73 protein-coding genes, 1 tRNA gene and 2 pseudogenes (1 of these 76 only partly in view) are annotated in these 50744 nt (G+C 58.0%); 45 read left to right on the top strand and 31 right to left on the bottom strand.

The features are described 5' to 3' along the window. Positions 1-377: pseudogene (locus tag ACTYOL_RS16270) on the bottom strand (transposase) (its annotated part extends 208 nt beyond the left edge of the window); the annotation flags it as partial. A 373-nt stretch (positions 378-750) separates the two neighbouring features. Between ACTYOL_RS16270 and ACTYOL_RS16265 the strand changes: the two are divergent. Then, positions 751-1363, top strand: a pseudogene (locus ACTYOL_RS16265) (IS256 family transposase); the annotation flags it as partial. A 388-nt stretch (positions 1364-1751) separates the two neighbouring features. On the opposite strand, the gene ACTYOL_RS16260 reads toward ACTYOL_RS16265, so the two are convergent. Beyond that, positions 1752-3002: an MFS transporter gene (locus tag ACTYOL_RS16260; RefSeq protein ID WP_444756625.1), complete on the bottom strand. Its 1251-nt coding sequence runs from the start codon at positions 3000-3002 to the stop codon at positions 1752-1754. 353 nt (positions 3003-3355) lie between these two features. Between ACTYOL_RS16260 and hglS the strand changes: the two genes are divergently transcribed. Together hglS and ACTYOL_RS16250 are read left to right on the top strand one after the other, a co-directional pair. Next, the gene (gene hglS, locus ACTYOL_RS16255) at positions 3356-4738 is read left to right on the top strand and encodes a 2-oxoadipate dioxygenase/decarboxylase HglS (RefSeq protein ID WP_444756624.1); all 1383 of its coding nucleotides are present in this window, start codon (positions 3356-3358) and stop codon (positions 4736-4738) included. A gap of 109 nt (positions 4739-4847) precedes the next feature. Continuing rightward, complete coding sequence (locus ACTYOL_RS16250; RefSeq protein ID WP_444756623.1) at positions 4848-5738, top strand: LysR family transcriptional regulator; 891 nt, start codon at positions 4848-4850, stop codon at positions 5736-5738. A gap of 1100 nt (positions 5739-6838) precedes the next feature. Here the strand turns inward: ACTYOL_RS16250 and ACTYOL_RS16245 are convergent. From ACTYOL_RS16245 to ACTYOL_RS16230, 4 genes are all read right to left on the bottom strand, one after another. Further along, complete coding sequence (locus tag ACTYOL_RS16245) at positions 6839-8245, bottom strand: tyrosine-type recombinase/integrase (protein ID WP_444756622.1); 1407 nt, start codon at positions 8243-8245, stop codon at positions 6839-6841. Between the two features lie 323 nt (positions 8246-8568). Continuing rightward, the gene (locus ACTYOL_RS16240; protein ID WP_444756621.1) at positions 8569-9675 is read right to left on the bottom strand and encodes a tyrosine-type recombinase/integrase; all 1107 of its coding nucleotides are present in this window, start codon (positions 9673-9675) and stop codon (positions 8569-8571) included. Next, the gene (locus tag ACTYOL_RS16235; RefSeq protein WP_444756620.1) at positions 9675-9887 is read right to left on the bottom strand and encodes a hypothetical protein; all 213 of its coding nucleotides are present in this window, start codon (positions 9885-9887) and stop codon (positions 9675-9677) included. The genes ACTYOL_RS16240 and ACTYOL_RS16235 overlap by 1 nt, the downstream gene beginning before the upstream one ends. Before the next feature lie 37 nt (positions 9888-9924). Continuing rightward, positions 9925-10476 carry a hypothetical protein gene (locus ACTYOL_RS16230; RefSeq protein ID WP_444756619.1) on the bottom strand — a complete coding sequence of 184 codons (552 nt, stop codon included), beginning with the start codon at positions 10474-10476 and terminating at the stop codon, positions 9925-9927. A gap of 34 nt (positions 10477-10510) precedes the next feature. Here ACTYOL_RS16230 and ACTYOL_RS16225 point away from each other — a divergent pair, with 34 nt between their 5' ends. Next, complete coding sequence (locus ACTYOL_RS16225) at positions 10511-11230, top strand: hypothetical protein (RefSeq protein ID WP_444756618.1); 720 nt, start codon at positions 10511-10513, stop codon at positions 11228-11230. Positions 11231-11252: 22 nt separating this feature from the next. On the opposite strand, the gene ACTYOL_RS16220 is transcribed toward ACTYOL_RS16225, so the two are convergent. Together ACTYOL_RS16220 and ACTYOL_RS16215 are read right to left on the bottom strand one after the other, a co-directional pair. Beyond that, the gene (locus ACTYOL_RS16220) at positions 11253-11651 is read right to left on the bottom strand and encodes a phage protein NinX family protein (protein ID WP_444756617.1); all 399 of its coding nucleotides are present in this window, start codon (positions 11649-11651) and stop codon (positions 11253-11255) included. Beyond that, positions 11648-11839 (bottom strand): DUF551 domain-containing protein, encoded by a 192-nt coding sequence (locus ACTYOL_RS16215; protein WP_444756616.1) that lies wholly within the window; start codon positions 11837-11839, stop codon positions 11648-11650. The genes ACTYOL_RS16220 and ACTYOL_RS16215 overlap by 4 nt, the downstream gene beginning before the upstream one ends. 610 nt (positions 11840-12449) lie before the next feature. On the opposite strand from ACTYOL_RS16215, the gene ACTYOL_RS16210 reads away from it, so the two are divergent. After that, on the top strand, positions 12450-12749 hold the full coding sequence (locus tag ACTYOL_RS16210) for a hypothetical protein (RefSeq protein ID WP_444756615.1): 300 nt from the start codon (positions 12450-12452) through the stop codon (positions 12747-12749). Between the two features lie 484 nt (positions 12750-13233). Here ACTYOL_RS16210 and ACTYOL_RS16205 read toward each other — a convergent pair whose 3' ends face one another. Together ACTYOL_RS16205 and ACTYOL_RS16200 are read right to left on the bottom strand one after the other, a co-directional pair. Continuing rightward, entirely contained in the window at positions 13234-13845 is a 612-nt protein-coding gene (locus ACTYOL_RS16205; RefSeq protein ID WP_444756614.1) for a DUF3850 domain-containing protein, read from the bottom strand. Positions 13846-14094: 249 nt separating this feature from the next. After that, positions 14095-14370: a hypothetical protein gene (locus ACTYOL_RS16200; RefSeq protein ID WP_444756613.1), complete on the bottom strand. Its 276-nt coding sequence runs from the start codon at positions 14368-14370 to the stop codon at positions 14095-14097. Positions 14371-14577: 207 nt separating this feature from the next. Between ACTYOL_RS16200 and ACTYOL_RS16195 the strand changes: the two genes are divergently transcribed. Continuing rightward, complete coding sequence (locus ACTYOL_RS16195; RefSeq protein WP_444756612.1) at positions 14578-15162, top strand: RipA family octameric membrane protein; 585 nt, start codon at positions 14578-14580, stop codon at positions 15160-15162. A gap of 30 nt (positions 15163-15192) precedes the next feature. On the opposite strand, the gene yejK is transcribed toward ACTYOL_RS16195, so the two are convergent. After that, positions 15193-16200: a nucleoid-associated protein YejK gene (gene yejK, locus ACTYOL_RS16190; protein ID WP_444756611.1), complete on the bottom strand. Its 1008-nt coding sequence runs from the start codon at positions 16198-16200 to the stop codon at positions 15193-15195. A 12-nt stretch (positions 16201-16212) separates the two neighbouring features. Here yejK and ACTYOL_RS16185 point away from each other — a divergent pair, with 12 nt between their 5' ends. Next, positions 16213-16740: a hypothetical protein gene (locus tag ACTYOL_RS16185; RefSeq protein ID WP_444756610.1), complete on the top strand. Its 528-nt coding sequence runs from the start codon at positions 16213-16215 to the stop codon at positions 16738-16740. Between the two features lie 118 nt (positions 16741-16858). On the opposite strand, the gene ACTYOL_RS16180 is transcribed toward ACTYOL_RS16185, so the two are convergent. The 15 genes from ACTYOL_RS16180 to ACTYOL_RS16110 all read right to left on the bottom strand — a co-directional run bounded on the left by ACTYOL_RS16180 (position 16859) and on the right by ACTYOL_RS16110 (position 25972). Continuing rightward, positions 16859-17233, bottom strand: a complete 375-nt coding sequence (locus tag ACTYOL_RS16180; RefSeq protein WP_444756609.1) for a hypothetical protein — start codon at positions 17231-17233, stop codon at positions 16859-16861. 242 nt (positions 17234-17475) lie between these two features. Beyond that, complete coding sequence (locus ACTYOL_RS16175) at positions 17476-17994, bottom strand: hypothetical protein (protein ID WP_444756608.1); 519 nt, start codon at positions 17992-17994, stop codon at positions 17476-17478. 7 nt (positions 17995-18001) lie between these two features. After that, positions 18002-18499 carry a siphovirus Gp157 family protein gene (locus ACTYOL_RS16170; RefSeq protein ID WP_444756607.1) on the bottom strand — a complete coding sequence of 166 codons (498 nt, stop codon included), beginning with the start codon at positions 18497-18499 and terminating at the stop codon, positions 18002-18004. After that, entirely contained in the window at positions 18496-19221 is a 726-nt protein-coding gene (locus ACTYOL_RS16165; RefSeq protein WP_444756606.1) for a hypothetical protein, read from the bottom strand. Before ACTYOL_RS16165 ends, ACTYOL_RS16170 begins: the two co-directional genes overlap by 4 nt. A gap of 197 nt (positions 19222-19418) precedes the next feature. After that, positions 19419-19745: a hypothetical protein gene (locus ACTYOL_RS16160; RefSeq protein WP_444756605.1), complete on the bottom strand. Its 327-nt coding sequence runs from the start codon at positions 19743-19745 to the stop codon at positions 19419-19421. A 46-nt stretch (positions 19746-19791) separates the two neighbouring features. Then, positions 19792-20301, bottom strand: a complete 510-nt coding sequence (locus ACTYOL_RS16155; RefSeq protein ID WP_444756604.1) for a zinc-finger-containing protein — start codon at positions 20299-20301, stop codon at positions 19792-19794. A gap of 122 nt (positions 20302-20423) precedes the next feature. Further along, positions 20424-20597, bottom strand: a complete 174-nt coding sequence (locus ACTYOL_RS16150) for a hypothetical protein (RefSeq protein WP_444756603.1) — start codon at positions 20595-20597, stop codon at positions 20424-20426. Then, positions 20594-20785: a hypothetical protein gene (locus ACTYOL_RS16145; RefSeq protein WP_444756602.1), complete on the bottom strand. Its 192-nt coding sequence runs from the start codon at positions 20783-20785 to the stop codon at positions 20594-20596. Before ACTYOL_RS16145 ends, ACTYOL_RS16150 begins: the two co-directional genes overlap by 4 nt. Then, positions 20782-21093, bottom strand: a complete 312-nt coding sequence (locus ACTYOL_RS16140; protein ID WP_444756601.1) for a hypothetical protein — start codon at positions 21091-21093, stop codon at positions 20782-20784. The genes ACTYOL_RS16145 and ACTYOL_RS16140 overlap by 4 nt, the downstream gene beginning before the upstream one ends. Before the next feature lie 681 nt (positions 21094-21774). Next, positions 21775-22449: a polysaccharide lyase family 7 protein gene (locus ACTYOL_RS16135; protein ID WP_444756600.1), complete on the bottom strand. Its 675-nt coding sequence runs from the start codon at positions 22447-22449 to the stop codon at positions 21775-21777. Between the two features lie 168 nt (positions 22450-22617). Further along, positions 22618-22803 carry a hypothetical protein gene (locus ACTYOL_RS16130; RefSeq protein ID WP_444756599.1) on the bottom strand — a complete coding sequence of 62 codons (186 nt, stop codon included), beginning with the start codon at positions 22801-22803 and terminating at the stop codon, positions 22618-22620. A gap of 447 nt (positions 22804-23250) precedes the next feature. Beyond that, positions 23251-23676: a hypothetical protein gene (locus ACTYOL_RS16125; protein WP_444756598.1), complete on the bottom strand. Its 426-nt coding sequence runs from the start codon at positions 23674-23676 to the stop codon at positions 23251-23253. A gap of 212 nt (positions 23677-23888) precedes the next feature. Next, the gene (locus ACTYOL_RS16120) at positions 23889-24875 is read right to left on the bottom strand and encodes a P63C domain-containing protein (protein ID WP_444756597.1); all 987 of its coding nucleotides are present in this window, start codon (positions 24873-24875) and stop codon (positions 23889-23891) included. A 123-nt stretch (positions 24876-24998) separates the two neighbouring features. Then, entirely contained in the window at positions 24999-25235 is a 237-nt protein-coding gene (locus ACTYOL_RS16115; RefSeq protein ID WP_444756596.1) for a hypothetical protein, read from the bottom strand. Between the two features lie 2 nt (positions 25236-25237). Continuing rightward, positions 25238-25972 (bottom strand): S24 family peptidase, encoded by a 735-nt coding sequence (locus ACTYOL_RS16110; protein ID WP_444756595.1) that lies wholly within the window; start codon positions 25970-25972, stop codon positions 25238-25240. A gap of 103 nt (positions 25973-26075) precedes the next feature. Between ACTYOL_RS16110 and ACTYOL_RS16105 the strand changes: the two genes are divergently transcribed. The 32 genes from ACTYOL_RS16105 (at position 26076) to ACTYOL_RS15950 (ending at position 44301) form a co-directional block, all read left to right on the top strand. Beyond that, positions 26076-26309 carry a hypothetical protein gene (locus ACTYOL_RS16105; RefSeq protein WP_444756594.1) on the top strand — a complete coding sequence of 78 codons (234 nt, stop codon included), beginning with the start codon at positions 26076-26078 and terminating at the stop codon, positions 26307-26309. 2 nt (positions 26310-26311) lie between these two features. Next, on the top strand, positions 26312-26623 hold the full coding sequence (locus ACTYOL_RS16100; protein ID WP_444756593.1) for a CII family transcriptional regulator: 312 nt from the start codon (positions 26312-26314) through the stop codon (positions 26621-26623). 1 nt (position 26624) lies between these two features. Continuing rightward, on the top strand, positions 26625-27608 hold the full coding sequence (locus tag ACTYOL_RS16095) for a phage replication protein (protein WP_444756592.1): 984 nt from the start codon (positions 26625-26627) through the stop codon (positions 27606-27608). Further along, on the top strand, positions 27598-28401 hold the full coding sequence (locus ACTYOL_RS16090; protein ID WP_444756591.1) for a hypothetical protein: 804 nt from the start codon (positions 27598-27600) through the stop codon (positions 28399-28401). Before ACTYOL_RS16095 ends, ACTYOL_RS16090 begins: the two co-directional genes overlap by 11 nt. Before the next feature lie 169 nt (positions 28402-28570). Next, complete coding sequence (locus tag ACTYOL_RS16085) at positions 28571-28792, top strand: hypothetical protein (protein ID WP_416766540.1); 222 nt, start codon at positions 28571-28573, stop codon at positions 28790-28792. Further along, complete coding sequence (locus ACTYOL_RS16080; RefSeq protein ID WP_416766542.1) at positions 28785-29183, top strand: recombination protein NinB; 399 nt, start codon at positions 28785-28787, stop codon at positions 29181-29183. The genes ACTYOL_RS16085 and ACTYOL_RS16080 overlap by 8 nt, the downstream gene beginning before the upstream one ends. Then, positions 29183-29497 carry a hypothetical protein gene (locus ACTYOL_RS16075; RefSeq protein WP_444756590.1) on the top strand — a complete coding sequence of 105 codons (315 nt, stop codon included), beginning with the start codon at positions 29183-29185 and terminating at the stop codon, positions 29495-29497. Before ACTYOL_RS16080 ends, ACTYOL_RS16075 begins: the two co-directional genes overlap by 1 nt. Further along, complete coding sequence (locus ACTYOL_RS16070) at positions 29488-30090, top strand: recombination protein NinG (RefSeq protein WP_444756589.1); 603 nt, start codon at positions 29488-29490, stop codon at positions 30088-30090. The genes ACTYOL_RS16075 and ACTYOL_RS16070 overlap by 10 nt, the downstream gene beginning before the upstream one ends. Further along, on the top strand, positions 30087-30773 hold the full coding sequence (locus ACTYOL_RS16065; RefSeq protein WP_444756588.1) for a hypothetical protein: 687 nt from the start codon (positions 30087-30089) through the stop codon (positions 30771-30773). Before ACTYOL_RS16070 ends, ACTYOL_RS16065 begins: the two co-directional genes overlap by 4 nt. A 125-nt stretch (positions 30774-30898) precedes the next feature. Then, a complete protein-coding gene (locus ACTYOL_RS16060; protein ID WP_416766550.1) occupies positions 30899-31162 on the top strand; it encodes a hypothetical protein in 264 nt (87 codons plus the stop codon). 109 nt (positions 31163-31271) lie between these two features. Continuing rightward, positions 31272-31529: a hypothetical protein gene (locus ACTYOL_RS16055; protein WP_444756587.1), complete on the top strand. Its 258-nt coding sequence runs from the start codon at positions 31272-31274 to the stop codon at positions 31527-31529. Positions 31530-31620: 91 nt separating this feature from the next. Then, positions 31621-31694: transfer RNA gene (locus ACTYOL_RS16050), tRNA-Ser, on the top strand. A gap of 81 nt (positions 31695-31775) precedes the next feature. Then, a complete protein-coding gene (locus tag ACTYOL_RS16045; protein WP_100413161.1) occupies positions 31776-32099 on the top strand; it encodes a peptidase M48, Ste24p in 324 nt (107 codons plus the stop codon). A gap of 1 nt (position 32100) precedes the next feature. Further along, the gene (locus ACTYOL_RS16040; RefSeq protein ID WP_444756586.1) at positions 32101-32364 is read left to right on the top strand and encodes a hypothetical protein; all 264 of its coding nucleotides are present in this window, start codon (positions 32101-32103) and stop codon (positions 32362-32364) included. A gap of 48 nt (positions 32365-32412) precedes the next feature. Next, a complete protein-coding gene (locus tag ACTYOL_RS16035) occupies positions 32413-32604 on the top strand; it encodes a hypothetical protein (RefSeq protein ID WP_444756585.1) in 192 nt (63 codons plus the stop codon). A gap of 9 nt (positions 32605-32613) precedes the next feature. Beyond that, on the top strand, positions 32614-32796 hold the full coding sequence (locus ACTYOL_RS16030; RefSeq protein WP_444756584.1) for a hypothetical protein: 183 nt from the start codon (positions 32614-32616) through the stop codon (positions 32794-32796). Between the two features lie 333 nt (positions 32797-33129). Continuing rightward, the gene (locus ACTYOL_RS16025; RefSeq protein WP_444756583.1) at positions 33130-33753 is read left to right on the top strand and encodes a putative metallopeptidase; all 624 of its coding nucleotides are present in this window, start codon (positions 33130-33132) and stop codon (positions 33751-33753) included. Positions 33754-33784: 31 nt separating this feature from the next. Beyond that, entirely contained in the window at positions 33785-34261 is a 477-nt protein-coding gene (locus tag ACTYOL_RS16020; RefSeq protein WP_444756582.1) for a DUF2280 domain-containing protein, read from the top strand. Then, positions 34236-35564, top strand: coding sequence for a phage terminase large subunit family protein (locus ACTYOL_RS16015; protein ID WP_444756581.1), 1329 nt, complete (start codon positions 34236-34238; stop codon positions 35562-35564). The genes ACTYOL_RS16020 and ACTYOL_RS16015 overlap by 26 nt, the downstream gene beginning before the upstream one ends. Beyond that, positions 35564-37015, top strand: a complete 1452-nt coding sequence (locus ACTYOL_RS16010) for a DUF4055 domain-containing protein (RefSeq protein WP_444756580.1) — start codon at positions 35564-35566, stop codon at positions 37013-37015. The genes ACTYOL_RS16015 and ACTYOL_RS16010 overlap by 1 nt, the downstream gene beginning before the upstream one ends. After that, positions 36942-38039: a minor capsid protein gene (locus tag ACTYOL_RS16005; RefSeq protein WP_444756579.1), complete on the top strand. Its 1098-nt coding sequence runs from the start codon at positions 36942-36944 to the stop codon at positions 38037-38039. The genes ACTYOL_RS16010 and ACTYOL_RS16005 overlap by 74 nt, the downstream gene beginning before the upstream one ends. Before the next feature lie 31 nt (positions 38040-38070). Continuing rightward, the gene (locus ACTYOL_RS16000) at positions 38071-38697 is read left to right on the top strand and encodes a hypothetical protein (RefSeq protein WP_444756578.1); all 627 of its coding nucleotides are present in this window, start codon (positions 38071-38073) and stop codon (positions 38695-38697) included. Positions 38698-38773: 76 nt separating this feature from the next. Beyond that, a complete protein-coding gene (locus ACTYOL_RS15995) occupies positions 38774-39547 on the top strand; it encodes a hypothetical protein (RefSeq protein WP_444756577.1) in 774 nt (257 codons plus the stop codon). A gap of 3 nt (positions 39548-39550) precedes the next feature. Further along, complete coding sequence (locus tag ACTYOL_RS15990) at positions 39551-40528, top strand: major capsid protein (protein WP_416766566.1); 978 nt, start codon at positions 39551-39553, stop codon at positions 40526-40528. A 47-nt stretch (positions 40529-40575) separates the two neighbouring features. Further along, on the top strand, positions 40576-41016 hold the full coding sequence (locus ACTYOL_RS15985) for a HeH/LEM domain-containing protein (RefSeq protein WP_444756576.1): 441 nt from the start codon (positions 40576-40578) through the stop codon (positions 41014-41016). Between the two features lie 3 nt (positions 41017-41019). Further along, the gene (locus tag ACTYOL_RS15980) at positions 41020-41397 is read left to right on the top strand and encodes a hypothetical protein (RefSeq protein ID WP_444756575.1); all 378 of its coding nucleotides are present in this window, start codon (positions 41020-41022) and stop codon (positions 41395-41397) included. A 3-nt stretch (positions 41398-41400) separates the two neighbouring features. Beyond that, positions 41401-41793, top strand: coding sequence for a hypothetical protein (locus tag ACTYOL_RS15975; protein ID WP_444756574.1), 393 nt, complete (start codon positions 41401-41403; stop codon positions 41791-41793). A 2-nt stretch (positions 41794-41795) separates the two neighbouring features. Continuing rightward, positions 41796-42470, top strand: a complete 675-nt coding sequence (locus tag ACTYOL_RS15970) for a hypothetical protein (RefSeq protein ID WP_444756573.1) — start codon at positions 41796-41798, stop codon at positions 42468-42470. After that, entirely contained in the window at positions 42467-42895 is a 429-nt protein-coding gene (locus ACTYOL_RS15965; protein ID WP_444756572.1) for a phage tail terminator-like protein, read from the top strand. The genes ACTYOL_RS15970 and ACTYOL_RS15965 overlap by 4 nt, the downstream gene beginning before the upstream one ends. A 39-nt stretch (positions 42896-42934) precedes the next feature. After that, entirely contained in the window at positions 42935-43594 is a 660-nt protein-coding gene (locus tag ACTYOL_RS15960) for a phage tail protein (protein ID WP_444756571.1), read from the top strand. Positions 43595-43603: 9 nt separating this feature from the next. Further along, on the top strand, positions 43604-43987 hold the full coding sequence (locus tag ACTYOL_RS15955) for a phage tail assembly chaperone (RefSeq protein WP_444756570.1): 384 nt from the start codon (positions 43604-43606) through the stop codon (positions 43985-43987). A 56-nt stretch (positions 43988-44043) separates the two neighbouring features. Further along, positions 44044-44301: a DUF1799 domain-containing protein gene (locus ACTYOL_RS15950; RefSeq protein WP_444756569.1), complete on the top strand. Its 258-nt coding sequence runs from the start codon at positions 44044-44046 to the stop codon at positions 44299-44301. Positions 44302-44384: 83 nt separating this feature from the next. Here ACTYOL_RS15950 and ACTYOL_RS15945 read toward each other — a convergent pair whose 3' ends face one another. Next, positions 44385-44645, bottom strand: coding sequence for a hypothetical protein (locus tag ACTYOL_RS15945; protein ID WP_444756568.1), 261 nt, complete (start codon positions 44643-44645; stop codon positions 44385-44387). A gap of 194 nt (positions 44646-44839) precedes the next feature. Here ACTYOL_RS15945 and ACTYOL_RS15940 point away from each other — a divergent pair, with 194 nt between their 5' ends. Beyond that, entirely contained in the window at positions 44840-45247 is a 408-nt protein-coding gene (locus ACTYOL_RS15940) for a GNAT family N-acetyltransferase (protein ID WP_444756567.1), read from the top strand. Between the two features lie 47 nt (positions 45248-45294). Here the strand turns inward: ACTYOL_RS15940 and ACTYOL_RS15935 are convergent, their stop codons facing one another. The 4 genes from ACTYOL_RS15935 to ACTYOL_RS15920 all read right to left on the bottom strand — a co-directional run bounded on the left by ACTYOL_RS15935 (position 45295) and on the right by ACTYOL_RS15920 (position 47371). Then, a complete protein-coding gene (locus ACTYOL_RS15935; RefSeq protein ID WP_444756566.1) occupies positions 45295-45573 on the bottom strand; it encodes a hypothetical protein in 279 nt (92 codons plus the stop codon). A gap of 62 nt (positions 45574-45635) precedes the next feature. Continuing rightward, on the bottom strand, positions 45636-46037 hold the full coding sequence (locus ACTYOL_RS15930) for an RDD family protein (RefSeq protein WP_444758154.1): 402 nt from the start codon (positions 46035-46037) through the stop codon (positions 45636-45638). Positions 46038-46420: 383 nt separating this feature from the next. Beyond that, positions 46421-46750, bottom strand: a complete 330-nt coding sequence (locus ACTYOL_RS15925; protein ID WP_444756565.1) for a hypothetical protein — start codon at positions 46748-46750, stop codon at positions 46421-46423. A gap of 39 nt (positions 46751-46789) precedes the next feature. Next, positions 46790-47371 carry a helix-turn-helix domain-containing protein gene (locus ACTYOL_RS15920; protein WP_444756564.1) on the bottom strand — a complete coding sequence of 194 codons (582 nt, stop codon included), beginning with the start codon at positions 47369-47371 and terminating at the stop codon, positions 46790-46792. Between the two features lie 141 nt (positions 47372-47512). On the opposite strand from ACTYOL_RS15920, the gene ACTYOL_RS15915 reads away from it, so the two are divergent. The 5 genes from ACTYOL_RS15915 to ACTYOL_RS15895 all read left to right on the top strand — a co-directional run bounded on the left by ACTYOL_RS15915 (position 47513) and on the right by ACTYOL_RS15895 (position 50723). Beyond that, on the top strand, positions 47513-47686 hold the full coding sequence (locus ACTYOL_RS15915; RefSeq protein ID WP_444756563.1) for an Arc family DNA-binding protein: 174 nt from the start codon (positions 47513-47515) through the stop codon (positions 47684-47686). Next, positions 47664-48686, top strand: a complete 1023-nt coding sequence (locus ACTYOL_RS15910) for a BRO-N domain-containing protein (RefSeq protein WP_444756562.1) — start codon at positions 47664-47666, stop codon at positions 48684-48686. Before ACTYOL_RS15915 ends, ACTYOL_RS15910 begins: the two co-directional genes overlap by 23 nt. Continuing rightward, on the top strand, positions 48683-49564 hold the full coding sequence (locus ACTYOL_RS15905; protein ID WP_444756561.1) for a phage antirepressor N-terminal domain-containing protein: 882 nt from the start codon (positions 48683-48685) through the stop codon (positions 49562-49564). Before ACTYOL_RS15910 ends, ACTYOL_RS15905 begins: the two co-directional genes overlap by 4 nt. A 95-nt stretch (positions 49565-49659) precedes the next feature. Beyond that, entirely contained in the window at positions 49660-50211 is a 552-nt protein-coding gene (locus ACTYOL_RS15900; RefSeq protein ID WP_444756560.1) for a hypothetical protein, read from the top strand. Between the two features lie 74 nt (positions 50212-50285). Next, positions 50286-50723: a hypothetical protein gene (locus ACTYOL_RS15895; RefSeq protein ID WP_444756559.1), complete on the top strand. Its 438-nt coding sequence runs from the start codon at positions 50286-50288 to the stop codon at positions 50721-50723. Positions 50724-50744: the final 21 nt, after the last annotated feature.

Genomic DNA, 50744 nt, shown 5'->3' with positions numbered 1-50744 from the left:
TGGATTGGTGCTGTGCAATTGCTGTCGATGCGCTTTGGGAAACGCCATGTGTGCCAAAACTTCATCCTCGCAGCCGTCCATGAACGTGGCGATCTTGGGGTACTTTTCGCGCAGTTGGTCAGCAACCAAGCGCCATTGCTGATGGCATTCGGCACGGCTGTCCTGTGCGAAAGCCGTGCGCAGATGTGCCGCCGCCACGGTGCGCTGGCCCTTGCCGACATGGGCCATGGCGTTGCGCATGAAGTGGACGCGGCAGCGCTGCCAAGTCGCGTTGAAAACCTTGGAAACAGCGGCCTTGAGCCCTTCGTGGGTGTCGGATATGACCAGCTTCACGCCACGCAGCCCCGTCGCATAAGGCTTCGCAGGAAGTCTGTCCAGCATGCCAACCGGGCTGCATAAGCACTATCAGCAAACTATCATGCGGGCTGTCGAAGTTTCGCCAAAGACTGCGCGCATATCCACGCGCGGGCTGAGGCTTGCCCGCACCGCTGAGGCCAGTCAGCACGGCAAAGTGTCGGTGAGGATGACTCCACAGGCCAGCATCAAGTTGACCACTCAGCGCCTTGGGGGAACTGGATATTCAAACCCGTCGATGATTTTCTCCAGTGGTAGCCACCCCAGATGATCGTGTCCCGGGAAGTGGTGTAACTGAACCAGCCGAAGGCGCCCTGCGGGCGAAAGAGGATGGTCATCGTGGTTCTTGGCTAACGTTGAGTTTGCGAAGACCTAACACTCACCAGAGAAACTACGATGACCAAGCCCACTATCGCATTGACCGAGTTGGTTGAGAAAGGGGCAGACGCCGATCTGCTCAAGCAAATGATCCAGTTTGTTGCCCAGCGCATGATGGAGTTCGACGTCCAAGGCATGTGCGGCGCCGGCTTCGATGTCAAAAGCCCAGACCGGACAAACAGCCGCAACGGTTACCGTGATCGCCTCTGGCAAACCAACCCGCGCTGGCGTTGTCGACCTGAAGATCCCGAAACTGCGTCAAGGCAGCTATTTTCCCGGCTTTCTTGAGCCTCGCCGTACTGCCGAGAAGGCCATGGCCGCTGTGATCCAGGAAGCCTACATTCAAGGCGTCTCGACGCGTTCAGTGGACGAACTGGTCAAGGCAATGGGCATGACCGGCATCTCCAAGAGCCAGGTGTCTCGGCTGGCCGGCGAGATCTATGAGCGTGTCCACGCCTTCCTTGATCGCCCTCTGGAAGGCGACTGGCCTTACCAGTGGATCGACGCCACTTACGTCAAGGTGCGGGAGGCCGGGCGCATCGTCTCGGTCGCCGCAATAATTGCCGTGGCGGTCAACACCAACGGCGGGCGCGAGGTATTGGGCATGCGGGTTGGACCTTCCGAAGCTGAACCATGCCCCGGGAAGCCTGCTGGGCTACGTTAATCCGCTGGATAACGACACCTACGTCAGAGCCAAAGCGCTTGACTTTCTACCGCGTGCCAGTGCTGATCCGTCACGGCCATACACGCTAGTGCTGGGTGAAATGAAGGGACGCGGCATGACCTACTGGAAATGATCTACGACCGTGCCGACAACCGCTCCACCATCCTGACAACTCTACTGCCCATCGACCACAGGATGGCTGGATCAGCGACCCACCCCTGGCGGATGCCATCCTTCGCCTGGTACACAATGCTTACCGACCAACTATGAAGAGTGCGTCACTGCGCCGGAAAAACCAAGGAGCAAACCGCATCGTGACCGCACCTTCTGCCAAGTCCCTACTCGCTGACAGCGCTCATTCGCGAGCAGGGTCAAATTGCTTCTCGCGAATAAATAGTAGCGGAATCATGCCGCAAAGGAAGTAAGCAGCGCCGACGATCAGGAAGCCGATGCCGATAGAGCCCTGACTGGCGAAGAAGCCGATAGCTGCCGGTGATACTGCGGCTCCGATACGCCCGATGTTGTAAGCACCACCAACTGCGGAGCCGCGGAACTTGGCTTCGAAGCTTTCGGTCATGTAGGTGGCGTTGACGCTGTAGGGAACACCATAGAGGAAGCCGAAGACAATCAGCAGCCAGAGAATATTTTCCGGCTGGTTGAACAGCACGATGATTGGCAGGAACAGCGCGGTCCCTAAGCAGCCAACGGCAAATACCTTACGGCGCCCGAACTTATCTGCCGCCATGCCAGCGATAACCTTGCCTAGAACCGAAGCCGTGTAGGTGCCGAACAGGAACGAGGTCATCTGCTTGAACGCCATGCCCAGTTCAGTTTCTAGGTAACTGGGCATCCAGTTGTTGACACCGTAATTGCCGAATTGCAGCAAGCCTGCGGTCAAAGACCAAAGCACGAACATCCTAGCGGCGGTGGGGTTGGTGAAAATTTGCTTGTACTTGCCGCCCTCCGCGAGCGCTCGAGCCTTTCGCTCTGTACTCTGCAAACGTGTCCAGGTCGAGGGTTCCGGTACCATCTTGTACATCAGCAGCGCGAGGATCACGGGCGTGACACCTACGAAGAACAGTGTGCGCCAGCCATAACTAGGCAGTATCCAGGCTGCGAGAAGCGTTGCGACGATATATCCGACGGACCAACCTGCTTGCAGGCTGCCAAGTACCGTATTTCTGAACCGGGTGGGCACGTACTCGGCCATCAGGGTGTTGCACGCAACATATACCGAGCCAAGACCAAGTGCCGAGACAATTCTAATGATCGCAAATTGCAGGTAATTCTCGGTAAAGCCCAGTAGCCCGGTGCCGATGCTGAACAGCAAGACGCTGAGAACGACTGTCCGCACCCGCCCGAAACGGTCGGTCGCCCAACCACCGTAGATCCCTCCGACAGCCATGCCCGCCAGGGTGCAACTGCCGAGCATGCCAGCCTGCAGGCCAGTCAGGCCGAACTCCGATTTTAGCGAGGCTAGGCTATAGGCCAGGATCATGACATCGGCACCGTCGATGACCATCGTAAGGAAACAAAACACGAAGGCTGTAATCCAAGTCCGCTCGGTAGGCGAGGTGGTGATCCCGGCAGGGTTAAGGTCTTGCATGTTTTTATCCTTGTTATAGCTGGGTAGGCTGTGCCTGTTCCGGCACTACACGGCGCTGCAGCAACAGCGCGGACGGCGGGCACGACCCACCACCAAAGGCTGTCACAACCTGCGGCAAAATCAGTTGCCAAGCAAACGAAAAAATATCTGGCCTGCATTCCTGATAGGAATACTCCCAGTTGCACTGTAAATAACCTTATCGGCGCAGACTGCCCCCCCCTTACTGCTAGGGTGCGCGATCGACTCTGGCGTAAGTCATGCGAAAAAGTATGGCGGCGATTCGCTAATTTCGTTTGCCAAGACAGTCCACCAACGTGATCAATGCAGGCCTTGTATTTTCCAGGAGGCTCACCATGGACCCCGTCCGATTCATGCATCCCGACACAATTCGTGCGCTTTTCAGTACAGAGCTGTCAGCGATGTACAAACATGAAGTGCCACTCTATGGCGACTTGCTGGACCTGATTGCCAAGGTTAACACCCAAACCCTGGGCGCCCAGCCCACGCTCGCAGACCAATTGCGCCGCAGTGGTGAAGAGCAGCGCCTGAGTGTTGAGCGACATGGCGCGATCCGTGTCGGTACTGCCGAGGAACTGCAAGGGATGCGCAGGCTGTTCGCAGTCATGGGCATGTATCCAGTGGGCTACTACGACCTCAGCATCGCCGCAGTACCGGTGCACGCCACCGCCTTCCGGCCGATCGAAGCGGCGTCGCTGCGCGCCAATCCGTTCAGGGTGTTCACCTCGTTGCTACGACTCGAGTTGATCGAAGATCTGAAATTGCGTGAGCAGGCCAACCAATTGCTGCGCGAGCGGAGCATCTTCACGCCTGGCGTGCTGGCGCTCATAGAGCGGCACGAATGTGAAGGTGGGCTTAACGACGCGGACGCTAGGAGGTTCGTCCAGGAGGCGCTGGAAACCTTCCGTTGGCATAAGAGCGCGACGGTGAGTGCTGAGCAATACCGCGCACTACATGAGCAGCACCGGCTGATCGCTGACGTGGTGGCATTCCGCGGGCCGCACATCAACCACCTTACGCCACGAACGCTCGATATCGACCGAGCTCAAAGCGAGATGCTTGCACGCGGCATGAACCCCAAGGTGGTCATTGAAGGACCACCGGCTCGCCGGTGCCCGATCCTGTTGCGCCAGACAAGCTTCAAGGCCTTGCAGGAGGCGGTGACATTTGCTGATGGTGATGACGCAGTAGGGCATCACACCGCTCGCTTCGGAGAGATCGAACAGCGAGGCGTGGCGCTGACCCCTGCGGGCAAAGCGTTGTACGACCATCTGTTGAGCAAGGCCAGGCGCACACTGGGCGCAGCGCCGAGCGCAGAAAATGCCGAGGACTATGCGCAAATACTAACAACAGTCTTTACCGAATTTCCGGACGACTACTCCTCTCTGCGCAAGCAGAAGCTCGCTTACTTCACATATGTCGTGAAAAATGCAGCCTTAGCCGATGGGGCTGACCTGGAAACTCTGATCGAACAAGGCGCGGTTGGCTTCGAGCCGCTGGTCTATGAAGATTTCCTGCCGGTCAGCGCTGCAGGCATCTTTCAATCCAACCTCGGCGGCAGTGCCAAGAGCGGCGCCTTGATCCAAGGCAACCGGAAGCAATTTGAGGCTGCGTTAGGCGCGAGTGTAACCGACGAAATGACCTTGTACGCCCAAGCTCAGTCGCAATCCATCGAGTCCTGCCTGCGCGCGCTTGAAATCCCGACAGACAGCGCATAGATTAGCTGACCGCCCAGCCGCCCAGCCGCCCAGCCGCCTAGGCTCAGGCTCAGGCTCAGGCGGCTAGACCGGCCTGCACGGCCATAGTTTCAGGTGTAGTACGCAAGCCATGCACAAGAAATTGCTCCCGTCCATGATGTCGCTGCAGTGCTTCGAGTCCACCGCCCGTCATGCCAGCTTCACTCTGGCCGCCCATGAACTAAACCTGTCGCAGAGCGCTGTCAGCAAGCAGGTTGCTCAACTTGAGCAGATGTTGCAGCGGCGCTTGTTCAACCGGCTGCGCAGCGGCCTGAAGCTTACTGCGGTAGGCGAACTGTACCTGAGCGAAGTTAGCAAGATCCTTAGCCAGACCGACATCTCGACGCGCTTCATTCTGACCTTCGATGGTCAGGCTGAAACCCTGAGAATCGCGACCCAGCCGACTTTTGGCTCACGCTGGCTTATCCCGCGACTTCCTTCATTCAGCGCAGCGTTTCCACATGTTCGGCTGAGTGTACGCAATGAGCTGGAACCGTTCGACCTGTTACAATCCAAGGCCGACGTCGCATTCTTTTACGGCCGTGGCACTTGGCCCGGCGCCCAGTGCGTTGAGCTGTTTCGCGAAGATGTCGTTCCGGTGTGCTCCCCTACGTTGTTACAGCAACGCTCTCTGAAAGCTATCGATGATATCCACAGCCACACGCTCTTGCAGTGCGTTTCACGGCCCGAAGCTTGGCATGACTGGCTGGGCGCCCAGTCCATGACATCCAGAAACAGCTACCGCGGTCCGCAGTTCGACACTTTCGATCTGTGCATTCGCGCGGCGATCGCAGGGCTGGGCGTAGCACTGGTACCAAGGTTCATGGTAACCGAAGAACTGCAGCGCGGCACCTTGCTGATTCCCCTGCACTACTATGCACCCAGCCCGGATGCTCACTATGTGGCCTATGCGACCCAGAGTCATGATTCACTAAAAATTCGGAACTTCGTGGAGTGGGTGTGCGAGCAGGCCCTTGAGTAGGGCGTACGTCATCCAGAAGACCCACAAGTTGCCTTTACAGCGTCTTCAGTTATATGGAAAAACGCGGGATAATTTTTCTTCTATGCAACCTCCGATCAAGTCGGCACGGGTCAGCCGATCTCTGTTGTCTGTTGTAACGACAGGCGACGACATGGGGCCCCACGATGAAACCACTGACCGGACGAATACGTGATGTCGCCGGACTAGTTCTTCAGCTCTACTACCAGGACTCTATTGTTCGTCAGTAACAGCAAATCGATATCAAGTGGTTGCTTGGAACCTCGCATTACCAACCGAAATACTGCGTGGCGCCCCATTCACGGGGTAGCTTCGCTTCGAGCTCGCGCAAGGCAGCATGCTCGACCTCCAGAACACCTCGCGGGTTGAGATAGTTTATACGCAAAATTGGGGTCTCCCTATCCTGATTTAGTCGCCAGCCATTTCCCATTGACGACTCGCCCAACGATTGGATTGTGCCATCACAATCTATGCTATCACGCATCTGCAAACACTTAGATCTGGATCAAGCACCAGCCGAGCTAATAGTTCCCTTCCTGACGGCGGCTCAAACAGAAGGGGTTTCCGTATGGTTACCGTGCTTTTTCACAAACTAAAAGCCACTGACTTTTTCGCAAGAAAACTCCGATAAATAGTTGGGTTAGATAAGTGGCTGTTCTATAAAGCATAAACTACATGTAATGGTTAGTAAGGGGCCGGACTGATGAGAGGGGGCTATTTCAGCACCGGTCGTGTGGCCTGTGCTCACTTGATCGGAGAATCCCTAAGGTGCAGCCCATTATAGCCACAAGCGCCAACAGAGGGTGCGCCACAACAAGCAGGTCTCGAAAGGCGTCATTCATATGAGAACGACAGTAGTGATGGTGTTGTGATAATTGCGGTGAGGAGCGCTTGCTTCTGATTACAGGGGGCGAACTGGCTCTTGAATGGCTTCGTAAAGTGGCGTTTCTGTGTACGAAAGGACGGTCGATAAGGGTGATTGCTTGCCGTGTATTAAATTTTTACAGATCTTGATTGGGGGGTTATCCTTTGATTTTTATGCAGGTGAGTATCGTTGTTCTTCAAGTTTTTTCTAATTGTCATTAAGTCGCTGTGGCTCGAAGTATGTTTTCAAGGTGTTCTCCTAGTATATTCCAGGCCTCATTTTTTTCCTTGGCATAGTCATAATGCAGATAGTGCCGGCGCACCTTTGAGCCTCCCAGCAAGTGATTCTGGCACCGATCAATGATCTCCAGTGGCACGCCTAACTCCTGCATAATTGTCGCGCCGGTTCGACGCAAATCATGCGGAGTCCATTCGCCTTTATTCCCTTGGCCTAGCACCAGAGAGTCGTCATGATGGCGACCGGATAGAGGCTTGCTGCGATTTTTGAAGCAGCTTTGCCGATCCCCGATCAGCTTACTAACTGTTTTGGTATCTACATGACTGCTTTCATCCTTGCTGGGGAAGCAGAAAGGGGTGTGACCGGTTTCTTGTCTAAGGCGCTTGAAGTGCTTCCGTGCGAATGCTGATAGGAATATATGGTGGTCCTGTCGTTTGCCTTTGTGTCCTTTAGTAGTTTCCGCGGGGATAAACCAGGTACCTTTCTCCAGGTCAACATTTCGCCATTCGGATTTCAGCAACTCGCCAATGCGACAGAGCGTGCTGAGACATATCCAGACTGCACATTGCACACGAGAATTTACCGGTCGGATGCCGGAGTATTTCTGGCCAGCGGGTAGGGCGTCGTACTCACGCGCTAGGTGTGTGAAAATCTGTTGGAGTTCTTGGATCTCGCGAATGGAGAGAACACGGTCGCGCTGCTCCCGGTAGTCGTGATCAAGCAGTTTCTTCACGTCAACCAGATCGGCGGGGTTTCCGTCGACCATCAAAGTACGCCAAGGCTTGCGTTTTTCGGCCCATCTCAGCATCTGACCTATGTCTTTGCTGAGGATCACGACTGTACGATTTAAACCACGAGATTTGACCGAGCGCAGCAAGCCTAGCAGATCCTTTTCGGCGATGGTGCGCAGTGGCTTATCGCCAATAGCTGGTAGTACGTCTTTGGAGAAGCTGCGGCGTAGTTCTGCGTTGCCGTCTAAGCGAGAAACTCCGTCGCGCATCCACTCTTCAAAAAGGTCGGTTACTGTTTTGTTCTCCGCAGCCAAGCGTTCGGCTTCCGCAATGGTGGCGGAGAGGTTTGCTTGGGCTTCGATTTTGGCAGCCTTCTTGGCAGATGACGGGTCAATCCCTTCAGCTACCAGTTGGTTTGCTCTTCTGTGCTCAGATCGTAACTCGGCAAGGGTTTTGCTCTTACTGCCATTTTTAGCCCATGTGCCGCAGGCATAGTCTTTGAATTTCCCTTCCCACTTGTAACGGTAGTAAAAGCTCACCGACACACCTTTTCTGCGGGCAATGACTTTCCCCAGCAGATTTCCATCATCTCGGATGGTCCTACCATGATCTTCAGCGGTGAGCGATTCCAATTCCCTGACGGTAATCTTGGCCATTGTCTACCCCTTGCAGGCGGGAGGATGCCTCAAAAAAACCCCTACTTATACCCCTACCGTTGCGGTGGCTCTCTGTAGAATTCTTTGGACTGGGTTAGACCAAATATTAGCCTGAAAGCCCTATGGTTGCTAGCCTGAAGTCATTCTGCTGTGTGCTATTGAAATCCGTTGAACTCTTATAATTAACCGCATGGGGTGCAAGGGGTCGAGTGTTCGAATCACTCCGTCCCGACCAAAAATCCCTAGAAAATCCAGTCACTTAGCGGTGACTGGATTTTTTTATGCGCGGTCGTGCGCAAAACCCGCGCAAAATGCGCGCAAAACTATCCGGCGATTTCGCCGATATCCAGGTCGGCATCGACCTCGGACCACACCACATCTTCGTGCCCTTTCTGATAGTTTCTGGTCATGCCTTCGGTGGTATGCCCGGCGATCTTCTGACCGTCCTTCCCGGCCCGCTTGTACAAGTGAAGGGAGAGGGCACGCACCTCATGAAACCCTGGCATCTCCTCCTCTTTGAGATGGCGATAGCAGCCAGCGGCATCCCTCGCATCCTTGAATGCTCGAGTGAGAAATCTCTCATCGACCTTCGTCCAGTGATCCTTTCCTTCTCGTTTCTTCTTCCGCTCAGGCCGGCGGTGTACAAGGTACGGCGACAGGATGTCATCCCGGCATCTGGTCAGAACTTGGCTCAATTGGTCGGTGACTTTCAGTTTCAGCCAGCCCGAGTCCGAAGCCTTCTCGGTTTTGCTCTGGACCACATACAGGTATCCGTCCCGCACATCCTCGAACTTCATGTCGAGGATATCGCCGCGGCGCTGCGCTGTTATCAATGCGAGATCGATCGCGTTCTGGAGCCAGCGCGGCGACTTCTCGCGTATCGCTTTCAAGCCTTCCACTGTGTGCCGCTTACGCTGCTTCTTTTCCAGCTTCGGCATCGTGTTCGAGGCGGGGTTGTCGGGGCATAGCCCCTTAGCTGCGGCATGGTTGAATAGGTCAATCAGGATTGCGCGCGCCTGGTTACTGGCGCGGGGCGTCAGCGGCTCGAGAAACTCCGCGATCATCCTGATGGTGATCTGGTCAATGGGTCTTTCGGCCAGCTCGGCACGGATCTGCTTGAAGCGCACCGCGTACAGGTCAAGGGTCGCCTTCGCTAGCTCGCGCGGTGGCAGCACGTCGCGTTCGTAGGTGACCAGGAACTCCCCCAGCGTCACTGTGGTTTCGCCAAGGACCTCGGCCACCAGATCACCGCCTCGCAGGAAGGTGGTGTTGAGCTGGGCCGCCGCGTCGATTGCCGTGCCTCGGTCGGCGCCGAACTGGAACCACTTGCCGTCGGTGGGGCGGCGATAGCGATACGTGTCCCTCCGAGCGTCAAAGTACAGGTTCATGGGTAGGCCCCTGTTGGCCTTGTTCCTGGGTCGAGGAACCATCACGCCACTCCTTTCAGCACCATATCAACCAGACTGTTGCCGGTGAGCCGCTGGTAAGCCGCCCAGTCCACGTACCAGATGTTTCCAACCCGCTCGCCAGGAATCTTGCGGTTGCGCAGGTGATTGCGAATCGCCTGGGCGCACAGTGGCGTTCCGTTCTCGCCCCATTTCCGGCGCTGGAACTCGCTGATCTTGATCAGTTCTCTCTTCATTATGGTCTCCACGCCGCCGGTGGCGGCAGGTTGGTGGTCAGGCCAGCAGCACTTCACGCACGACTTCCCAGAGTCGGGCGTCGGGCCATTGGTAGCGATCGAAGTCCGTATCCGGCTGGACGCCGTAACGGCAGCTGGAGTGGGCGCCGGCGGGGTACTCGCCGCGCTTCTGCATGATGGTGGCCACTCGGCCGTCACCGCCCGGCTCGGTCCGGTGGTACTCGTAGGCCCTGGTGGTATACAGATCGCCCGCGGCAATGGTGCATGTCGAGTGGTGCACCATGTTGGCCCTGCCGTCTGGGCTCCACGGCCTGCCGCCGCGAGCCTGCCGCGCGCCCTCGTGCAGATAGAGAACGAATTCACCGTCATCCAGGCGGCGCATGTCGTAGCAGTGGTTGATCTGTTTCCCGACCAAAATCCGCGATACGAAGTTGAAGCGGTGGTCGTGGATTGCCGAGTGCTCGAAGCAGCTGCGGCGGGGCAGCTCGGGGTGCCACACATGCAGGCGCTGATCGCCCTGCAGCTGAACCTGAACAAAGCCCAGGCCGTGTAGTGTGATCTTGTCAGTCATGACGTCATCAATGATCATAAGCGTCACTCAATGAAAGGGTTCAGGGAAGGTTATGGGTAATAGTGGTGAACTTTCTAATCTGATTGATTTTCTCGGTAAACTAGCGGGTTGCTCTGTTCTATTTTTAGGGGTGGCCTTCTGTGCTGGCTATTTTTATAGTTCAGCCTATTTAGAATTTTTCGGTGCTCGTTGGTTTTTGAGCGGCTTCACATTTATTGAGTTTGTGGTTAGGGGGATTTGGAATGCAGTATATGGCGCTATCGGACTGCTGGTTTTAGTTGTCGTTACCCAGAGCTCAGTAGTAACCGAGAAGCATTTGCTTTGGATGGCTCGCATTGTTTGCTACCCTTTCTTTGCGATTTTTGCTGTAATTATTTTCTACGACGAGTATTCCAATGGTGCGTGGGGTTCAGTTTATAAAAGCTACTGGTTAATGTCTTGGACGTTGATGAGCCTAGTGGTTGCAGCTGCCAATTGCATGCATCCAGTATCTAGTGGGTATGTGATATTCAAAATTTTTAATGTGGTTCTGTTTTCTGTGCTGTGCTACTCAGTATTGGTCGGGTTTCCAATTTTTAACGCTCAGGAGGATGCACAGGAGCTAGCGAATAATAATAGGGCGAAGATGATGAAAGCTTATAAAGAGGGCTTTGCGGAAGTTCACTTCGTCGTCGATTCAGCCAACGGTAAAATCTTACTTTTAAATAAGGACACCTCATTGATGGTGGTAGAGCCTACTGACGGTTGGCGGATTGCAAAGTCGATCAGGTAGTCCATGTACATCAGGGGCGGGATCATGGCATCAGCTCCTTAGGCACCTGGACAGTATTGCCAAGCTTGGCCTTTACCAGGCTGCGACAGAAAGCGATGAGGAGTGTTGGGCCGTAGCACCAAAAGCCGGTACCGACTGGGCCCGCGCTGTAACGAAACTGAGCATCTGAAAGATGAGCCTGGTAGTGGGCACTTGCGTGATGCTTGTCGATCAGTGGCCCACCCTGAAGCCAGCAGGTAGAGGGCCGGTAGCCATATCCCAAGGCGGCACCGCGAACGGTACAACTAGCGGGCTCGCCCTGTGGGCTGATGATGCAGGTGTGATCCTCGCTGTCTTGGGTGTAGCCCTCAGCCTTGGCCACCGCCCAGTCCAGCGCCGCGCCGCTCAGGTTGGATACCCTCACTTCGATCAGGTCGGTCATGGCTGCGCACTCGGCGGGGAAGGAAGGGGCATCCAATGGGTGGCGTACTGGTCGTACCAGAATCCCCACCCTTCGGTGTCGTCGTAAACGTACTCGGAAAGCGCGATTTCGCCGGACTCGCAGACGATCAAGTAATCCGCTTTATTCTCCTCAGGCAGCCTGTCGCTGCACTTGATCCATTCGCTCACAGCTCATACCTCTCATCAATCCAGCGCCCAGGCGCCATAGCGGGTGTAGGTTCGGGTTGGGTTTCGTGCGGGGAGAGCTGGCGCTCGTTGTTTGTATGGAAATGCTTGAGACATAGCTTCGCCTCGCCGCCATTCGGCGGAACGGTTAGGATTGATGGAAAGAAGGCAGACCACGAAGGTCTACCAGGCAGAAGCCTTGGAAAGGCTCAAACCTTGTTGTGCATCGTGGGGGGCAGGACCATACCGGAACGTGAAAGAAGGTACCGCGCATACAAGTTGCTTCGCGAACTCGATTCGCTTACATCATCGACAATGAATCAGGTGGCATATGGCCGTCTTGGCGGCCCGGGCTGGCAGGCCATGTGCGAGGCGCATCGGGCTGCCTTCAATCAATGGATTGAATTTGCGGAGTCACTTTCGAACGGAAGCGAAGCAATCGAAGGTTACGAACAGTCGTCCTCAATAACTTATACAAAAAATTAGTTTTGTATAAGTATCTACGCCGACTGTCGATCAGTTATTGTTTTCGATAAAGGACACTTGAAGTTTATGTCGCGTGCCTTACTTTGAACTCCCTATGGATCTGATATCTAGATTGAAGGAGGGTGGCATGCGAGTTCGTGGAAATGTGTTCTGGGATTGGGCAGATCCAGCGCTTCACCACCGTACTCATGACGAAACACTCGACGACGGAACATATATTGATGTCCAGGTGAGGCTTTCACGCACAGGGCAAACACAAATGTTCATCGGCGTTTATGCACCTCAAGGCATGGCGGTGCATGAGGAGGCGTTTGACTCCCGTCCTGGCGAGTCGATGACCCGTGCTATGGCTTGGGGTGTCGGGCGGGCGCGCCGGATTGCCACGGAAGGCTTGCCTGCCGTCACATCCAAAGCGTCTGCTGGGTAGAGCTGTCGTCACCCTGGGGCTGGAACAGGCTCTGACACTGAGCCAGCCCCTACTGGCTGCGATATCGCGGCAGTGAATAGAGGGAGAGAGGTTACTGCGGGATGTAGTAAACATGTGCTCGATGCTAATCCTCCGAATCGTCCGAATTGTTGGAATTCCGCACTGCGCGCCTCGATTTGGTGCCACAATCATGGCATAGGGACATCGGCACGTATCCTCGAGCCAGCCCTTCAGGACACCAGTCCAATGCTAAGCAATGAAGATTTTCGCTACATGTCCCATCGGCACCTACTTGATCTAGATGCTTCTAATTCCAGGCTTAGGCACTTGGTTGGTAAAGGCGAGGTGAGCGGTGTGGACTGGGATGATGCTGTTGGCTGGTATCAGAGTTCATACGACGCTTGGGTCAAATTTTTGAGACAAAGAGATCAGCCTTCCTTGCCAGTGTGATCCGATATCGCAGAGGGACCTGCGATTTTCACCCTTAGCCCGCCTCGGAGTTTTCCGACAACGCAGCCCTGGCAATCGAGCCATCCTCCACAAACCAAGCTTCATGTTCGTGCCAGAGGATGTTCGCGGGCTCGCCGCTCACGCTGTCCCATTCGTTGCCAATGTCTTCAGCGAAGTGGTCCCGGTCGGCGTAGAACTTCAAAGCAGCTCGCAGCCGCTCAGGCTCGCCAGGATCTGCTGGCGCTGGGTGGGTGTAGAGCTTGGCACCGAGCCTTGGCATGCGCCCAGCAGCCCAAGCAATCTCATGCAGACCCTTGCCGAATGCCACGACTTCGCCCACCGGCTCGCCCTGGTGCTGGGCTGGCTGGCCGTAGCTCAGCACGCACAAGTGATCCGGCAGGCCATAGTGCTTTTGGACATGGGTGATAGTCCGGCGTAGAACCGTGCCGGTGTAGTCGAGGGCATCATCGATCTCGCGGAGCAGAACCGTGTCGCCCACGGCGAACTCACGATCTGAGCAGTCCCGGATCTCGCCCGTCTTGAGGCCGCTGAGCAGGTCAGCCAGCGGGGTCTGTCGGATCTTCAGTTCGTGCTCGCGCGGCACGCTGACCATCTCTGTGTTGCTGGATCGGTTTTCTGTGGGCATGGGATACCTCGCGGTCGTCACGACCGAATTGGCTGTCAAGGGGGTAGGGGCTGAATGAAAGTTTCTCGCTGTAGAAGCGCTTCCTACAGGTTTCACCCATGGATGCGAAAACGGTCGTGATAGGAACATGGAGACCTACTCACCACAGAGGCTCCTTACCATGAAGCGACTAATCAGCCTTCTAAAACTCGTCACAGCTCTGCTGAGAGCGATCTACTGGATCCTGCGTATCGGTCAGCTGTGAACGGATCAGGCGGCTTTATGGATATCAGGCCTCCAGTCCGACCAGCCGATAACGGGCATCTTGGTCTTGGGGCTGATAATCGTGCGTCCCTTTTCGTCGAGCAGGGCGGCCTTGCAGCGGATGCGCAGGTCTCGACACGCCCCAGCTCGCTTGGCCAGCTCGATGAACTGCTGAGCATGCTGCGGGGTGTCGTACAGCACGCTCAGTTGCTTGACCTTCTCGCCGGCCATGATCGCCTCAGCGTTGCGCTGCACCGCCTCTTCCCACTCGGCGAGCGTCATGTCCAGGGGGGGGGGCAGCCAGCCTTTCCGCTGGGCTTGGTGGCCTTGGTTTTCTTTCGGGCATCGGCAAGCGCTGCTGCGGCGGTCATGCCGAACACTGCGAATGTGCTCATGCTCTACTCCTGCGCCCTGCTGACGCTTGGTGATGGCAAAATGGCTTCAATTAGTGTTTTCTACTGTGTGGCATGACGCCAATAAGGAGATCAAATGAAGCCGGGAGATGATGACTTGACCCAAACGAATGAGCCTTTGGCGGCCGCCAAGCGTCTTTACGAGCAATGCATTCAGATAAGAAATTTCGAAATCGGCCAGCTTGCCAACAGAAACAACTTCCTTATGATTTTTCAGGGCGTCCTTTTCGCTGGGCTGGTCCAATCGGCTGGGGCGTTCCCAGTGGTCTCGTTCATGGCTTGTGTAACCGGTGTGATCGTTTCCTGGTACCAGACACAGATCGCAGCGGGGGCAAAATACTGGCAAGAGCACTGGGAACATGAGCTTAAAGAGGCAGAACTCCGATTGATTAAGCTCCTTAACGATGTTGGAGATCGAGCACCCGTCGAGCTTTTTTCCAAGAACCCGAAGCAGATCAAAGCTGACGTTCAATCTCGGCTTGAAGTGGGAACCGGAAGTAGCATAATTCGAGCTCTAATACTTCAGAAGTACTCTGTGAGTCGGGTTCCCATCAAACTCGGCATATCCCTCATGGGGATCTGGGCAGTTTTGCTACTTTGCACGGTCAACTTTGGATGGTGTATTACGGTCCCGGACTTCATTACGGGCTTCAAGCGTTAGTTTGCCCAAATTTGACCGGATCTAACCGCATCAGGCTGCGTTTCGCTTGAGCTGGTTGATCAGCTGCGTCGGCAGGTTCTTGATGACCAGGCTGGCTCTCTCTTGGTCGAACTCGACGCGTTTGCCGAGCAGGTGTGCTTCGAAGCTGATTGACATACCCTCGGCGCGCCCGGTGAAGCGCCGGTACTGGGTGAGGGTGCGTTTGTCTGGGGCGAAGCTCTCGGCGATTCCGTAGTCGCGGGCCTTGATGAAGTCTGCGAATGTTTGCGGGTTGTCTTCGTCCAGCAGGGCTGATAACTCGGCGAGACTTACTGGTGCCCCGATCTTGCCCTGCTCCTGGGCATAGGCCACCAGGTCACCGCTTTTCTCGCTCGCAGTATCGCCGGCCAGGTCCTGATCCTTCACGAAGTCGGTGAAGGCCTTGAGCAGCGTGCGGGTCTCGCCGGGCGCGTCGATGCCTTCCTGAGCTCCGATGAAGTCGCGGAAGTAGGCGGTAGCCTTTCGCCCGCCCTTGGGCTTGATGAACGACACGTACTGCCGTGACGCCGGGTTGTTCTTCCACTCGCTCAGGTTAATGCGTGCGGCGAAGTGCAGCGTGCGCGCGTCGAGTTGACGCGAGGTTGCGACAGTCAGGTCATGGGCAACTGCTACCGTCTCGATCTGCTGCAGGATCGCGATCGTCAGGTAGTCGGTCATGCCTTGGGTGTATAGGGCGAAGATGACGTGGCCGCCGACTGACAGGTTCGACTCTTCCATCAGCCTGGCCAGGTGCTCAGCCGCGGCGCGGGTGAAGTCGATGAACGCCATTTCGTCGGTCATGGACTTGGCCAGCCAGCCGCTGAGCGGGTACGCGCCGGACTCGGGATGGAAGAAGCCCCAGCCCTTGCCAGTCTTGGCGTTGTAGGTGTCGTTCACATCGTGCAGCAGGTTCTCGATGGCGCCGCTTTCCGGCAAGTCCGAGCTGGCCAGGTGCAGAACCGCCGGGCTGCCGTCTGGCTTCTTGTCGATGAAGTGCATCACTGCGTGGCGAATAGGCATGGGTGATTCTCCGTGGCCGGCTGGCGGCATGGTGGCAATTTGGGGTGGGATGGGGTATTACGGGTGACCGGCATGTGGCCGGGCAAAGGACTTGCTATGAATACAGCGGATTTCGAATTCAGCTACGATCGTTTCAGTGCCACTTTGACCAGAAATCATCGAGGGCTCAACACTGCTCAGCAGCTATTAGCAGCCATGGTTGCGCACTGGCCTACGTTCTCCAGCACGATGCTGAATGGCAACGCGAGCATCGCGATTGACCAAACGGGAAATATTTCCGGCGATGTTCTCGGGAAACAGTTTGAGATTACGTTTGATGTGGTGGCAAACGATGATCAATGCCGAGTCGAAGCATTAATCTTGGTGCCGTCCATTCATGCGGACAGAAAAGTAGAGGCAGGTCGTTTCTATTTCTCTCCAGAAGGGGTCGTGCAAACAATCTCCAATGAGGTGCTGTTGCTTGAAGACGAGGACGTCATGAGCTATCGGCTGCTATGCGCAGTTTTGCGAAAAGTGCTTTCGAGTCCTCGTACCGCATAAACAAACGGGAGGGGCTGATCGGTCTTGACTGGAGAAGTTTCAGTCGCCTCCTCCATTTTTTCCCCTGGTGCGCTGGCTTTGTCTGCATGTTGAAGTCTTGCGCGCCGTGCCTGAATTGCTACGTCCGGATCTCAACTCGCTCCGCAAGCAGCATCAAGCCGGTATCGTCCGGATCGTCGCCGGGCTCCAGGCCCGGCGCGCGCAGCTCTCGGCCCAGCCTGAACTGATCGAGCTTGCGCACCACAGAACTGGAAAGTTTGATTTCGTGGCGCGGCGCACTGAGGAAGTGGCGGGCCGCTTCAGGCCCTAATTCATGGATGCGGTGGATCAGCAGGGTCATGGCCTCGCCGTTTTCCTCGACTTCGGCCCATTCCTTGATCTCGACCAGGGCCTGCTTAGTCCCCGGCCGAACCTTCAAGCGCAGGTCTTCTTCCTGCAGGCGCTCGGCCTTGGCCCTGCGCTTCTCGTCGCGGGCCTGCTGAGACATCGCCATACGGCACCTCCTTCAATCCGCTGGGGGGGATCCGCATTTGCAGCTGGCGCCGGCGCTGCTGCGTGATTTTCTGGATGCGTCTCATGGGTGGCACACCTCAATGGGCGTTTTCTTCGTCGAGCCCGACGGCATGACTACCAGTAGACGCCTGCTTCCTCGGTATACGCCCCAAGGCTGACCAGTGGACCTGGCCATGGCTGCCGCATATTTCACGGCAGGCACGGGCTCTGAAATGGTGGCGATCATGGACAACCCCGATTCCGCTGGAGCGGGAAGTCGATTTCGAATAGCGCAAGCAGCCGTACGAGCCTGCAGTTGCCGATCCCCAGCTCAACGGTCACGCCGCATCGGGACATTCCTGCATCGCGAAGGGCGATGATCTTGTCGGCCATGTCGCGGTCCTCCTGGGTTGGCCCGGGCTTTTCCTTCACTGGCCGGGGCTGCTTTGTCCGTGAGGAGAACTTGAAGCCCTCGCGGGCAGCTACTCCCCACATTGCGCCCTTGCTTTCGCCAAGAAGACTCGCGACCTCGGTGCAAGTCATGGTCTTGGCAAGCTCTGCGATTCTTTCCACGCGAGCCCTGACTCGGCTTGCGTGGTCGGTTGGCGCTTTTTGCGCGATCGCTTTGGCGGGCTTCTTCCTTGGCTTTGGGTGCCTGCGCGGCGGAAGCGGCTGGTAAGTGAAACCATCCAGCACGATGAGCTGGCCGCCTGAGGCAAAGAAGGCCGCTGGTGCGTCCTCCAGGTCGATTGATGGGTTCATGTCATCCTCACTTGATCCGTATGGATGATTTACCGCGCTCAAGCCGCGCGCCTTTCACCTCTTGCCCGGCTTTTATGCGGTCGGCAATGGCTTTCTTGTCAGGGGTGTGGGTGACCTTGGTGGAAACCAGATCATCGTCCAGCAGCTTTTCGTCATCGACCACAACCGACTCGCGACCTTTGGCCAGGGTTATCGTGAAAAGTGGGCAGCTGATCTTGGTGATCTCCGCCGCCTCCATGTTCTCGCGTAGGTACTCAATTATCTGGCCCTTACGGTTGGACATGATCCGCTTGCGCTCCTGAAGTCGATCGATCTCGGCATCCACGGCCTCGATATCGCCATCCATGTTCAGAATGACCCTGCTTACTGCCAGTGCCTTGTCGTTGAACTCAGCCTCAATGGCGCCCATGGTGTCGCGCACAGCGATAGCCATGTCTTCGTCTGCGTCTTGCATCAGCACGGCAAGTTCTCTGTACTGGCCTGTCAACTCGTAGAGATGGCTCATGCTGCTGCTCCTTCTAGCTCGGACTTGCGAGCCTCGAACGCCTCAGTGATTCGGCGAATGAACGCGACTTCATTGCGCGCTGTGGCGCTCTTGATAAATCGCGTGTTGAGAGTCTTGAGTTCGTGCATGGTCACAGCGCCGGCCATGGTCTCGATCGATGACTTGAGCCATTCCAGGCGCTCTAGGCGCTGCCGCTCCTGCTCGGCCGCCTTGTCCTCGGCCTGTTCGATGGCCTGCTCGGCCTGCAGCTGTTGCACGTAATCCGTGTCTTCGAACATGCCAAGGAACACGTCGGCGCTGAAGCCCAGCATGGACAGGGCCTTCTTGATAGCGTCGGTCAGCGACTTCTTGGGCGCCTCGCCATCAGTGGTGGTGCCGTACTTAGACTTGTAGAGGTACTGAGTGCAACCGTACTGCTCGATCTCGCCGCGCTTGCCGTCGAGCATGAACCAGAAGGTGATCTTGATGGTGTGGTTGAGCTCGAAGCCAAGGCTGACGCGCTTGTCGCCTTCGCCGCTGAACATCTCGGCGCCTTTGTCGAAACGCTCCTCAACCACGTTCCAGCCGAAACCGATGCCGGCCGGCCCGAATACCTCGGTGGCCTTCATGATCATGGCGGTGCCGTTCAGGCTGGTGATCTGCTGGCCGCCGACCTTGGCGTCCTTGGTGAATCGGGTGTCGGTCGTCTGAACCTTTTCCCAGATGCTCATGTTGGTGGTCATTTGAAAACCTCGCGCCAGGCCGGCGCCGTAAGTTGAAAGGTGGTGATGCCAGGTCACGCAGGCATGAGGGTTGACCCACGCCCTGGCTGCCGGTGATGGGTGCGCGCTCTACCGGCTTACGCTCCCTTGCGGGCACGGTTATCCCCGCGGGGCCCGCCGTACTCGGGTGCGTGTGATTCGGTAGTTGGATTCGGCTATCAGCCGATGATGTTTTGCAGGCCTTCTCGGGCGCCGTTGTTCTTGATAGGCCAGAAGTCGTAAGCGAAAGCAGACAGTGCCATGTGCATTTTGTTGGCGCGCTCCATGCCCGGCTTACGCAGTTCGTCCTTGAGATAGCACCACTGGAGCTCGCCATAGGAGTAGGACTTGGTGTTGGTGAGGTGATCCTGCTCGACCACTTTCCCCAGTTCTTCGAAGAAGGCCGCTTGGCCGTCGCTGCCCATCGCCCAGAAGGCCTTGGCGAGGATTTCAGGGGTCAGGTTCACGACCTGGGGCTGTTCGAGTTGTACGCAGATATCGGACATACGTATCTCCCGCGCCATCCATGCGGTTGGCGCTGATGTGTTTGAGTTATCGGGCTTTTGCGAATGCCATCGCCATGGCTGTTTGAGGCGCAGCTGACTTCACGATGGCTTCGGCGCGCTCGCAGTCGGCTTGCTCGAACCAGCCAAAGTGGCAGACGCCGACTTCGATCTGCATCTGCTCGGCCAGCCAGCGGTAGGCCTGTGTGCGGCCCATTCCGGTATCAGTGATGTGCTTGTGGAAGACAGCCTTGCAGCGGTTGCGCACGGCGCGCAGCGCGCTATCGGCCAGCGTCCCGAGCGGAATGTCTGTATCTGGGTGCAGGCCTACATAGGCGTAGCAGCCAGAGCAGAGGTAGGCATACGGCCAGTCGCCGTAGCTGCGCCCGTTGTAGATCTCCGAGTTGCAGACCAGATCAACCTGGTCACCGCAGTAGCGGCACTCGCACGGAGCTGGGAGCGGGTTCTTCACGCGTTTGAGTGCCCTGCGGCTGACGTGAGGCAGCGGAACAGGCGCAGCAATGCGCTCGGGGGCGTTTGCCCGAGGATCGATTGTCATGGGGTTGTCCTAGTTGGTGATGGAGCCAGCCAGTGCGCTGGCGAGCATGAAGGCGGTACAGGCGAATAGGGCAGAGAAGGAGCCGCGCCAGATGACCAGGCGGCGGGCGCGTTGGTAACGTGTCATGGCCGTGGCCTGGTGCTGATCGGCCGGCGCTTCAGCCACTCGGCCTTGATCGGATAGCGCAACTCGTTCACCAGCATGTTGCGTGGGAACTCGAAGGTGCCGCGCACCTGGGCAGCCTTCGCTTCATCGACCTGCTCGTCGATGAGCGTCTTCACGATTGGTGTGGTCATGCAACCTCCTTGCGCCCATCAACGATCTTGTTGAGGCGCTCGCAGTAGTGGTTGAACTCTTCGATGGTGATGCGTCCGTCGCGGAGCATTTCCGTCAGCTGATGGCCGATGATTGTTGAGTAGCTGATTGGCGTACCCGGGTGCACCAAGGCATCAAGCTGCTGATCAATCAGGACATGCGGGCTCATGGCTCCCATGCCTCGTAGACCTGGGCCTGTACTCCGGCGGCGGCGAATGGCGTCAGCAGATCGCGCGCCAGTCGCTCTAGTACTGCGTCAGGGCAGGGCGAGGCCATCACCTCGTGGTACACGTTGTGCGCATCGCTCGCGTCGCGGCGCCGTGCGGCCAGAAGAAGCCTGCCCACGGCACTTGGGCTAGTGATGCCTGGCGATGCGTGCTCGTCCACGGCCTGGGCGAAGCGCTCGTAGGTGACACCGCGGACCTCGCTGCCAACCTGGAACGTCGCATCGGCGCCACGCAGAAGCTGATGGAACATGTCCTGAATCCAGATCTCGCCCGCCCCGGCCTGATCACTCACCGTCGGCGGCATCCGGTTGTCGTACTCAAACTGTGCTGCTCGCAGTGCGCCCATGGCGTCCTCCAGGTTGGTTGTGCAGCCGCATTGGCCAGACGCCAGGCGCGGGTGACCAAACCCACCGTGAAAGGTGGCCTGGCGCCTGCCAATGCGGTCGTATGTGAAGGGAAGGGGGTGTGGATCTAGGTAGTGTGTCGTTGACGCTATGTGGTCGGGGCCGGCGGTGGGGTCTTAGCCCGAGCCGCCGGCAAATAGAATTGCTACTCGACGATGCAGATCCACCGATGGTTTTGCCGGTATGGCGCTCTGGTAAATGCAACGTCTGTTACGAGTTTCATGCCGCGCTCTTGGAGAGCTTTGGTCAGTTGAGCGAGTGTCTCTGCCTGGATAGTCATTGCTGTTACCTCGTCAGATTTACTGCGTTCATAATTCCTGACCAAGCAGGCAATTAGCTGATTCAATTTTTTTGACTGCTTTGAAGATGCATCGGGGTGTGATCTGGTATTGAGCGCCCCGTTTCCGCGTTTCGGCGCATCCATCTAAGCGCTTGGGTTTCAGCGGCCACGTCTCACAGATCACACCCCAATGCAGCCTGCGATGGGGAGCAGGGCATCGGGCAGTTAACGACAGGCTGTCGGTAGGTCAGCGGTGGGTCAGCGAGAGGCTGCTGATGATGCAGATTGAGCCATCCTCGGCTGGCGTGGCCTCGGTGTAGTCGATCTGGTTGTAGACTCCGCCGTGGAACTCGAAGAGATGCGAGTCCCAGGTGTCGCCGAGCTGCAGGGCGCCTGACGAGCCCGACACCCCGTTACACTGCGCCGAAACGGTCACCAAGCCCTGGGTCGTGACGTCGATGGAAACGGTGAACTTCGCCCCGATCGGGACGCCTTTCAGCACAGTCGTGTTCACCGGCGTGGCCAGGTTATAGGTTGTGCGGAAGCCCATCGTGATGTTGCCCTTGTTCCAGAACACCTTAACCGGTGGGCCGTCATCGCCTCGCACATGCAACTGCGAGATCACGACCTTCTGGGCAGAGTTGACCTTGGTAAGGGTCATCTCCTGACGATTGCGGTGGTTTGCTGCACTGGCCAGGGACCAGTTTGTAGTCTCAGACCACTCGCAGCGGGTCCGACGGGTACTTTTGCTCGAGGCGCCCTTGGTGGGAGCCGAAAATTGGATAGAACCGTCACTCAGGACCTTCACGACGCTCGGAAACTGGGCGATTGCTACAGCGCCGTTCACCTCAAGGGCGACTGGATTTGTCGAAGATACTGGTACGGGTGTGGTGATCGTTAGATTGCTGATGTTTACGGTCATGGGGTGTTCTCCTGACGATAAAATCATTGGCCTGGCACGATTGCCTTCCAACCGTGATGCGGGCGCCCGCATCCCTCTGGGCACTCTCGGAATGCGCAGAGGGATGCGTGGCCGGGCGTATCGTCTGGGCTGAACTGACCCTGTCGCCAAGGCCAGCCAGTGACATCGTCATGCCGCGAACAGCTCTTGCTGCTGCGGCGCTTGCGTGAGGTAGGCGACCAGCTGTTCGGTAGGCCATTCCGTAACGTCGGTCCAGTCGGGGTGCATGACCTTGAACACGGCTGGGTGCAGCCATTGGCCCTGCTTTTTGTCCGGACTGATGCAGAACTTGAAGCCTTGGTCTTTCAGGTGCATGTCGTGTTCCTCCAGTGGATTCCAAAAGCACCCGGTCGCCCAGGTGCTTCAGTGAATCTCGTGGTGTTTCTCCGCACCCGCTTACCAGGTCATTCACTCAGTTCGGTCAACACCTCGTCCGCCGTCGCAGTGGGCTGCGCGTGGGCAGGCTTTCGGGCCTGTCGGATCGCCGGTCGCGGGTAGAGGCAAGTGCGATTTTGTTCATCGGTTTACTGACCTCCCACCGATGGAGCCGGGAGTGACCTAATCGGCTGGGCCGGGTAGTCGGGCATGGCGCTGGCTGTTAAAGAGCGGTGAGGCTTGAGGGCCTTCCGAGGGGCTGTGCGGCGCCCCCATGGATTAAAGTTACCGCACGGTAATAATTCAAGTCAATACCGTTCGGTAATAAAGTTTCACGCGCCCACAAAAAAGCCCGCGCTTGGCGGGCTTGGGATGCCAGTGTGGTGGCTACATAGAATCGACCTGTGCCTTCAGCCTGTTTGCTGAAAGCTCATACTGGCGCTCATAGGCATCGCGGTCGTCGTCAATCAGGTGGTCCAGATAACCGAGCCACGAGACGTACATGTCGGACAGCTCTGATTTCAGCCGTGGCAGACGATCTGCCTCGGCCTTGTACAAGGCTTTTCCTTTGCTCTTGGCGTCATCTACGCAGACCATGACCACATCCAGGCGGTGATGGAAGGCCTCCGACCAGCGCTTGCTGCCCTCGCCATATTTTCTTTCTGCATCCCAAACCTTGGTCTGCTGCTCAATCGCATCAATGCTGCAGACGGCGGGCAGGCCATTCATCTTTTCGATATAGGTCGGCTCTGCGGGAGCCAGGGTTGACCAGAGGAGGGAAGTGAACAGAGTAGCTAGAAGTAGCTTGCGCATTTTGCTCTTCCTGAGAAAGCGCCATCGTATCACCCCATCCGCCATCACGCAGGCAAAGAAAAGCCCGCACTGCTATGCGGGCTAAAGGGAATTCGGATGTGCCTTGACTGTGCAGGGTAGGGCGTGAAAAAAGCGTGAAGGCATGAAAACGCCCGCCGAGGCGGGCTCTGTGCGACGGGTGCTGATCCTTCAGCGTGGCAGGGCAATAACCGCTACTTCTCGATCAGTGTAAGATCTAGTTCTTGCTGTCGTCCAAATCGGGCTGCAAATTTTGCTTCGTATTCAGCGCTAGTAGCTGATGATTCAGCCATTTCCAGAATGCGCCCCATGTGAATACGCAATGCCCGAACACCAATTTCATTAAGAAATTGGAAAAGCTTTTTCTTCTTCGGGTCCCGGTCGCGTAGCGCCCGCAGAAGGTCTAGGACCTTTCCGCTACTTTGTGCAAGGGGGTAGTAAATATGCTTACGAGTCAGGTGCATCCATTTCCATGGTTTCCCTCTCGTAGGAACGGGAATCTTGTACAAGCGATGCCAGGCGAGGTAGAGCTCATTAGGGAATTCTTGCTCATATTTTCGAGCCTCTTCCTGAACGAAGTGCCTGAATGCGGCAACAATCTCTTCCTTCGTTCTGTCATATCCGGCGAGAGCGTATACCAGCCCCTGAATACCAGCCTTGCCCGATGCGCCAAGAATGATGCGGGCTTGCTTGGCAATATGCGCTTGGCTTTTAAGTAGCTTGCCTTCTGACTCCGCTGTTACGACGGCATTGCAGATGTCGATTAGAATCGTAACATCGTAACCATAAATCGTTGGAGCAGGAGCTCCGCTGCCCGGCGATAGACCCTGAAAAATCATAGGGTTAGAGAGCTTTTCGCGAAGTTCGTGCCCAACGTAGGGAGAGATCTTTTGCCCCTTGATGAATGCTGGAAGCCGGCTTCCGCCTTCACCAAGGCCTAGGGTTTCACCCATCCCCCGCTGGCTGATCACCGCTGTCTTTAAATCGTCGTCGATGACATAGCATTCGACGTCGAAACCAAAGTCTTCCCGGAAATTGCCCTTGTGAGTGGCCTTTAGAGGTTTTTCTCCCCACCTGGCGGCAGCTGCTTTCTTTGCGATCTGGCGCCGTTCTTCTGCAGACAATGCATCTGCCCTGGCTTTACCTCCAGCCGCTTTAGGTGATTCATTTTTATCAACCATGCAAGCATCTCCATGCGGTTATGCTTGCATGGTAGGTTTCAGTGCCCATAAATGCAAGCATTATTAAATTTGTATGCTTGCATGAGGTTGTCTCGCCTAAATCAGATGCGTAGAGGTATGCCTTTACTCCTTCGTCCGCTCAATCCTTCCCGCTTTCACTTCATCCCCATACCCCACCAACCGATCCTCCCCAGCCTGCATCACCTGGCAGATCCTGATCACTGCCTGGGCGTCGGCCTCGTTTCCGGCCTCACTCAAGCGCCCAGCAATCCGCATCAACTCGACGGCCGACCATTTGAGGTCTGAGGCCAAGCCCTGAAGGTCGCGGCGCAGGTCTTGGTTGGGCTTGGTTAGGGGCATGGCTAGAAACTCCGCCCGGTCCACCAGTAGATAATCTGAGCCAGAACGGTGATGTCCGCCTCGCGATCGCCCGGCACCTCGATTGGCGGGTACTGCCCGTTGTCAGAGATGATGGTCAGCCCGTCCAGGCCCCGCTGTATCCGTTTGATCTGCAGCTTCCCGCGCATGAGGAAGAAGTAGATGGCATCGTCTTCAACCGAGTTGACCCCAGCATCTACGAGCACTGCATCACCGCTGCGGATCGTCGGCGCCATGCTGTCACCACGGCCTGAAATGAGCTTGAGGTTCTCCAGCTTGGTATAGGTCAGGTTCTGGCGTACCCAATTCGCATCCAGGCTCATGTGCTCAACAACCATGTTGATGTCGGGAGGCTCCGAGCCTGGCCCCATGGATCCCTCGATGTCGTAGCGGGGCACATCCACCAGGTTGCGGTAGCTTTTTATCTTCTGGGCCAGCGGGGCGGGAAGGCCTTCGATGCTGATCGTGTCCGACGTCAGATCAAGCGGCGCGTCCAGCGCATACCTCGATAAGCCGAAAGCCTCTTCAATAGCTCTCGCGAAGCTCTCGCCTATCGTCTTAGCGCCTGGACTTTCGGGCTGCGCCAAGCAGCGGGAAATGAAGTTTTGAGGCTTACCAAGCTTGATCGCCAGGCGCGACTGCGCCCCACGGACCCCAGCTCCGTACTCCCTGTCCATCAGTTTCTGCAGGTTGTGCCTGCGCACATCACGTAATTCCATTGCGCGATTCTCTATGGCCATTACTTTCCGGTAAATGACCATCCGGTATTGATTTAAAGGTTACCGAGCGGTAATAATTTGCGCATCACAGAGGAGATTCGTGATGCGAACCAAGCACACCAAGTTGTTGGAGTGGCTGAAAACCGCCTCGGACGCGGATGTTGAGCAGACCGGCACCAGCCGCGGTTACCTGAAGCAAATTGCGTATGGCAACAAGCAGGCGTCGGCGGTGCTGGCCTCTTCCCTTGAGCGCGTGAGTGATGGGCTTTTGACCCGTAAATCTCTGCGCCCAGAGGATTGGGACGTGATCTGGCCTGAGTTGCAGTGGGTAGCCTGATCATGTCTGAGAGCCAATTAAGCCTCAGCGAAGGCGACATCGCCCGAGAGATCGAGACCCTGATCTTGCAGCGGGTTGCACAAATCAGCCAAAAGCGCATTGCCCTGGAAACAGGTTGCAGCGAGTCGACAGTTTCCCGCTGGAATGACGGTGAGTACCTGCGATGGGCGAAAGTACAGGCGATGCTTGGTCTTCGGGTTGTCCCACAGACTGCAGTAGTCGTGACTGCAGAGTACCTTTCCGCTTTGGAGACCATGGCCAGAATCGGTCTCAAGGCCGAGAAGAAGCGGCCGGGCCCACTGGGGTGGGACTGACATGCAATTCACCGTCACGATCAATCAGGCGAAGGCGCTCGACTGGGGTTTGAATGCCCAGCAGGCGTTGCTGTTCGCGTTCGTCTACGAGTGCCCAAGCTGGGCCACGTTGGTCAAGACGGACAATGGTGATTTCTACGCCTTGAGCAAGGCGAAGATCGTAGAGGAGCTGCCGCTGCTCACCGACAAGCCGGATACCGCTTACCGCCTGCTGAAGGCGATTGCAGGTGCCGGCCTGATCAACCTTTCCAGCACCAGCAACATCACTCTTGTTCAGTTGACCGAGAAGGGCAAGGAGTGGAACAAGAAGCTGGACGGGTCGGAAAAATATCCGACCATGAAAGAGAAGGTCGGAAAAAAATCCGATCCTGCACCTCGGAAAAATCTCCGAGCAAGGTCGGACAAATTTCCGAGCAAGGTCGGAAAAAAATCCGAGCCAGGGTCGGAAAAATCTCCGACAAATCAGGATACCAGTAATCAGGATACCAATCAGGGTACCAGTCACAGTGTGCAGGAGGCTCCGGCTGCGCCGTCGCAACCTGCCGCGCTGATGCTGGTTTCTTCGTCTGCACCGCGATGCGAAATCCCAGCCGACATGCCGGGGCCGAAAGACCCGACATGCAAAACCTTCAAGGCCTGGGCCAACTACGCCATGGCCTACCGCAATCGTCATGGGGCATGGCCGGTGTGGAACGCCAAGGCCGGTGGCCAGATCGGTCAGCTGGTCGACCGCCTGGGCGTCGAAGTTGCCCACCATGTCGCCGCCTACTTCGTCCGGATCAACGACAGCAAGCTGGTCAACCGCATGCACAGCCTTGGCGACCTGCTCCAGAACGCCGAGGCATACCACACCCAGTGGGTGACCAACCGCCAGATGACCGGCACTGCTGCCCGCCAGATTGAGCAAACCCAAGCCAACTACAGCGCCGCCGAGCAGGCCCTGGAAGCGCTTAGAGCCAAGAGGGCTGCAACCCATGCTGAGTGAAGACCAGCAAGACCAACTGCTGCTGTCCCTGTTCGCCACCGCTGAGCTGATGGGCCAGCAGCTCACCCAGGGCGCTGCGCTGCTGATGGTCGAGGACCTGCGTGAGTACAGCGAGGGCGTGCTGTCCGATGCCCTTCGCACTTGCCGCCGTGAAGGTGGGCGCCTGACCGTTTCCGCGATCCTCAAGCAAGCGCAGGCCGCTGATGGTCACCCTGGCAAGGACGAAGCCTGGGCCATCGCGCTCTCGGCCAGCGACGAAAGCGAGACGGTGGTGATGACTGCCGAGATCCGGCAGGCCATGACTGCGTCCGGTCCTGTGCTGGAGGCTGGCGACAAGGTCGGCGCCCGTATGGCCTTCATGAGTGCCTACGAGCGCTTGGTGATCGCCGCCCGGGCTGCGGCGCTATCAGCCAAGTGGGAAGTCTCTCTGGGCTATGACGCTTCCCGTCGCGTGATCGCCATCGAATCGGCGGTGCGCTCGAAGCTAATCAGCCAAGAGGTGGGAGCCAAGCATCTGGAGCACCTGCGAATTGCTCATCCCACTGAAGATGGTCGCGCCATCGCAGGCCTGATCAATGGCCGGGTGAGGGCCAAGGCCAGCCCCAAGGTGCGCGAAAAGCTCGCTGAGGTGCGCTGCATCATCGAGGCCGCCCAGGCCAAGAAGGACCAAGCGCGCGCGAAGGAAGTCCAGCGCCGCCGCGTCGATACCTACCTACGCAAGCGGCAGACACGCGCTGCCATTACTGAGTTGAACATCAAGCACGCCGTTCAGCCGGCCGGGGAGGAGGTGTGAAGAGTGAAATCTTGAGCAGGAAAACTGATCGACCTCTAACCCGCGATGACACTTTTTCGCAAGGTTTCCGCGGGCTTGAGGCCGTTGCGCGAGATTTTATAAATCCGAAAAGTATTGATCAAGGGGGCGGTATGGCTGAGTTAACCATTCGCTTGCAAGGAGGCCGCGCATGACTATCGACAAGCAAAAGCTCCAGCCGTTGTTGTGGTCGGTGGTCGTCTCCTGGCGAGCTGGCAGCGATGCCCTCGAGCGCCACACGGACGCCCTGGACGAGTTCCTCGACCAGACGACAGTAGAGGAGGTGGCGTTGGGGCTGCTGGATGAGATCAGCCAGCTCACCGCCAGGGTGCGTGCCGCGGAGAAGCAGCTGCAGGAGGTGGCCAATGCCTGAGTTCGCAATTCGCAGCACCCATGACCTCAGCCGCCTATACGGCGCCCTGCACGCCATCGACCTGACCAAGCCCAAGGTTGTGGTGATCAAGGACGAGAAGCGCCCGGACGTCTGCAACCGGAAGATGTGGGCCATGCTCCGTGACGTCTCCCAGCAGGTGGAGTGGTACGGCCGCAAGCTCACTGACGAGGACTGGAAGCACATCTTCAGCGCGGCGGTGCAAAAGCAAGACGCAGTGCCGGGGATCGACGGCGGCTTCGTCGTTCTGGGCGTCTCGACCCGCAAGCAGTCGCAGAAGTGGTTCAGCGACCTGTTCGAAGTGATGCACGCCTTCGGCGCCGAGCACGGTGTGCGCTGGACTGAGCCTGATCGGTGGGGAGGGCAGTACTGATGAGCCATCAATTCAAGCCGGGCGAGCTGGCGCTGATCGTCGGCACCCTCTCGGCATACGAGACGCTGGGTAGAACGGTGGAGCTGATTGAATACCTTGGGGATGACCGAGTGATTTTCCTTGAGTCTGGCGGCTGGGTAGACAACGTCGAGGAGAACCGTATCTGGCTCGTTCGGCTGACTGATGGCCAGTACACCGACAAGCGCGGCGTGACGACCTCCGAAGGGCCATGCAGAGAGCAGTTCCTCATGCCCCTGCGCGGCGACTTCTCTCCCAAGCAGCAGAAAGCCAAGGAGGCCGAGCCATGCGCGTAGCCGAGATCAAACCGAAGAAGTGCCGCGCGCCGGGCTGCGGCAAGCCTTTCCACCCGACGATGACCACGCAGAAGGTGTGCAGCATGGCCTGTGCTCGAGCCATGGCCAAAGACCCGAAGCTGCAGAAGGTCGCCGCCAAGGCCATCACCAAGCAGGCCCGCCAAGACCTGCAGGAGCGCCGGGAGAAGCTCAAGACGCGCCGAGAGCACATTGCCGAAACCCAAGCCGCGTTCAACGCCTACATCCGCGAGCGCGACGCCGGCCTGCCGTGCATCAGTTGCGACTCGCTGCCGAGCGACCACGACCTCATCACTGGCAGCCGCTGGGACGCCGGCCATTACCGGTCGGTGGGAGCCTGCCCGGAACTCCGGTTCGAGCCGCTGAACGTCCACCGGCAGTGCGTGAAGTGCAACCGCAACTTGTCGGGTAACGCGGTCGAGTACCGCATCCGGCTGGTGAAGCGCATCGGTGTAGACCAGGTCGAGTGGCTGGAAGGCCCTCATAAGGCCCTGCGCCTGACCATCGAAGACCTGCAGGCCATCAAGGCGCTGTACAGGCAAAAACTCAAAGACCTTAGGAGGGCAGCAGCATGATCTACTCGAGCGTATCCGGAGCAGTGGTTGCCGCCCTGGCGGCAGGCGAGAAGGGCGCGGCGAAGGGCCAGGCCTGGCAGAAGCTGTACAACCCGAACGAGGAGGAGGGTGGCTGCCTCGCTTCGCTGTCGTCCGGCGGTGGCGATCTGGACCGAACACAGGTCGACTACTGGCTGGCGGCGCGCATCCACCATCAGCTAATTCCGCGCCATTGGGATGCACTGGTGGCGAAGTACAGCACCAGCAAGGCGAAGAAGGTGCAGGCGATCGCCGCTGTGAAGCCGCTTATCGCGAGCCCGGCCAAGCCGCTGTTTGTGTTCAAGGCGGTCACTGCCTGGGCCATACCGAAGCTTTCAGGTGCTGGCCGTAAGGGCACCAAGTCGGTTTCGGTAGACATATCTCTGGATCTGCCTGAGTGGCGCCGCGAGGCCCTTATTCGTGCCGCAGTGGCTGTGGGAGCGTCGGAGCGAAAGCGCGTCGAAGCGCTAGAGGAAGATGTTCTGATCCTCCCTGACAGCTTCTACGACATGAACACCTGGGACCTCGATGCAGCCCCAGAGTCGACCAGGCGCCGGTGGCGGGCCGACATCCACGAAAAACTCAACGGGATGGTCGATGAGGCGATGACTCAGGTTCAGCAGATCCTGGAGGCTGAAGGCCTGCTTCTGAGTCATGCCGCGTAATCGCCTATTGACATCAGTGAGCGACTGAGCGAAATTATCCCCATCCTGTCATTCCTGCGCGTATTTTAGGAGTGGCTATCAAAGCCCGGCGGTCCAGTCGGGCTTTTTGCTGCGAGGCAAAGGAAATGCGAACGCCGCTCCTGCTTCTTGCCATTTTCTCCTCCTTCGTCAATGCCGACTTCATGCAGCCTTCGCATGATTGCAGCGAGCCGATCATCCCCTACGAATTCGAAGATGCGTACGAGCGAGAGCAATTCCTGAGCGATGTCGAGGAGTACAAGTCCTGCATGCTGGAATTTGTTGAGGAGCAGCGGGACGCCGTCCGCAAGCATAATTCGGCGGCCGACGAGGCCATCGATGAGTGGAACGCGTTCATCAAATCGGTCTGATCGCAGGCCGCACTGAAAGCCCGGCCAAGCGCCGGGTTTTTGGTGGTGCGGTATCCGTTAGAGACTAATTCAGGCAATATCCCGTCTTCGTGATAACGGAGGTTGGCGCATGCTTGATTTATGGACGAATAGACTTCATATCGCTGATCTGAGCGAGAAGTGGCAGAAAACCGCCAGAAATCTTTGCCCTGAATCGTCATGGTTTTGGGTTGTATTCCATAACGGTCGGATTTATGGCGTTTACTTGTCGGCAATTGATGCAGCAAACGCTATTACTGAGCTCGAATTACTGCATGTTGCGGAGGCCGAGCCGGAGCCTGAATCTAAGGTCAGGGCTTTGCTAAGGAAAAAGCAGGAAGATTCTTAATCGAAAGACAGCGACTCGCCGATCCCTCGTCTGTCGTGCGGCGTGAAGGATTTATAGCCCAGCCATCATTGCGCTGGGCTTTTTCGTTTCTGCGGGTAAGCGTACGTTTCGTCGCCAGCCTTCCATGCTGAGCAAAGAAGGGTTCGATTCCCTCTACCCGCTCCAATTCGCTGTGTGCTGATCCTCGCACTTACCCGCGCCCTAATGAGGGTCTCAAGCAAGTTTTTTTATTCCAAGGACACCCCTATGGCTGAACCAACAAGCACAGCCGCCAGCGTAGTGCTGGGCAAGTATGGGGTGGTGATGGCCGCCTTCATCGGCTCGATCCTATCGCTCGGTTTCCTCAAGGACCTGACTCGGTTCCAGGCTGCTACCGCGGTCGCTACCGGATTCGGCTTCTCGGTCTACCTGACGCAGCCTGTCACCGCCTGGCTTGCCCCCAAGCTCGAGCTCGCTGTCACTGATGACCTGTTGTGCGGCGTAGCCTTCGTACTGGGCCTCACAGCGATGAACATCATCCCGGCAATCAAGGCTGCCATGGGGTCGTTCGTCACGGCGCGAGGTGCTTGATATGAACAACATCCTGGTTTCAGCGCTTACCGCCCTGGACGTGTTCCTGTGCGTTCTGGTGGTGGTTGCTGCCTGTGACTACCTACGCAAGGTACGCCCGGTGGATCAGCCGCTGCTAAGCGTTGCGTTCTACCTGGTCGCTATTGGCGGGTTCGGTGCATTCGTCACTGCGCTTCAAGGGCACTGGGTCAACCCTTTCGGCGTGGTGCTTCATTCCGGGGTCGTTGCCTATGCCTGGGCTCGTCGCGGTCACGTATTCGGCTGAAGCGCGCCAAAAATTCGAGATGCGCCGTTGCGTGGCGCGGGATTAGCAATGAGCAACGTCACCCGCATTCGCCATGAACTTCCGGTAAGCAAGGATATCGCCCACGTAGTCGCAGAGCTCGACGCCGCCCTGGCGAAAGCCATTGATGCTGCGAAGGAAGCTGGCCTTCCACAAGGGCTCCTGGTTGGCCTGCTGCACGGCCATGCCCACGCCGAGACGCACAAGATGGTCAGCGAATAGGAGAGACCCATGGGCGATGTCGTTTCCCTGGAAGACATGCGCCCTCATGTGGTCGTGAACGCTGCAGACGCTGCGCACGTAATCCCGGTAGCGCTGCTGGAAGACGTCGCGAAAGGCTTGAAACCTTCCGCAATTCTGACCGAGCCAGTCATCCAGCGAATCATTGAAGAGTGGCTTGAGTTCACCTCGTAGGAATTACCGTGACAGCAAAGCAACCCGACTGGGAGGCGAACGAGCCTTCCGAGCCGGGTTTCTTGTTGACTAAGCCTTAACCATCTGCCAGAGGACGACCCCTCCAAGGGCGAGTATGAGTGCTGACTTCCACGTGAAGAGCTTTTTTAGCCATGGCCAAGCCGCGACCGTGCTGAGGATCAAGACCAAGGCAATTTCTGTTTTTTGCATGTCGTAACTCCACTTACTGTGTGAGCCTCCTATCCTCCGCGGTTAACTCTTCCGTGAGGGCCGTATTCGCCCCGCTTTGCGGTCTGAAATTGATTCGTGTGCGTTTTGAATGTCAGGTGACCGATGGAAAGACCTATTCCTCCTCAATCACTGCTTGGGCTTTCAGAGCTCTCTGATTTCGGAATACGTCTGGTGCCAGCTCCTGAAGTGTGGGATTGGGTCAGCCGCCAGATCCTGGCTAACACTGGCAGCATCCACAACGAAGACCACTCTCACCTGATCGACGCCAACATTGGAGTGCTTTGGGCATCCTCTGGATTCGCCAAGCAGGGAAGGGTGGTGCTAGGCCAGGCCGAGCAGCTGATGTTCCGCGCAGGTGGATGGCAGAAGGCCCGGCAAGAGCAACAGATGCGGGATTGGTTCGGCGAGGAGCCGGCCTACCTGATCACCTTGGCAGCCGACTACTGCGCCCAGTGCACCGACGCCGAGTTCTGCGCCCTGGTCGAGCACGAGCTCTACCATATCGCCCAGGCGACCGATCAGTACGGCGCTCCCAAGTTCACCCAGGATGGCCTGCCCAAGCTTGAAATGCGCGGCCACGACGTCGAAGAGTTCGTTGGAGTGGTGAAGCGCTACGGTGCAAGCGAAGACGTACAGCAGCTTATCGACGCTGCAAGCCGGCCGCCTGAGGTGGCCAAGATCAACATTGCGAGGGCCTGCGGAACCTGTCTGCTCAAGTCGGCCTGATGTGAGACAGGCATGAGACGGAATCCAACCTATGGCAGCCCTGAAAAGCGATGTGAAAGCCTTCATCGTTCAGGCTTTGGCGTGCTTTGACACGCCCACCCAGGTCTCACAAGCCGTTAAGCAAGAATTCGACATCGATGTCACCCGCCAGCAGGTGGAGCAGCACGACCCAACCAAGCGAGCTGGCGCCAACTTGGCAGTCAAGTGGCGGACCCTTTTCGAGGACACCCGTAAGCGTTTCCGCGAGGAGACGGCAGAGATACCGATCGCCAACAGAGCGTTCCGGCTCCGTGGCCTTGGCCGAATGGCTGAGAAGGCCGAGAACATGCGCAACCTGGCCCTGACAGCTCAGTTGTATGAACAGGCTGCCAAGGAATGCGGCGACATGTACGTCAACCGGAAGCTCGAACCCGACAAGCCCCTGGGCTCCCAGGCGGACCAGCAGCACGCCGTTGCTGAGTACAAGCTGGAGCCAGACGAGAATGTCCCCGCTACCCCGTACCTATGAGGCGCCGGTCAAGCTGACGCCGAAGCAGGCGAACATCTACGTGTGGGGCTTCCAGCCTGAGGCTCGCTTTCGTGATGCGGTGTGCGGGCGTCGATTCGGCAAGACATTCCTCGGCAAGGCAGAGATGCGCCGCGCGGCGCGCTTGGCGGCAGAGTGGGGCGTCAGCGTAGAGGACGAGATCTGGTATGGCGCGCCGACGTTCAAGCAGGCCAAGCGGGTCTTCTGGCGCCGGCTGAAGCAGGCGATACCCGAGGCCTGGCGGGCAGCCCGGCCGAACGAGACCGAGTGCTCGATCACCCTAAAGTCCGGTCACATCATGCGAGTGGTCGGTCTCGACAACTACGACAACCTGAGGGGTTCTGGTCTGTTCTTCGTCCTGGTGGATGAATGGGCGGACTGCCCGTGGGCGGCCTGGGAAGAAGTGCTCAGGCCAATGCTCTCCACCTGCCAGTACACGATCCCCCAGACAGGGGAGTCGAGGAAGGGCGGACATGCGCTGCGGATCGGCACCCCGAAGGGCTTCAACCACTGCTACGACACCTATCGCGATGGGCAGCCAGGCGGTGAGCCTGACCACAAGAGCTGGCAGTACACCTCGCTGCAGGGCGGTAACGTCCCGGCTGAAGAGTTGGATGCCGCTCGCCGCAAGATGGACCCGCGTACGTTCCGCCAGGAGTACGAGGCCGGTTTCGAAAACTATGCCGGGGTCGTCTACTACACCTTCGACCGAGCCGAGTGCCGCACCAGTGAGCGCGTCAAGCCGGGCGAGGCCGTGCACATTGGCATGGACTTCAACGTCATGAAGATGGCCGCGGTTGTGTACGTGGTCCGTGACGGGTTGCCACTGGCGCTCGACGAGTTCCACTCGGTGCGCGATACGCCGGAGATGATCGAGAAGATCAAGGTGCGGTTCTCGGGTCACAGCGTTTCCGTTTACCCGGACGCCAGCGGCCAGAACACGAGCAGCAAGAACGCTAGCGAATCGGATCTGTCCCTGCTCAAGAAGGCTGGCTTCACCGTGGTGGTCGACTCGCAGAACCCCGGCGTGAAGGATCGCATCAACGCGGTGAACTCGATGTTCCTCAACACCTACGGGGAGCGGCGCCTGAAGGTCAACATCGACCAATGCCCGCAGCTCACCCAATGCTTGGAGCGGCAGACCTACACCGACAAGGGTGAGCCGGACAAAGATCCGAAGAAGGGGCACGACCACATGAACGACGCCGCGGGCTACTTCATCGCCAAGCGGTTCCCGATCAAGACTCAGTCCGCCGGCACCCGCCGCATCGGAGGTTTGGCGTAATGCCTGTTCAATCCACCAACCCAGACTACGACGCTCACATCGAAGAGTGGCGGATGATGGACGACGCCCTGGAGGGCGAGGGCGCTATCAAGCGCAGCCCGCGTAACCTACCAAAGCCGAGCGGCATGACAGAAGCCGAGAAGCTAGACGGCGCCGGCAATGCCTATCTTTACCGCAACTACACCGACCGGGCTCAGTACGAGCACTGGGTGCGGGATTCGCTGCGCTCGATGATGGGCCTGGTCTCCCGGCTGATTCCCGAGGTGAAGCTGCCTGCGGGCCTGAAGAGCCTGGAGGATAACGCCACGGCTGATGGATTCGGCCTGACCCAGCTGTTCCTCAGGATCGTGCGTCAGGCCATTTCCCATGGCCGGGTGCCACTGGTGGTCAACATCGATGACGCGGGCCAGCCGTACTTCGCCACCTATGCTGTTCGCAACGCCATCAACTGGGACACCGCCGACCAGGGTGGTCGCCAAGACCTGGTGCTGTCGGTTTTCCGCGAGTTCAGACGGAAGGAGCAGGATCGCTACAGTCACGAATGCGAGACGGTCTACCGCGAGTTCTACATGGACGGCTCGGTTTGCCGCACTGGTGTACGTAACGAGGCTGGCGATCTGATCGAAGACGACCGCCCACTGGGCACCGTCGACGGCAGCAACAACCTGGTGCGCGGCTTGGGCTACATCCCGGTGATCTACTGCGGCTCCACCGACAACTCGCCCGACGTGGATGAGATCCCTCTGCTGACCATGGCTCGGGCCGCGCTCAAGTCCTACCAGCTCAGCGCCGACTACTTCACCGCACTGCACCAGACCAGCCACCCGCAGCCGTGGGTGTCCGGCCTAGACGAGAGCGTAGAGCTGAGCGTAACCGGGCCATCGGCGGCTTGGGATCTGGGCCCAAAAGGGTCGTGCGGCTACCTGGAGTTCCAAGGCGCCGGCATCCAGGCCGTTCGCACCGCGATGGAAGATCAGAAAAACGCCGCGCTTGAAGCCGGCGCCAAGGTCATGGACGTCTCCGGCACCGAGTCGGGCGAGGCCCGCAAGACCCGGCAGAACGACCAACACGCGACGCTCCACAGCATCGTCATCACCGCAGCCGCCGCGATCGAGCAGGCCCTGCGGTACGCAGCAGAGTGGACCGGCTTCAATCCTGACGAAGTGGTCTTCACGGTCAAGCCGGAGTTCGTGATCCCAGAGGTCAACGCCCAGGTGCTGGCCGAGCTGCAGAAGAGCGTCATGGCCGGCACAATCAGCGCCGAGACCTACTGGCAGTATCTCACCACTGGGAAGCTTCCCGAGCGCCCCTACGACGAAGAGGCCGAACTGATCGGCGACGACCACGGCGCGGGCGGCGTCAACCTGGACAAAGACGATGGCTATGAAACCGGAGCAGACGGCGGACGAGAAGCTGCTGGAGCAGGTAAGCCGCCACTCGGTACTGCTTGAGCGGCTGAAGGCGGGCGAGGTCAAGAAGTTCGAAACCTACCTGCGCCGGGCCGACACGCATGTCCGTGACCAGCTCACCCGCAAGGAGCTTACCACCTACGGCCGGAGCCGGTTGGAGGAATTCCTTGGGCGGGTAGGGGGCAAGCTGCTGGAGATCTACAAAGCCTTCAGTGACCGGATGCAGTCCGACCTGGTGGACATCGCGCAGTACGAGGCGGCGTTCGAAGGCCGCAGCCTGGCCAAGGCGCTGCTTATCGACGCGGTCATGCCGACGGATTCGCTGCTCAAGGCGGCGATCAACACGCAGCCTCTGCAGGTGGCAGGGGTGGATGGCGGCAAGCTGCTCAAGCCCTTCCTCAGTGGTTGGACCCGCACTGAAACCGACAGGGTAACTAACGCCATCCGGATGGGTGTCGTACAGGGCCAGACCAACGCCGAGATCACCCAGGCCATTCGCGGCACCTCGGCGCAGAACTTCACCGATGGCGTGCTGGCGGTCACCAACAGAAGCGCCCGGGCAGTCGTCCAGACCGCAGTCCAGCATGTGGCCACCACGGCACGAATGGAAACGCTCAAGGCGAATGCCGAGGTAGTGCCGGGCTATCGCATCGTCGCCACCCTGGACAGGAAGACCAGCGTGCAGTGCCGGAGCCTGGATGGTCGTGACTACGAGGTGGGGAAGGGGCCTGTGCCCCCGTTCCACATCCACTGCCGAACCACCATCTCACCCATCACAAGGTTGTCGGCGCTGTTCGGCCAGGGCGCCACGAGGGCGGCAGTGGGCGCGGATGGCGGCGCGCAGGTCTCGGCAAGCCTCAGCTACTACCAGTGGCTTAAAACGCAGCCAGCGGCCTTCCAGGACGCTGCGCTGGGGCCGGTGCGGGGCAAGCTGTTCCGCGATGGGGGCCTGACTGCCGAGCGCTTCGCAGCCTTGCAGCTAGATAAGAATTTCAAGCCGCTGACGCTTGACGAAATGAGAAAAATTGAGCCCTTAGCGTTTGAACAGGCAGAAGTGCCTAGTTAAAGTGCCCCTCTTTCTCGGGCAGGAGCGTGCGGTGCGTTACATCGGATGGTTTCTGGCAGGCGTGGCTTGCTTGACTTTTGGAATGGCTGGACTGGCGATTGGGATAAATTTCAATCCGGAATCTACCGTAAAGTTTGTTTTGGTGTGGGACTCTGGCACCTGGGCTGCGATAGGTGCATGTGCAGGAGCGATCTTCACCGCTGCAGCAGTTTGGCTGTCGCTTTACTACTCAAGGCATGACTTCCGTGAAGGGGTCAAGCTCATCTCAGAGACGCACTTGGCGGCTGGATCCAACTCACTTACCAAGATGACACTCAGAGCTGTGTGCACCGGCCGCCTCCCCACGACAGTCCTGTCTATCGGGTTCAGGCTAAAAACTACTGGTGTGATACACCCTGTTTCAGAATTCACAGGGGACTACGACAGTAAGCGAAAGCTAGAGCGCGGAGATATATTTGAAGCAAGGCTTCAGGCGTACGATCTGCAGCAGATCGCGAGGAAGTTTTCCAAAATAGTGGGTACGAATGTTCGAGATATTGAGCTGTCAGTACGGACAGGTCTCGATACCCATTCATCGCCCCTAAGCAAAGAAGCCTCCGAGTTACTCGAAAGGTTTATGAAAGCAGCACTGGGTGAAGGTCCACCAGTGATCATATGAAGTACACCAGCCTCGCATAAGCGGGGCTTTTTTATGCCCGCCAGGCGGGCCAAATCAATCCCAAGGGGATAGCCACATGCCTTTTGACTTCGACCCGGCCGCCCACGGCCTCACCCTCGACGAAACCCAAACCGCCGCGCTGAAGGCAGTGCTGGGTGGCGAGGTGCAGAAATTCCTGGACGGCGAGGTTTCGGGCCTCAAGTCCAAGAACCGGGAGTTGATCGACTCCAACAAGACCATCAAGACCGAGCTGGACGGCCTCAAGGGCAAGTTCGAAGGTCTGGACATCGAAGCCGTCAAGAGCCTGCTGGCCAAGGCCGGCCAGGACGAAGAGACCAAGCTGATCGCCGAGGGCAAGCTGGACGAAGTTATCAGCCGCCGTACCGAGCGCCTGCGCACCGACCTGGACAAGCAGGTCAAGGCTGCCAACGAGCGTGCGGACAAGGCCGAAGCCTTCGCTGCCAAGTACAGCGACAAGGTGCTGGCCGACTCTATCCGCGCTGCCGCCATCAAGGCCGGTGCGCTGCCTGAAGCTGCTGAGGACATCATCCTCCGCGCCCGCGGCACCTTCAAACTGAGCGAAGACGGCGAGCCCGTTGCCACTGACCGTGCCGGCGAAGTCGTGTACGGGAAGGACGGCAAGACCCCGCTGTCCCCCCTCGAATGGGCGGAATCGCTGCGCGAGACCGCATCCCACCTGTGGCCAAGGGCTCAGGGTGCCGGACAGACCGGCGACAACGGTGGCAAGGCCACGAAGAAATGGGGCGAGTACACCGAGACCGAGCGTGCAGCGATGGCTCGTGACAACCCCGAAGCATTCAAAAAACTCCAAGCCACCCGAGGAACCTAACCCATGGCATCTACCCAACTGTCGGACATCTTCGTTGCCGACTACTACGGCACTCTGGAGCCGGTGAACTCTCCAGAGAAGACCGCCGTCTACGAGTCGGGCATCATCACCCGCTCGGCCACCCTGGACAACATCGCGAAGAACGGCCAAGGCACTTCCGAGATCAGCTACTGGCAGGATCTCGATGCCGACGAGGCGCCGAACATCTCCAACGACGACCCTGACGACCTGGGTGCCGTCGGCAAGGCCGAGCAGGGCAGCATGCGCGCTCGGACCCTGTACCTCAACAAAGGCTACGGCGTCTCCGACCTGACTGCTGAGCTGGCCAACTCAGAGCCGATGCAGCACATCCGCAACCGCTTCGGCACCTACTGGACCCGCCAGTGGCAGCGTTACCTGATGGGGGCTGGGCGGGGCATCATCGCCGCCAACATCGCCCAGAACGGCGGTGACATGGTCAAGGACTCGGGCGCCTCGATCAGCGCCAATGCCTTCCAGGACGCAGCGTTCACCGCAGGCGACGCCGCCGACATGTTTGCCGCGATCGGCGTGCATTCGGTGGTCATGAACCAGATGGTCAAGCAGGACATGATCGAATACCTGCGCGACTCGCAGGGCAAGATCATCCTGGCTACCTACCTGGGTAAGCCAGTCTTCATGGACGACGCCCTGACCTACGCGCCGGGCCAGTACCTGTCGCTGTTCTTCGGCCAGGGTGCCTTCGGCTACGGCGAGGGCGACCCGCACATGCCGGTCGAGATGCAGCGCAAGCCAGATGGCGGCAACGGCGGTGGTGCCGAAGTCCTGTGGGAGCGTAAGACCTACATCCTGCAGCCGGCCGGCTTCAGCTGGCAGGGTAGCGAGAACCGCAACCTGAGCCCGACCGCCGCCCAGTATGCCGCAGCAGCGAACTGGAAGCGCGTCTTCGACCGCAAGCAGGTTCCGTTCGCCGCGGTCATCAGTGGCACCGCCACCCCTTGACCCCATGATGCGGGGCGCCGTCCTGGCGCCCTGCGCAGGAGATCAGCATGAAAGTCATCTACTCCAACACGCCGGGCAGCGAGCGCGGCACCTGCTATCGCCGCCTGGACCAGTTCTTCGGCGTGATCGACGGCGCTACCTCGGTGGCCGTGCAGGGCGATGCCCCTCACATCACTGAGGCCTACCAGCGCCAAGGCATCAGCGTCAGCGAGATCGAGGAAGGCCTGCGCCTGGACGGACCGACCATCGCTCAGTGGCTTGAGCAGGGCTATAAGGCTTCGGCCTACCCGCCGAACGGCTATGCCCCGGTCAGCAGCCAGGCTGAGATCGACAAAGCGATCGAGGGCGAGGACGGCGGCGACGACGAGACCGACCCGCGCAAGATGAAGGTCCCGCAGTTGAAGGCCTGGCTGACGGCCCAGGGCATCACCTTCGACCCCGCCCTCAACAAGCCCGATCTGCAGGCCCTGATCCCGTCGAAGGAATAAGCCATGACCGACTTCATCACCGTCGCTGATGTTGACCAGAAGCTCGGTCCGGACTGGGCGGGTACCGGTGATGCAGTCCTTGCCGTGACCATGGCCAACGCCTGGCTCACGGCCAAGATCAAGCGCCCGGTGCCAGATCCGGTGCCGGATGCAATCGTGACTGCCGGCGCGCAGGTGGCCAAGCTAGCTGCGGCCGGCCAGCTTTACAAGGACACTCAACGCGAAGTGCAGAGCAAGACGGTTTCGGCGCAGGCTGGCACGTCGACCAGTAAGACCTATGTCGCTGGCTCTGTGGATCGATCGACCAGCGAGAACTTCGCCCTTGACCTCATCGCGCCCTGGACCCGTCGGTCTGGCACCGTAATGCTCAAGAGGGTCTGACTCATGGGCATGCGCGAAGAGCTCCAGGCCGAACTGGCGGAAGCGTTCGACGATCCAGACGGCCTTGCTGACGCAGTAAAGCCGGTAGCGGGTACTCGCACCATCAAGGGCGGGTATGACCCAGCCATCGGCGGCACAGTGCCAGCCTCAACGCTCCACTACATTGGCCGCGGTGTGTTCGGCAGCTACCTGGCCAAGGAAATCGACGGCTCGCGCATCCAAACCGAGGACGTGAAGCTGCTTGTGCTGCAGAACGAATTGTTCGTGGGGCAGGCTGGCGCCGTCACCGATGCCCCGGCTGCACCCAAGATCGGCGACCAGGTGAGTGGATACCGGGCTCTGAACGTGTCCGAAGATCCTGCCCAAGCCACCTGGACAGTCCAATTGAGGAAGTAACCATGCCACGCGGCTCACACATGGCCCAGCGTTACGGCGGGAAACAGGGTGGATTCTCCGAGGCTATCCGGGCATTCGCCGAGCAGGCTGAGCAAGCGCTTGACGCTACCTTCCGCGAGGTCGTGATCGAGATCGGCAGCAGCGTCATCCGCATGTCGCCCGTGGGAAATCCGGAAATTTGGGCGGGCAACGTCGCTCACCGCACCAAGGCCAACAGAGCCGCCGATGACTACGACTTCAAGGTCACGGTCCGCAACACCCTGATTAACCTGAATCAGGACAACTTCACCAAGGCTGGCAAGCTGCGCAAGGGCGTCAAGTATGCCAAGCCCCTGACAAAGACCGAGCGCGAGCAGAATTTCGCCACCAATGGCCTTGTGGCGGGTCAGGGTTACGTCGGTGGCCGCTTCCGGGGCAACTGGCAGTTCTCCATCGATTCACCGGCTACCGAAGAGCTCGACCGCATTGATCCATCTGGCAGCCAGGCGATTGCCGACCTGATTGCCCAGGTGCAGGCGCTAACCATCGGGCAAACCGCCTACATCCTGAACAACTTGCCCTATGCCGTGCCATTGGAATATGGCCACTCCACTCAGGCCCCAAGCGGAATGGTTAGGGTCACCCTGGCCAACTTCCAAGCTATTGTCGACCAAGCCACCAGGAACAACCAGGTATGAGCCAGGCACTCGCCCGACAGGCCATCGAGATCAAGCTGATGGCCTGGGCCACGGCGCGCCCGATCCGAGTCGCGAACTTCGAGCAAGGATTCGAGGCCGAGCCCGACGAAACCTATCTGCAAGCATTCCAACTGCCGGCGGGCACCACTTGCCGATACCTGGGCGGCGAGGCCTACGAATACACCGGTGTCTACCAGGTGAGCATCGTTTGCCCGGCGGGCCAGCCTTTGGCAACCGCCGAGACCCTTGTCGGAGAGATTTCGACACTCTTCCGGGTGGACTCGGAACTCAGCCGCAACGGCTTCGAGGGCATGGTCGTCGAGCCGGTAGGGCAGGGCCCAACCATCACCGAGTCGGCGACCTACACGGTCCCGGCCAGTTTCACCTACCGCGGTGTCGCGGACCAATCGCCCGCTGGGGCATAACCAACCGCCGCCCGGCGGGCTATCAAGAGGAAACAACCCATGGCCGCACGCTTTCCGCTGCCAAACGGCGCCGTGCTGGAAATTGCACGCGTCATCGGCTCTGCCGTCCCATTCACCGCGCTGACCAATGCGAAACCGCCCGTGGCGACTTCAGCCGATCACAACATCCAGAACGGCGATGTTCTCTTGGTCAGCTCCGGTTGGGCACTGATCAATGACCGCGCTGTAAAGGCATCCAATGTCGCTGCCGACGCATTTTCTCTCGGAGGCCTGGATACCAGCAATGTAGAGCGCTTCACCGCGGGTGCTGGCGTAGGCTCTGTGCTTCCTGTCTCAGACTGGGTGCAGATATCCAAGGTCACCTCGTTCACCTCCTCGGGCGGCGAGCAGCAGTATGCGACCGTGGGGTACCTGGAAGACGACGATGACAAGCAGTTCCCCACCAACCGTAACCCCACCAACCTGTCCATCGTGGTCGAGGACCAGCCGACTGCCGCATACGTTGAGGCGGTTGAAGGCTACGACGCCTCGAAGGAGTTGGCAGTGATCCGCATGAAGCTCCGCAACGGCGACCAGATCCTCTACCCGGGCTACGTCAGCATCACTCCCGACCCAACCATGGAGCGGAACAACGTGATGACCCGAACCATCAGTGTCGGCCTGTCGGCTCGCTCGCTTCGTTACCTGGCCGGCGCGTAAGGAGTTCTCATGCCGAAGATCAAGATCGCGCAGAACCCCACGTTCACCGCCGAGGTGAAGATCCCGCGTGTTGGCGCCGAGCCGGTGAGCGTCCCGTTCACCTTCCGTTACCTTGACCGCAACGCCTTGGCCAAGCTTTACGACGGCTGGAATCAAGCGGCCGAGGCCAGCGCCGAGAAGGCCAGGGACGAGAGCCTGACGCTCGAGCAGTTCACCGCTGCGCAGGTCCAGCACCAGGCCGAGCAGATCAAGGCTGTGACCGTGGGCTGGGGCTTCGACGACAAGTTCACCGATGAAGCCATCCTCGACCTGGTGGCCACCTGCGTAGGCGCGCCCCAGGCGGTGCTGAGTGCCTACCAGGAAGCGTACAACCCGGCACGTCTGGGAAACTGAGGGCGGCGGCACGGGCGCTGTACGAGCAGGGCCCGTCCGCCGAGCAGTTGGGGGCCTTGGGGCTGACACTGGATGACATCGAGGTGGAGGAGGTGGAGGTCTGGCCGGACGCGTGGCTCGGCTTCTGCCTGTTCGAATCCCTGGGCACACAGTGGCGCCTGGGCCCGGGCGGGCCTTCCGGACTGGATTACACGGCCATACCGGCAGCGGCAGAGATGCTTGGCATCAAGCGCCGGAAGCTGGCCGATCTTTTCCCCGACCTCCGCATCATGGAGCATGAAGCCCTGGCCGTGATGGCCGAAGCTACGGAGTAGGGCAACGACTGACGCGGCAAGGCCGCATGGAGCAAGAATGAGACTCCTACACCATGAAGCCACTGGCGATGAGCTGATATCAGTTACGTGTGGTATTTCCGCCAAGGAATCTGTGAGGGGTGAAGTGTTGCAAGAAGTTTGGCCAGATCGGGCCGACCGTGATAACGGAAGGTTCCCCGAGAATCTTGTGACGCCAGAACAACGGGCACTCCAGGAAATTGCGGCTGGAAAGCTTCGCGGATCGGTTGTGCGGCGCTAGATGATGACGTGTAGTGATGTTTGACGATCACCACGGCAAACGTGACTCCACGATGCGTGATCAAAGCGCCTTCGAAACTACTCATGGGTATTCCTTATCAAGTGAACCCCAGTCCATGGGATATCCAGCATTTGACCGGGGCGGGATGCTGGAGGCACAACGCTACTACGCCCCGGACATGGCCACGTACTGGCTTTCCGTCCAGGGTGGATGGGTGGACAGGGTACATATGGGCTGAATGATGCTAATGTGCCATCTTTTAGCATGGAGCAAATGAGAATGACTGAAGGGGTAATCCTCCGCAAAGCCACTGATGCAGATATCGCTGCTATCCACGAAAGATTCTTGTCCGAGCCAGACAAGAGCATTTGCTTCGTTACGAGGAGTTCGGAGGCGCTAGGTGAAACCGTTTTCGTTATCCAGTTTGGTGGCGATGTCGCCGGTTTCATAACCTTCAGAACCGCCAGCGATGAGGTGTTTCCGATCTTTGTTTTTTCACCCTATCGCAGGAAGGGCATTGGCGCCGAAGCAATGAAGCAGTTAATTGTTTTATGGAAAGCTGAAGGTGGGCAGGAGATCTTCTTGGATATCCTGGAGGGTGCGGAAGCTTTTTGGGAGAACGTTTTCGCGGGCTATTCAGTAAAACACGTTGTTGACCGAAAATTCTGCGTTGATATCTCGAAGTAACGATCAGGGAAGCCCAGCCCCGCGCTGGGCTTTTTGCATCTGGTGGCTCAGGTATTGAGCAGCTCGCACATTTTAGAAAACTTGAGGATGTCGTTCACTGCACGTGCTTGATCCCCGGTGATGACCCCCAATAGGCCCGCAATTGCATTGCGAGCGCCTTTTCGAATAGGGCTCCCGTGAGGGAGTAAGTGATCAGCGACCTGGTATCGCTCGAGTGGCCAGGACTGCAAGGCTTCCAAGAGCAGTTCTCGCATCTTGGCGACGGCATATGGCCCATCTGCTGGGTCGCGGAGTGCCTGTCTCAGTTTCGTGAAGTCGTGTTGCATTGCCGGCCTCCTGGCGTGGCATGAAAAGCTCGGCGCAGGCCGGGCTTGGGGTTACTTGCTGTTCAGAGATTTTGTGCCTGGATCGTCGCACGGAGCCGAGTTAAATCCTTGGACGGTATGACATAGGTTCTAGAGAGCATGTCACCGACCCGCTGGCACCGTGCGGACTGCGTATAGATGAAAATTGTTATGATCCCTAGGGGCACCTCAACGAGCCTTGTGAATCCGCGAATCAGGGCCTGAACAAGCGTTGGCGGCCCGCCTGCTCCGTTGATGACGGTCAGTCCAAAGACGCACTTTCCTGGGGTCCTACCTTTGAAAAGCCACTCGCACAGGGGGTATAGGAACAGGCGGACAAAGACCAGTTCAAACCCTGCGAACAAAAGGGTCTCTCGACTAACAAGCCACAGGCCGAGCAGGACGACTGCTCCGTAATCGATGACGTACGCTCCTATGCGTTTCATCAGAAGGGACGTCCTTGAGACTTCCATCAGGTGCTCCGTGCTGTGGTGATGGCGAAGGGGTGGAACCCGACGATTGACTGGGCTTGGGTTACTTGAAGTTGCGCTCGTAGATTAGCTCGTAGCACCGACGAGCCACGGTTGCGAAATACAGGCCGCTCAATGCGATCAACCCGACGAAAATGAAAGCTAAGGCGGTATCCCAGGTGATGGCATGGTCTTTGGACCATTGGACTAAATCGATGGTCGAGTTTCCTGAGACCCACAAGTAGTAGGCGCCCACCAAGAAATTAGGTAAGCCTATCAATGTTAGAGCCAGTCGCTGAGTTCTGCGTACGGCCGCCTCTGAAATCTCTGAACGGCGGCTATGAGCTTTCTCATCAGGTTCATGCTGGGATACGCATGTGGCGGAAGTATTCGCCTATGGCACTGGTCGTCCCAGGGGTAGGATCGACATCGTCGTACCAAAACGAGGCACGCAATGGGATGTCGACGTTGAATAGGCAGACAAACTGCTCTTCATCCAGATCGTAGATGACGCGCTCAACGGTAGGATCAAGCTCTGACCCAGTCATTGTTTCCCAGAGCTTGCAGCTGGTGCCTTGCTCAAGGTGGAGGCCGGGAAAAGGCACGAATGGAAGGTCGAGCTGATGGCTGCAGTAGCCTACCAATTCACCCTTCTGGACGACTCTGACAGCGAGCAAAACCTTGTGCATCGGATCTCCTTGAATGGGCGGCGCTTGGCCGGGCTTGAGTTAGCTTCTTTTTAGAAGCTCTACCAATTTCTCGTAGGCGCCGGGTACGTCTTGCTCCAGCTGAGCCAACATGCTCGTATCGTCGTCGAGCCTTTCCTTCAGCCCATGGGCAAGGATGAGCTGCACCGCTGCATCAAATGAGACGCCCGCGCTTTTCGCGAACTCCTGAATCCTCGACTCGTTCTCTGCCGAAATGGTAACGCTGATCTCTCGGCCGGAGGTTTCGTACTCATCATCTGAAGCATCGTCCTCATCAAGTCCGATCAGCCTTCTGAGCAGTTCCTCTGTGGTTATACCGAGTTTGGTCGCCTCTGCGTGAAGCTGAGCTGCTTCGTCTTCGGTGAACTCAACTTCGACCTCCGTCGTCGTCTGCTTGAGTTCGGGCATCAGATAGTACGCGTCTATTTTCAGGGCTCTGGCGAGTTTTAAAGCGCCGCCGAGGCGAGGCTTAGAGCGGCCCGCCTCATAGCGAACAATCTGAGGCTGGCTGATACCGCTCTTCTCTGAGAGCTCTTTTTGCGTGAGCCCGGCCTCGGATCGCGCCCATCGTAGACGCTCTGCAAAAGATCTGGTTTCGGTCATTGCGTGCTCTAAGCATTCCACTAACAAGGTTTCATATCACTATACCAGACAAGAAAAGGAAGTAAGTGATCACACTTGACAGGTGATCTTCAGGGCGCTTAAATGATCACAACTGATCACATGGCTGTCTTGGAGGGCTTGATGAAAAAGGGTGAGGCAAAGGTTCAGACGGTGTTAAGGCTGGCCCCGGCCATGCGCGAGTGGCTGCTCGGTGAGGCGGATGTGAACGGGCGCACCATAAACGGCGAGGTCATCTATCGCCTGAAGAAGATGATGGAGGTGGAGGTGCAGGGTGAGCAAAAACATCGGGCATGAAAAAGCCCCAGTCGTTGGCGCGACTGAGGCTTCGGAGATCAACGCAGTCATCTATCAGGAAAACAACGTCATGGCGAATGATAGCACAAACGTGGTTCCGTTCAATTTCGGTAAACAGCAGGTGCGGACGCTCCTGATTTCTGGTGAGCCATGGTTTGTCGCTACCGACATCGCGGCGGCTCTCCATTACCGCGATTCGTTCAACATGTGCCGCAACCTCGACGACGACGAAAAGGGTACTCAGATTGTGAGTACCCTCGGTGGAGCACAGGAAATGCTGGCGATCAACGAGTCTGGCCTGTACGCCGCCATCCTTCGTAGTCGCAAGCAAGAGGCGAAGCTCTTCAAGAAGTGGGTAACCGGCGAAGTCCTTCCAGCCATCCGCAAGACTGGCCGCTATGAGGACCAGCAGGCCAAGATGCCGACACTCATTGACGAGCTGATCGGCATGAGCGAGCTGAGCGTCATCAAGGGCCTCATCAGGGACAAGGGCAAGGCGATCGCAGCAGACAAGCGTCAAAGCTTCGCGCTGACCATGCACAACCGCCTGCACACTCGTTTCAACGTGCCGCGCACCGAGTTAATCCCGGCAGGCCAATTTGAAGCCGCCTGCAACTTCATCGCAGCCTACAACGTGCTTGAAGGCGAGTTCATTGCTAATGAGCCGCCACAGCTGCAACTGCCGCTGAACATCCACTACCCGATCGAGGCCTTGGCAGCGATCCGCGAAGGCATGCTGACCGTCCGTAACGATAAGCAGGCATGGCTGGACGTAACTCTCGAGGATGTTCGCGATACGCGTGACGGCTCCACGCCCCTTGAGAGCCTGCTGTGGGATCTTGAGAAGGCCGGCTTCGACATCCGCGGCGCCTGGTGGGAGCTTCGCACCTACCGCAACAAGCTGCGGGAGATCACCTCGTTCGTGAAAGGCCTGGGCCGCGTCATGGAAGAGCCTCAGCGTTACGCGGTAGATGCACCCAAGGGGAGGACTGCGGCATGAGCGCACTGATGACTGTTCCGTTTCATGGCACCAACCTTTTCATCGTTGAGCATCATGACGAGCCATTCGTGCCTATGCGGCCTATTGTCGAAGGTATGGGCATGGCTTGGCAGCCTCAGCACCGAAAGCTGGTAGACCGGTTCGAGGCCTGCATCACCCATATGGTTACGCAGCTTCCCGGAGACGATCAGGCAAGGGAGGTGGTGTGCCTTCCGTTGAAGAAGCTTCCTGCGTGGATGTATAGCGTCAACCCGAAGAAGGTCGATGAGAGCATCCGTCAGACGATCATCGATTATCAGAATGAGTGTGATGATGCGCTTTGGGCATACTGGAATGACGGTCACGCTATCAACCCTCGAACGCAGCAGCCTGCGGCTAATGATGAGTCGATACCGCTTGAGCGCCGCCTGCCGGTGGCTGCGGATAACTTCGATGCAGCCAAGCGAATCGCCGAGAGTCTCGGTCTGGAAGGGAACCAAGCGATCCTGAGCGCCAACAGCATGGTCCGTGCTGCCATCGGGGTAGACCTGATGGAAATGGCTGGCGTGAAGCGCTTGGTCAACGAGGCCCAGGAGCTGAACTACACGCCGACCGAGCTTGGCGCGAAGTTCGGGATGAGCGGAGCCAGCATGAACAAGCTACTGGCGCAGTGTGGCTTGCAGCATCACGTCACCTACAAGCCTGGCAGGAAACGCTGGGAGATCACGCCGGAAGGCAAGGAGTTCGCGGTCATCACCGACACCGCCAAGAAGTACAGCGACGGCAAGCCTATTCAGCAGATCCTCTGGAAAGAGTCGGTGGCCAGACCGCTCAAGCGCCTGGCTGAGAAGTTACAGGCTGAAATGCCAGAAGTTGTAGCCCACGGGTTGTCGCGCTAGCTGTCGAATGGCAGTCCCGATTTTGTCGTAGCTGTCGGTATCGACGCAGGTTAGAGTTTGATCTATTCCGCCTTGACAAGGAGAAGCTTTAATTGATGTACATCTATGCGATAACGATTCCATCGTTGCTCATCGTCTCTGTAGCTCTTGGCTTCTTGAAAGAAAATTGGTTCCTTGAGCTTGGCTTGGCTGTAGTAGTCGCTTCGGTAGCTGCCTCTATGATTCTGGCCTTCCGAAACGGGCTGAAAGCGAAGCAGGCGGAGGTAATCGAATTTGAGTCATACCTTCCTGAGGTGGACACGAGCGAGTCGCATACCTTTAAATTTACAGCCGACATAATGGGCGTAAACACAAACAACCCTATCCCACATATCCAGAAACAGATCGACGAAATCAAGAGGGTCGCGGGGCAAGATGAGAAAAATTTCCGTGCGGCCCTCCGGTCAACCGATCTGCGTGTGAGTATTTGCTTCGCACAGCTCAGATACCATGAAGAGGTGACGCTTCCGAAGATACTTGGTGAAGGTGCCGGAGCAATCGTCTTGGCAGGCGTGCTCACGATCGTTGGGTCGGCTTACTTGGCATTTCCCAATGCTTTTTACAATGGCTTTGCGGCTGTGGCTAGCCTGTTGATGGCCATGGCGTAGGCCAGGAAATCAGAGTTTTGGCAGCTGCTTCCTAGGATGGTAGATTGGCCTTCATTTCATGGAGGATGCTACCAATGAGAAGATTTTTGCTGGTCGGATTGGCGTGCATTGCTGCAACGGGGTGTGAAACTACCAAGGTTTTGCCAGACCATGCGCACCAGGTATCCGCTGAGGACATATATGCCTTCAGTCGACCAAGCAGTTCTGACGATGCGAGGATTGTGTTCACCCAAGATTCCGGTGCAGTTAGCTGCTTCGGTGCAGGCATGCAGGTTTTCCTGAATGAAAAGCTTGCAGCCGAGACCAGCAGTGGGAAATCCGTGACCCTCTACCATCAGCCCGGTCCGGTGCAACTGAGCATCAAGAACAACATGGGCTGCGCCGGCGGAGATCTGCGAGGCCTGCTGCTGGACTTGAAGCCAGGTTACTCGTATCAGGTGCGAGGGTATCGCGGCACATGGGATAAGGCTGAGCCGCTGCTTACCACACCCGCTCCGTTTAAATATCGCTGATGCTCAGGGTTGATTGGTGAA

It is taken from the genome of Pseudomonas sp. A014, from assembly GCF_052378495.1.
GTDB lineage: Bacteria > Pseudomonadota > Gammaproteobacteria > Pseudomonadales > Pseudomonadaceae > Aquipseudomonas > Aquipseudomonas machongensis.
The sequence above is the reverse complement of the archived record's forward strand: the minus strand, read 5'-3'. Positions and strand labels throughout refer to the sequence as shown.

Bases quoted from the DNA above. Each gene is read 5' to 3' on its own strand.
- ACTYOL_RS16220 (WP_444756617.1), bottom strand. From the start codon at position 11,651: ATGACCGACCTGATCGAAGTGAGGGTATCCAACCTGAGCGGCGCGGCG.
- ACTYOL_RS16250 (WP_444756623.1), top strand. From the start codon at position 4,848: ATGCACAAGAAATTGCTCCCGTCCATGATGTCGCTGCAGTGCTTCGAG.
- ACTYOL_RS16055 (WP_444756587.1), top strand. From the start codon at position 31,272: ATGCTTGATTTATGGACGAATAGACTTCATATCGCTGATCTGAGCGAG.
- yejK (WP_444756611.1), bottom strand. From the start codon at position 16,200: ATGCCTATTCGCCACGCAGTGATGCACTTCATCGACAAGAAGCCAGAC.
- ACTYOL_RS16105 (WP_444756594.1), top strand. From the start codon at position 26,076: ATGCGAACCAAGCACACCAAGTTGTTGGAGTGGCTGAAAACCGCCTCG.
- ACTYOL_RS16155 (WP_444756604.1), bottom strand. From the start codon at position 20,301: ATGACAATCGATCCTCGGGCAAACGCCCCCGAGCGCATTGCTGCGCCT.
- ACTYOL_RS15900 (WP_444756560.1), top strand. From the start codon at position 49,660: ATGTACATCTATGCGATAACGATTCCATCGTTGCTCATCGTCTCTGTA.
- ACTYOL_RS16030 (WP_444756584.1), top strand. From the start codon at position 32,614: ATGGGCGATGTCGTTTCCCTGGAAGACATGCGCCCTCATGTGGTCGTG.
- ACTYOL_RS16230 (WP_444756619.1), bottom strand. From the start codon at position 10,476: ATGATCATTGATGACGTCATGACTGACAAGATCACACTACACGGCCTG.
- ACTYOL_RS15980 (WP_444756575.1), top strand. From the start codon at position 41,020: ATGACCGACTTCATCACCGTCGCTGATGTTGACCAGAAGCTCGGTCCG.
- ACTYOL_RS16175 (WP_444756608.1), bottom strand. From the start codon at position 17,994: ATGAACCCATCAATCGACCTGGAGGACGCACCAGCGGCCTTCTTTGCC.
- ACTYOL_RS16240 (WP_444756621.1), bottom strand. From the start codon at position 9,675: ATGGTTCCTCGACCCAGGAACAAGGCCAACAGGGGCCTACCCATGAAC.
- ACTYOL_RS16080 (WP_416766542.1), top strand. From the start codon at position 28,785: ATGCCTGAGTTCGCAATTCGCAGCACCCATGACCTCAGCCGCCTATAC.
- ACTYOL_RS15955 (WP_444756570.1), top strand. From the start codon at position 43,604: ATGCCGAAGATCAAGATCGCGCAGAACCCCACGTTCACCGCCGAGGTG.
- ACTYOL_RS16170 (WP_444756607.1), bottom strand. From the start codon at position 18,499: ATGAGCCATCTCTACGAGTTGACAGGCCAGTACAGAGAACTTGCCGTG.
- ACTYOL_RS16065 (WP_444756588.1), top strand. From the start codon at position 30,087: ATGATCTACTCGAGCGTATCCGGAGCAGTGGTTGCCGCCCTGGCGGCA.
- ACTYOL_RS16160 (WP_444756605.1), bottom strand. From the start codon at position 19,745: ATGTCCGATATCTGCGTACAACTCGAACAGCCCCAGGTCGTGAACCTG.
- ACTYOL_RS15930 (WP_444758154.1), bottom strand. From the start codon at position 46,037: ATGAAACGCATAGGAGCGTACGTCATCGATTACGGAGCAGTCGTCCTG.
- ACTYOL_RS16060 (WP_416766550.1), top strand. From the start codon at position 30,899: ATGCGAACGCCGCTCCTGCTTCTTGCCATTTTCTCCTCCTTCGTCAAT.
- ACTYOL_RS15965 (WP_444756572.1), top strand. From the start codon at position 42,467: ATGAGCCAGGCACTCGCCCGACAGGCCATCGAGATCAAGCTGATGGCC.
- ACTYOL_RS16020 (WP_444756582.1), top strand. From the start codon at position 33,785: ATGGCAGCCCTGAAAAGCGATGTGAAAGCCTTCATCGTTCAGGCTTTG.
- ACTYOL_RS16260 (WP_444756625.1), bottom strand. From the start codon at position 3,002: ATGCAAGACCTTAACCCTGCCGGGATCACCACCTCGCCTACCGAGCGG.
- ACTYOL_RS16045 (WP_100413161.1), top strand. From the start codon at position 31,776: ATGGCTGAACCAACAAGCACAGCCGCCAGCGTAGTGCTGGGCAAGTAT.
- ACTYOL_RS15940 (WP_444756567.1), top strand. From the start codon at position 44,840: ATGACTGAAGGGGTAATCCTCCGCAAAGCCACTGATGCAGATATCGCT.
- ACTYOL_RS15915 (WP_444756563.1), top strand. From the start codon at position 47,513: ATGAAAAAGGGTGAGGCAAAGGTTCAGACGGTGTTAAGGCTGGCCCCG.
- ACTYOL_RS16235 (WP_444756620.1), bottom strand. From the start codon at position 9,887: ATGAAGAGAGAACTGATCAAGATCAGCGAGTTCCAGCGCCGGAAATGG.
- ACTYOL_RS15975 (WP_444756574.1), top strand. From the start codon at position 41,401: ATGGGCATGCGCGAAGAGCTCCAGGCCGAACTGGCGGAAGCGTTCGAC.
- ACTYOL_RS16115 (WP_444756596.1), bottom strand. From the start codon at position 25,235: ATGCCCCTAACCAAGCCCAACCAAGACCTGCGCCGCGACCTTCAGGGC.
- ACTYOL_RS15995 (WP_444756577.1), top strand. From the start codon at position 38,774: ATGCCTTTTGACTTCGACCCGGCCGCCCACGGCCTCACCCTCGACGAA.
- ACTYOL_RS15905 (WP_444756561.1), top strand. From the start codon at position 48,683: ATGAGCGCACTGATGACTGTTCCGTTTCATGGCACCAACCTTTTCATC.
- ACTYOL_RS16040 (WP_444756586.1), top strand. From the start codon at position 32,101: ATGAACAACATCCTGGTTTCAGCGCTTACCGCCCTGGACGTGTTCCTG.
- ACTYOL_RS16025 (WP_444756583.1), top strand. From the start codon at position 33,130: ATGGAAAGACCTATTCCTCCTCAATCACTGCTTGGGCTTTCAGAGCTC.
- ACTYOL_RS16195 (WP_444756612.1), top strand. From the start codon at position 14,578: ATGAAGCCGGGAGATGATGACTTGACCCAAACGAATGAGCCTTTGGCG.
- ACTYOL_RS16070 (WP_444756589.1), top strand. From the start codon at position 29,488: ATGCGCGTAGCCGAGATCAAACCGAAGAAGTGCCGCGCGCCGGGCTGC.
- ACTYOL_RS16205 (WP_444756614.1), bottom strand. From the start codon at position 13,845: ATGCCCACAGAAAACCGATCCAGCAACACAGAGATGGTCAGCGTGCCG.
- ACTYOL_RS16135 (WP_444756600.1), bottom strand. From the start codon at position 22,449: ATGACCGTAAACATCAGCAATCTAACGATCACCACACCCGTACCAGTA.
- ACTYOL_RS16095 (WP_444756592.1), top strand. From the start codon at position 26,625: ATGCAATTCACCGTCACGATCAATCAGGCGAAGGCGCTCGACTGGGGT.
- ACTYOL_RS15925 (WP_444756565.1), bottom strand. From the start codon at position 46,750: ATGCACAAGGTTTTGCTCGCTGTCAGAGTCGTCCAGAAGGGTGAATTG.
- ACTYOL_RS16140 (WP_444756601.1), bottom strand. From the start codon at position 21,093: ATGTTCCATCAGCTTCTGCGTGGCGCCGATGCGACGTTCCAGGTTGGC.
- ACTYOL_RS16125 (WP_444756598.1), bottom strand. From the start codon at position 23,676: ATGCGCAAGCTACTTCTAGCTACTCTGTTCACTTCCCTCCTCTGGTCA.
- ACTYOL_RS16120 (WP_444756597.1), bottom strand. From the start codon at position 24,875: ATGGTTGATAAAAATGAATCACCTAAAGCGGCTGGAGGTAAAGCCAGG.
- ACTYOL_RS16010 (WP_444756580.1), top strand. From the start codon at position 35,564: ATGCCTGTTCAATCCACCAACCCAGACTACGACGCTCACATCGAAGAG.
- ACTYOL_RS15990 (WP_416766566.1), top strand. From the start codon at position 39,551: ATGGCATCTACCCAACTGTCGGACATCTTCGTTGCCGACTACTACGGC.
- ACTYOL_RS15945 (WP_444756568.1), bottom strand. From the start codon at position 44,645: ATGAGTAGTTTCGAAGGCGCTTTGATCACGCATCGTGGAGTCACGTTT.
- ACTYOL_RS15985 (WP_444756576.1), top strand. From the start codon at position 40,576: ATGAAAGTCATCTACTCCAACACGCCGGGCAGCGAGCGCGGCACCTGC.
- ACTYOL_RS15935 (WP_444756566.1), bottom strand. From the start codon at position 45,573: ATGCAACACGACTTCACGAAACTGAGACAGGCACTCCGCGACCCAGCA.
- ACTYOL_RS16165 (WP_444756606.1), bottom strand. From the start codon at position 19,221: ATGACCACCAACATGAGCATCTGGGAAAAGGTTCAGACGACCGACACC.
- ACTYOL_RS16245 (WP_444756622.1), bottom strand. From the start codon at position 8,245: ATGGCCAAGATTACCGTCAGGGAATTGGAATCGCTCACCGCTGAAGAT.
- ACTYOL_RS16015 (WP_444756581.1), top strand. From the start codon at position 34,236: ATGTCCCCGCTACCCCGTACCTATGAGGCGCCGGTCAAGCTGACGCCG.
- ACTYOL_RS16210 (WP_444756615.1), top strand. From the start codon at position 12,450: ATGCGAGTTCGTGGAAATGTGTTCTGGGATTGGGCAGATCCAGCGCTT.
- ACTYOL_RS16225 (WP_444756618.1), top strand. From the start codon at position 10,511: ATGGGTAATAGTGGTGAACTTTCTAATCTGATTGATTTTCTCGGTAAA.
- ACTYOL_RS16130 (WP_444756599.1), bottom strand. From the start codon at position 22,803: ATGCACCTGAAAGACCAAGGCTTCAAGTTCTGCATCAGTCCGGACAAA.
- ACTYOL_RS16075 (WP_444756590.1), top strand. From the start codon at position 29,183: ATGAGCCATCAATTCAAGCCGGGCGAGCTGGCGCTGATCGTCGGCACC.
- ACTYOL_RS15920 (WP_444756564.1), bottom strand. From the start codon at position 47,371: ATGACCGAAACCAGATCTTTTGCAGAGCGTCTACGATGGGCGCGATCC.
- ACTYOL_RS16035 (WP_444756585.1), top strand. From the start codon at position 32,413: ATGAGCAACGTCACCCGCATTCGCCATGAACTTCCGGTAAGCAAGGAT.
- ACTYOL_RS16005 (WP_444756579.1), top strand. From the start codon at position 36,942: ATGGCTATGAAACCGGAGCAGACGGCGGACGAGAAGCTGCTGGAGCAG.
- ACTYOL_RS16110 (WP_444756595.1), bottom strand. From the start codon at position 25,972: ATGGAATTACGTGATGTGCGCAGGCACAACCTGCAGAAACTGATGGAC.
- ACTYOL_RS16145 (WP_444756602.1), bottom strand. From the start codon at position 20,785: ATGAGCCCGCATGTCCTGATTGATCAGCAGCTTGATGCCTTGGTGCAC.
- ACTYOL_RS16100 (WP_444756593.1), top strand. From the start codon at position 26,312: ATGTCTGAGAGCCAATTAAGCCTCAGCGAAGGCGACATCGCCCGAGAG.
- ACTYOL_RS16180 (WP_444756609.1), bottom strand. From the start codon at position 17,233: ATGGCGATGTCTCAGCAGGCCCGCGACGAGAAGCGCAGGGCCAAGGCC.
- hglS (WP_444756624.1), top strand. From the start codon at position 3,356: ATGGACCCCGTCCGATTCATGCATCCCGACACAATTCGTGCGCTTTTC.
- ACTYOL_RS16150 (WP_444756603.1), bottom strand. From the start codon at position 20,597: ATGACCACACCAATCGTGAAGACGCTCATCGACGAGCAGGTCGATGAA.
- ACTYOL_RS15960 (WP_444756571.1), top strand. From the start codon at position 42,935: ATGGCCGCACGCTTTCCGCTGCCAAACGGCGCCGTGCTGGAAATTGCA.
- ACTYOL_RS16200 (WP_444756613.1), bottom strand. From the start codon at position 14,370: ATGACGCTCGCCGAGTGGGAAGAGGCGGTGCAGCGCAACGCTGAGGCG.
- ACTYOL_RS15895 (WP_444756559.1), top strand. From the start codon at position 50,286: ATGAGAAGATTTTTGCTGGTCGGATTGGCGTGCATTGCTGCAACGGGG.
- ACTYOL_RS15970 (WP_444756573.1), top strand. From the start codon at position 41,796: ATGCCACGCGGCTCACACATGGCCCAGCGTTACGGCGGGAAACAGGGT.
- ACTYOL_RS16085 (WP_416766540.1), top strand. From the start codon at position 28,571: ATGACTATCGACAAGCAAAAGCTCCAGCCGTTGTTGTGGTCGGTGGTC.
- ACTYOL_RS16090 (WP_444756591.1), top strand. From the start codon at position 27,598: ATGCTGAGTGAAGACCAGCAAGACCAACTGCTGCTGTCCCTGTTCGCC.